Annotated in this window: 12 protein-coding genes and 1 pseudogene (1 of these 13 running past the window's edge); 3 read left to right on the top strand and 10 right to left on the bottom strand. The window is 72.4% G+C overall.

The features are described from left to right. Positions 1 to 251, top strand: partial view of a DUF4360 domain-containing protein gene (locus ACFVT2_RS23550; RefSeq protein WP_390021033.1) — the end only. Its footprint begins 403 nt before the window's first position; only the last 251 of its 654 coding nucleotides appear in the window; its start codon lies off the left edge, out of view; it ends in the stop codon at positions 249 to 251. Positions 252 to 367: 116 nt separating this feature from the next. Here ACFVT2_RS23550 and ACFVT2_RS23545 read toward each other — a convergent pair whose 3' ends face one another. After that, positions 368 to 1588 (bottom strand): M20 family metallopeptidase, encoded by a 1221-nt coding sequence (locus tag ACFVT2_RS23545; RefSeq protein WP_390021030.1) that lies wholly within the window; start codon positions 1586 to 1588, stop codon positions 368 to 370. Positions 1589 to 1711: 123 nt separating this feature from the next. Between ACFVT2_RS23545 and ACFVT2_RS23540 the strand changes: the two genes are divergently transcribed. Further along, positions 1712 to 2782 (top strand): Lrp/AsnC family transcriptional regulator, encoded by a 1071-nt coding sequence (locus ACFVT2_RS23540; protein ID WP_390021163.1) that lies wholly within the window; start codon positions 1712 to 1714, stop codon positions 2780 to 2782. A gap of 33 nt (positions 2783 to 2815) precedes the next feature. Here ACFVT2_RS23540 and ACFVT2_RS23535 read toward each other — a convergent pair whose 3' ends face one another. Then, a complete protein-coding gene (locus ACFVT2_RS23535) occupies positions 2816 to 3451 on the bottom strand; it encodes a TetR family transcriptional regulator (protein WP_390021027.1) in 636 nt (211 codons plus the stop codon). A 31-nt stretch (positions 3452 to 3482) separates the two neighbouring features. Between ACFVT2_RS23535 and ACFVT2_RS23530 the strand changes: the two genes are divergently transcribed. Continuing rightward, positions 3483 to 4421 (top strand): Gfo/Idh/MocA family oxidoreductase, encoded by a 939-nt coding sequence (locus ACFVT2_RS23530; RefSeq protein ID WP_390021024.1) that lies wholly within the window; start codon positions 3483 to 3485, stop codon positions 4419 to 4421. Here the strand turns inward: ACFVT2_RS23530 and ACFVT2_RS23525 are convergent. The 8 genes and pseudogenes from ACFVT2_RS23525 to ACFVT2_RS23490 form a co-directional block, all read right to left on the bottom strand. Further along, the gene (locus tag ACFVT2_RS23525) at positions 4385 to 5146 is read right to left on the bottom strand and encodes a DeoR/GlpR family DNA-binding transcription regulator (protein ID WP_390021021.1); all 762 of its coding nucleotides are present in this window, start codon (positions 5144 to 5146) and stop codon (positions 4385 to 4387) included. The two genes, ACFVT2_RS23530 and ACFVT2_RS23525, sit on opposite strands and share 37 nt — an antisense overlap. Positions 5147 to 5855: 709 nt before the next feature. Further along, entirely contained in the window at positions 5856 to 6437 is a 582-nt protein-coding gene (locus ACFVT2_RS23520; RefSeq protein WP_390021161.1) for a PAS domain-containing protein, read from the bottom strand. Positions 6438 to 6946: 509 nt separating this feature from the next. Continuing rightward, the gene (locus tag ACFVT2_RS23515) at positions 6947 to 9730 is read right to left on the bottom strand and encodes an ATP-binding protein (RefSeq protein ID WP_390021018.1); all 2784 of its coding nucleotides are present in this window, start codon (positions 9728 to 9730) and stop codon (positions 6947 to 6949) included. Continuing rightward, positions 9720 to 12581 (bottom strand): LuxR C-terminal-related transcriptional regulator, encoded by a 2862-nt coding sequence (locus ACFVT2_RS23510; protein WP_390021015.1) that lies wholly within the window; start codon positions 12579 to 12581, stop codon positions 9720 to 9722. The genes ACFVT2_RS23515 and ACFVT2_RS23510 overlap by 11 nt, the downstream gene beginning before the upstream one ends. A gap of 2 nt (positions 12582 to 12583) precedes the next feature. Beyond that, the gene (locus ACFVT2_RS23505) at positions 12584 to 15502 is read right to left on the bottom strand and encodes an AAA family ATPase (RefSeq protein ID WP_390021012.1); all 2919 of its coding nucleotides are present in this window, start codon (positions 15500 to 15502) and stop codon (positions 12584 to 12586) included. A 437-nt stretch (positions 15503 to 15939) separates the two neighbouring features. Then, positions 15940 to 16689 (bottom strand): thioesterase II family protein, encoded by a 750-nt coding sequence (locus ACFVT2_RS23500; RefSeq protein ID WP_390021009.1) that lies wholly within the window; start codon positions 16687 to 16689, stop codon positions 15940 to 15942. Between the two features lie 305 nt (positions 16690 to 16994). Then, the gene (locus ACFVT2_RS23495; RefSeq protein ID WP_390021006.1) at positions 16995 to 50204 is read right to left on the bottom strand and encodes an SDR family NAD(P)-dependent oxidoreductase; all 33210 of its coding nucleotides are present in this window, start codon (positions 50202 to 50204) and stop codon (positions 16995 to 16997) included. A gap of 19 nt (positions 50205 to 50223) precedes the next feature. Next, a pseudogene (locus ACFVT2_RS23490) lies at positions 50224 to 57648 on the bottom strand (type I polyketide synthase); the annotation flags it as partial. Between the last annotated feature and the right edge of the window lie 23 nt (positions 57649 to 57671).

Raw genomic sequence — 57671 nt, 5'->3', positions numbered from 1 at the left:
CGGCCCGCAAGAGCCACACGTTCGCGGGACCCTACGACACCAACTGGCAGACCTCGGACGAGACCGACGTCGACCAACTCGTCTACGCGCCCTGCGGCGAGGAACGCTACTTCAACATCAACACCGAAATGCGGGTGGACGGCACGTCGGCGGACCCCAAGACCACCAGTTTCATGGCCATGGACTCCACCGACGGCAGCATCAACACCCTGTACCAGTTCGCCTGGAAGCAGTGCCCCGCGCGCAAGTAGGCGTGAGCAGACGTAGATAGGCGCAGGTAGTCGGCAGCAGTCGGCCCGGAGATCGGCCCGGGGCCCGTACGCCCATGCGTACGGGCCCCGTCAGGTCCTACCGGCCCGCCCACCGTTCACGCCGTCGTCGCGTGCTCGACCTCCGCCGTGGCGGCCAGGCGGCGTTCCGCGAGTTCGGTCAGGAGCGCCGCCTGCCGGTGGAGCACCCGGTCGTCGAAGACGGCGCGCGGCGAGTGGTTCATCGGGGCGTGCTGCCAGTCACTTCCCTCCGGGGCGGCGCCCACCAGCAGCATCGCTCCGGGGACGTGCTGCAGGACGTACGCGAAGTCCTCGGAACCGTTGGTGGGTTTCGGGGACTCCCACACCTCCTGCGGCGGGAACAGGTCACGGGCGGTGGCCAGGGCGAAGGCGGTCTCGTCCGCGTTGTTGACGGTGACCGGATAGTGCCTGGCGTAGTCGGCCTCCGCGTCCAGGCCGTGCGCGGCCGCGATCGAGCGCACCAAACGGGGCAGTCCCACGGCGAGTTGTTCCCGGGCGCGCTCCGAATAGCTGCGCACGGTGGCCCGGAACTCGGCGGTGTCGGGGATGACGTTGGCCTGGGTGCCGGCGTGGAAGGTGCCGACCGTGACGACGACCGGGTCGAAGATGTCGAAGGTGCGGGTCACCCAGCTCTGCAGCGCGGTGACCATCTCGCAGGCCACCGGGACGGGGTCCTTGGCCATGGCCGGCGTCGAGCCGTGACCGCCCTTGCCCCGCACCGTCACCGTCAGCAGGTCGGAGGCGGAGGTGATGGTGCCGGAGCGGGTGATGACCACACCCCCGGGCACCTGGTTGGCCGCCACGTGCAGCGCGTACGCCGCGTCGAGCGGTTTGCCCGCCGCGTCCAGGACGCCTTCCTCGATCATCGCGCCGGCGCCGTTGTGCCCCTCCTCGCCCGGTTGGAACATGAACACCACGTCGCCGTGCAGGCGTTCCCGCTGTTCGGCCAACAGCCGGGCCGCGCCGACCAGTCCGGCGGTGTGCAGATCGTGTCCGCAGGCGTGCATCCGGCCGGGGATCTCGGAGGCGTAGGCGACACCGCTGTCCTCGGTGACCGGCAGGGCGTCCATGTCGCCCCGCAGCAGTACCGCACCGCCGGGCTTGCCGCCCCGGAGGACGGCGGTCACCGAAGTGAGTCCCGTGCCGAGGGTGATCTCCAACGGCAGCCCGTCGAGCGCCGCGAGCACCTTCTCCTGCGTGCGCGGCAGCGCCAGGCCCAACTCCGGCTCCCTGTGCAGCGACCGGCGCAGCCGCTCCAGCTCGGGCTGCAGTTCCTTGGCGCGTTCCACTGCCGACATGCCGAATCCCACTCCTGTTGCTCGGGGGTTGCCTGGTACGGTCCGCCCGTACCCGACTCCAGGCTGAAGGTTGAGCCGACCGGCGGCCCGGATTCGCCGGAAAAACGCAAGGAGGCTTTCTTGGTGCAGGATTCCGGGCCACCACCCCGGTCCCTGGATCATGTGGATCAGGCCCTGGTGCACGCCCTGCAGATCGCCCCGCGGGCCAGTTGGACCCGGATCGGTGCCGCTCTCGGTCTGGACGCGGTGACGGTCGCCAGGCGCTGGCACCGGCTGACCGGGGCCGGCGCCGCCTGGATCAGTTGTCACCCGGCCCCGGTGCTGGCCGCGTCGGGCCAGGGGTGCCTGGCCTTCGTCGAGATCGACTGCGCACCCGGTCGGCTGCGCGAGGTCGCCCGGGCGCTGGCCGCCGCACCGCACGTCGCGGCACTCACCCACGTCACCGGGGACCACGACCTACAGCTGAACGTCATGGCCCGGGACCCGGCCGCGCTGTCCCGCTGGATGACGCACGACCTCGCCGCGTTGGACGGCATCCTGGCCGTCCGTACGCATCTGGCGGGTCCGGTCCACACCGAGGGCAGCCGGTGGCGTCTGCGGGCCCTGGACCGGAGTCAGGTCGCCCGGCTCGCCGCCGTCGCGCCCCGTCGCCGTCCGGACACCCCGGCGTTCACCCTCGACGACCTGGACCAACGTCTGGTCACCGCGTTGTCCGTGGACGGCCGGGCCACCTACCGGGCGCTGGCCGAGCAGTGCGGTGCCGGTCCCGACACCGTGCGCCGCCACGTCGGCCGGCTCTTCGCCGCGGACATGCTGCACGCCCGGTGCGAACTCGCCCGCCCGCTGTCGGAGTGGCCGGTCACGGTGAGCCTGTGGGGTCATGTCCCGGCCGCCCGGCTGCGCGAGGTGACCCGTCGGGTCATCGGTATGCGCGAGGTCCGCCTGTGCGCCAGCGTCATCAGCCGCCACAACCTGCACCTCGTCGCCTGGGTGCGCTCCCTCGACGACGCCCAGCGCTTCGAGGTCCGCCTCGCCGAACGGGCGCCGGACCTGACCGTCACCGAACGCGCGGTCGCCCTCTGGTCCATGAAGCACGGCGGCCAGCTCCTCGACGAGGAGGGCTACCGGGTCGGGGCGACACCGCTCGCGCTCTGGGAGAAGCCCACGGGCCAGGCACCCGCGGAGCGCGGCTGACGCACCGCCGGGCCCGGTCCACGAGGCGTCCCGTCAGGCCGGCGGTGTGCCTGGCAGTGGGCTCGGCCGGGGTGCGCGGAGCCCGTCGAGGACGATGTGGAGGTTGCGCTCCCATTGCTGCCCGCCGGCTTGGAGGCCGATGGTCCGCCCGCCGGTCGCGGCGGCGGCGAACAGGAAGGGGACGTCCTGCCAGGCGATGTCGGTGCGCATGGCGCCCGCTGACTGGGCGCGCTCCACGAGACGGCGGACGCGCTCCCGCAGGTCCTCCAGGCGTTGGGCGAGCAGATCCTCGCAGGCGCCGCCGAGCGCCTCGCTGATGCCGCAACTCTCGGCCCTGAGACGCACATAGGCCACGGCGAAGGCGCAGAGGCCGTGCCAGGGGTCCGGGTCGTCCGCCGCGCGATCGGCCACGTCCGCGATCTCGTCGAGGACTTCGAGGAGCACGCTTTCCAGGAGCGCCTCCAGGGAGGGTATGCGCCGGTAGAAGGTGCCGACGCCCACGCCTGCGCGGCGGGCGATCTCGTGGGCGGAGAACCCGACGCCGACTTCGGCGACCGCGGCACGGGCGGCCACCACCAGGCGCTCGACGTTGCGCCGCGCGTCGGCGCGCGGGCGGCGTCCCGAGGCGTCGGCAAGCAGGCGATCGACGGTGGTGCGCGGCTGATCCATGGAACGCATCCTAACGATAAGCGGACCAGACTTGTCCGGTTCACTGGAGTCCTTAACCGGACAACACTGTCCGCTTGGGAGGGGAGTTCCGGCGCAGGAAGCGGACGTCCTCGCCGGCGCGGCCCGCGGGGCGGGTGTCCGCCACGCGATCGGACTGCAGGCGCGGTACGCCCCGGCGCTTCCCTACGCCCGCGAACTGGTCGCCAACGGCCGGCTGGGACGGGTGACTTCGCCCACCGTCCACGCCGCCCGCGGCAAAGGGGTCGGTACGCGGATCCCCGACTGGGCGGCGTACACCCTCGACCGCGACAACGGCGCAGGCACGCTTGAGGTCGCGGGCGGGCACACCCTCGATGCGCTGCAGTACGTACGGGGCGACATCCGTGAGCTCTCGGCGAGCTTGTCCGTACAGCGTCCCGTCTACACCACCGTCGAGTCCGGCGCCCCGGTCGAGCCGACGAGCCCCGATCACCTGCTGCTCAACGCCACCCTCACCAGCGGCGCCGTCGTCTCCGCCCACATCCACGACGCCAAGGTCAGGGACGCCCGGACCCGCCTGGAGATCTCCGGCACCGAAGGTGACCTCGCCGTCGTGAGCGGCCCGGCGGGCATTCAGATCGGCACCCTACGACTGAGGGGAACGGGCGCTCCGGGCGGCACCTGTCAGGAGTTGCCCGTCCCCGACCGGCACCGTCGGTCCGCCGTCATCGCCGTGGACGCGGAGGGCTTCAACGTGGCCCAGGCGTATGCCCACTTGGCCCACGACCTCCGGACCGGCTCGCACACCGTCCCGGACTTCGACGCGGGGCTGCGCCTGCACCGTCTGCTCGACACGATCCGGCACTCCGCGGACACCGGGACCCGCCAGTTCCTCGGCACGTCGGTGGGGAGTACGGGCCCGGTGGACGGTGCGGGTCGGAGCGGAAGCGGGAATCAGACCCGGATGACCTTGGGGCCCAAGAGCTGGTAGCGGTGGGCTTCGGCGACCGGGAGGCCGGTGCCCGTGACGATCGCTTCCAGGTCGCTCACGTCGCCGAACCGGCAGAAGCTCGCGGGGCCGAACGTGGTGTGCACCCCGGCGAAGACCCGGCGGCGGGCGGCTCGGACGGCCTGCGCCTTGACTTGGCCGACCGCCGGGTCGGGGGTGGTCAGGCCGTAGGTGCGCGAGATGCCGTGGGCGTCGAGGTAGGCCAGGTCGATGACGAAGTCGGACAGCATGCGGACGGCCCAGTGGTCGCCGGTGGCCATCGCGTTCTGGCGGACCCGGCCGCCCAAGAGCAGTACGTCGATCTGCGCGCTCGTCGCCAAGGCGCTGACCACGGCGAGCGAGGGGGTGACGATCGTCAGCGGTCGGTCGCGCGGTAGGGCCTCGGCGATGAGTTGTGGGGTGAAGCCCTCGTCGATGAAGACGGTTTCGGCGCCGTTGAGGAGTTCGGCCGCCGCGGCGGCGATCCGGGTCTTCTCCGGCGCCCACTGCATCGCCCGCGTGGCGAGGGCGGTCTCGAAGGCCGCCCCCGCCACGGGGTGCACACCGCCGTGCCGGCGTCGCACCAGCCCGTGGTCCTCCAGGACGTTCAGGTCCCGGCGGACCGTCTCCCGGCTGACGGCGAACTCCTCGGCGAGCCGGACGACATCGACGGATCCGGTACTCCGGACCCGTTCCAGCATGCCCCGGCGGCGGTCCTCAGCGTCCACGGTTCTCCTCCTGCGCTACCGGTCCGGCGCAGCGCCGTCCGGCTTGGATGGGGTGATTCAAACAAGCCTCGGCCGCGGTGACCAGGCCCCGCTGCCGGGGCGGTCGGCTGCGGCCACGGGCCGGCGGCGGGGCCCGTCGGTGTACGGACCGTCGGCGTACGGACCGGCCGTTGCTGAAAACGGTCACCAGATACACAGCCTGTGGGCCGGTGTGGACGACTGGCCACGCGTTCCGCTTGACCATGTCACCACACATGTGTGGACCGGGTGTCTTCGGTCGGTCACCCTTCTGCGACAAGGGCCGTGGCGGCAGAAGGGAAAGCAGGCGAGTCGTGTTATGCGAGGTGCCGGAGAATACGCACAGAGAAGAACTCGGCCAGGAAGAGCGGGGGTTACCGTGGGTATTTCTCCGGCCGCTCACAGCAACGTGCGGGGCGCGCCGCAAAGAGCCCCAGGTACGGCGCCCGTGGGCCACGAAAACGGTCAGCAGAAACGATGCGACGGTCAGCCCCGTGGGGCTGTGCCCGAAGTGGCCGGGACTGAGCGCATGCATATTGCGGGTTCGTAACGCGGGAATGGATAAACGCATACCGGGGAACGAAGCGCCCGTGTCGCCGAACGCCGCCTCGCGGGAGGCGGGCGCCGGCGACACGGGCGGGCGGGGTGGCGGTCGGATGGTGGCCGGGGTGCGGGCGTCGGCCCGCCGGAGTCACTTGATGAAGTCGTCCACGACCTTCGGGGGCCAAGCGCCGACGTTCAGGATGCCCATGGAGTAGGCCCGGGAGACCAGCGCGGCGCGGTTGGGCACCCGCAACTTCCGCAGCAACCCGGTGACGTGGTACTCCACGCCCTGACGGCTGAGGTAGAGCCGTGCGGCGAGCGGGATGGTGGACAGCCCGGCCGCGATGCCTTCGAGGATCCGTGCGTCGATCTCGGTCAGGAACTTCTTCTGGCTGGTCACGACACCCGCGTCGGCCGCCCCGGTGCCCTCGGACGAGTCCATGAGCACCAGGATCGCGGCGACGTCCGGGGTTTCACCGGTGACCACGGAAGCGGTGAGGGTGCCGGCGAAGGCCGAGTCCTGGGCACCCACGGCGACCACGTGCGAGGCGAAGCGGTGCCGCTTTCCCTCGATCAGTCGGGAGAACTGGCGCATCAGCGGTTGTTGCACGCTCGGGTGCATCAGATCGCGGAAGCTGCGGCCGTAGACGTCGCCGGCGGAGTTGCCGAAGCGGCGGTGGAACTCCTGATTGGCGTGCTTGATGGTGAGGTCGCGGTCGAGCGACGCCATCAGCCCGGGGCTGCCGGGCTCCCCCGCCGGTGCGGTCTGAGCGGATATCACCCCGCCGATCGTACGGTGATGCGAGTCAGTGAGGTGAGCGATAGTCACGAGACCGCCATCCTTTCGGATAACCCCCGTCATTGTGAGAACTCCCAGGAACGGAATCAGGAATTCGATCGAAGTTCGCCGCGAATCGCGTCGCGGAGTTTCGATTTTCCTTGAAACGGAGCGTAGTTAGCGGCTGCTCGGCACGTCAACGCGACACATCTCCGCACCCCTAAATCCGTGGTCCGTACTTGACAAGGTTCGGTCCGCAAGGACGGGGCTACGGTGGGCCAAAAGCCGCACACCGGACAAGGTTGCTTCCGGGAAAGTGACTGCCCTTGCTTCCGTTTGAGGTTTCCTTGAGGTTTCTGTCATGCCCGTACGGGCGTCAAGACAGCTCGACACACGGGCGGCGAGCGGAATGCGGGGAGTCACGAGGTATACGACTGCGTCCGGAACGGCCGAACGCCGGGTCACCGACCCGGGAGCGCGTTCACCAACTCACGGCGGCCGGAGACACCGAGCTTCCGGTAGGCACTGGTGAGGTGCTTCTCCACGGCCCGGGAACTCACGCCGAGTTCGGTGGCGATGCCCTGGTTGGTCAGGCCCCGCCCCACCAGGGACACCACGCGCCGTTCGCTGGGGGTGAGGGTGGCGACCGGCGGCACGGTGGCGCTGCCCAGGCCGTGTTCGGCCCGTTCGGCGAGCCAGGGAACGCCACAGGCCGCGCCGATCCCCGCGGCCTCCCGCAGCACCGCCTCGGCCTCCGGGCCACCGTGCAGTCGCTGCCCGAGGACGATGAGCGTACGGGCCAGTTCCACCTCGTAGGACGAGGCGCGGAGGATGTCGACGGCCTCGCGCAGCAGGTCGATTCCGTCGTCCCGCAACAGCCAACCCTTCAGGCGCAGGGCCCGACCCAGGTTCGTCGGCGCACCCCAGTGCCGGGCCCACCTCAGCTCGTCCTCGGCGAGTTGCAGCGCCGCTTCGGTCTCGCCGAGCCGCTGGTGCAGGCCGATCGCATACGGACGCCACGGCAGCAGCGCGGAGTTGCGCCAGCCCGCGGTCTCCAGTCGGCGGCCGCAGGCCAGCAGCGCGTCCAGGGCATCGCGCCCGCGGCCGCGCTGGGTGTCGACGCCGGCCTGGAGGATCTGCCTGGTGGCGGTGAGGGCGAGTCCGACCGGGCGGCGGTCGCGGGTGCGTGCCAGGATGCGTTCGCTCAGGGTCCGGTCGCGCAGTTCGAAGGCGACCGAGGCGAGGGTCATGACGGCCGGTTCCAGCCAGCCGCTGGTGTCCATGGTGAGGGCGCTTTCGACGTGTTCCCGGGCCGCGGCCGGGCGGCCCTGCGTCATCAGGACGAAGGCCCGCTCGGCGGTCAGCAGCACGTCGTCCGCGCCGGTCGCGTAGAGGCGTCGGGTGCGCTGTTCGCTGGACAGCCAGGAGGCGACGCCCTGCACGGACTCGGCGACGAACAGCGAGATCATCACGAGCGGCAGCGTGGTGTGGGCGTGGGCGGCGGTGGCCGGTTCGCGTTCGAGGATGCGGTTGCCGGTCCGGGTGATCTCCTGGGCGCCGAGCCGGCCGCTCAGCGCGCCCGCGCACAGCAGCACCGAGACCAGTTCGCGTTCGGCGACGCTTTCCACCGGGGGCCGCGGTCCCATCCGCCGCAGTCGGTCGACCGACGACGTCAGCTCGACGGGGTTCTCGTGGCCGGAGTGCCGCAGCCACGCCTCCAGCCGCAACGCGAGCGCACCGGTGCCCTCCTCGTCCCGTTGGGCCGGGTCGTCGAGCGTCCTGGCGGCCTGCCGCACCAGCTCGACGGCGGGCTGTCTGGGGGTGGCGAGCAGACTGGGCGGGACGCGCAGGGCGGCGGCGGCCCGGTCCCGCGGGGCGCGCAGCAGGGCGACGGCCTGGCTGACGTGCCGTACGCAGGCATCGGGGTCGATGGCACGCTCGGCGGTGGCCAGGTCGATCAGGAGCCGGGCCCGGCAGTCGTCCTGGGTGCGGTGGTGCAGCAGGGCACGGCGCAGGTACCGGGCGGCGTCGCCGGGCCGCCCCGCGCGCAGTGCGTTGACGGCGGCGGCCCTCAGGACGCTCTCCGACCAGGGCCGGCCCGGGTGGACGACGGCCAGCAGATGGCCGGCGACCTGTTCGGCCGGCCGCCCGCAGCGGTACAGCAGATCGGCGGCGGCGTCGTGCGAGCGTTCGCGTTCGTCGAGGGTGAGGAGGGAGTCCACGGCGTCCCGGACGACCCGGTGGACGAGGCGGACCTCCCGTCCGCGGGCGAGCAGGCCGGTATGGACCAGGGCGCGGCGGGCTCCGGAGAAGCCCACCTCGTCGACGCCGGCGAGCTGGGCGAGGAGCGCCGGGTCGCTGTGGTCGCCCAGGGCGGCCACCGCGACGACGACATCGCGCACCGACTGCGGCTGGATCCGTAGGTGGCCCGCGATCCGGTCGCGCAGCACGGCCGGGCTCAACTCCCCCACGGATGCTGCCTGTTCGCGGCTCGCCGGATCTCCGGTGTGGCGTAGCGCGCTGCGGAAGGCGGTGAAGAACAGCGGGTTGCCCCCGGACGCTTCGTGCAGGGCACGCACGAGTGCGTCCTGCGGTGGCCGTCCGTGCGCTTCGGTGAGCAGGGTGCGGGTGGCGTCTCGGGTCAGCGGTGCCAGGCGGAGGACGTCGCGGGCGGCGCCGACCACCTCGCGTACCAGGGGGTGCCGGGCCCGGTGGTCGCCGTCGGCGAGCGTGCACACCAGGAGCGCGCGCAGGCCGTGCAACCGCCGGGTGAGGTGCGCCAACCAGCGCAGGGAGGGGCCGTCGGCCCACTGGAGGTCGTCGACCAGGATCAGCAACCGTTGGTCCCCGCCGGCGTCGGCCAGCAGCGACTGGGCGCCCTGGAGGACGGCGTCGGAGACCGCATGGGCGGGGTCGGTACCGGCGGGGCAGTCGCCGAGGTCCATGAGGCGACTGACGTACTCGGTTCCGGTGGTACGGCCGGCGGGCCCGGCGCTGCCGGCTCCGGACAGCAGGTGGTCGAAGAGTTGGCGGGCGATCCCGAACGGGAAGTCGCGTTCCCGCCATGCGGCGCAGGCCCGGAGCACGCGGGTGCCGTCGCCGGCGAGCTCCGGCACCCGGCGCAGCAGGGTCGAGCGTCCGCTGCCGAGGGGGCCGGTGACGAGGAGGAGCGAGGAGTCGCCTGCTTCCGCGCCGTCGAGGGCGGCCCGGATCCTGGCCAGTTCCTTCTCCCGCTCAAGAAGCATCCGCGACCGGCCCTTCCAGCGCCTCCAGGAACCGGTACAGCTCGGTGCGTCCGCCGATCTGCAGTTTGCGGTAGGCGTTGCTCAGCCGGAGTTCCACGGTGCGCCGGCTGACGGCGAGTTGTTCGGCGATCTGACGGTTGCCGTGGCCGCGGGCGGCGAGCAGCACGGTGCTCTTCTCCGCTTCTGACATGGCGCGCCAGCCGGGTGGGACGACGGTGGTGCGCGGTACGGCGGCGACGGGAGCGGGGCGGGCCGGGACGGACAGCGTGCGGGCGGTGGTGGCGAGATGACTGGTGGGATGGACGGCGACGATCTGGGCGATCTCCGCCAAGGAGCGTGCGGCCGCGGCCGTGTCCCCTTGTGCCGTCTCGGCGCCGGCCTGGCGCAGTCGGCTCCAGAGGTAGGCGAGGCGGGTGGGCGAGTCACGCAGTAGGGCGGTGGCCTCGCGAGTCCGGCGGACGGCCTGGTCGTGGTCGTCGTCGAAGAGGCGCCGCGTCCGCAGGCGGGCGATCCCGCGGGCGCTCGCGGTGCCCCAGTGGTCGGCGAGGGCCAGTTCCTCGTCGCGCAAACGGCGTGCCTCCACCAGGTCGCCGGTCTCCAGGCACGCCTCGGCGGCCAGCGGACGCCAGCTCAGCAGGGCCGGGTTGGACCACTGCCGGCGCAGCAGCCGGCGCCCGGACTCCAGGGACAGTCGCCGCGCCTCCTCCCAGTCACCGTCGGCGGCGGCCAGGCGGGCGCGGGCGAACAGCAGCGAGGGCCACCACACACCCTCCTCGCTGCCGGCGGGCACCGGAGCCACGGCGAGCTGCCGCGCCCGGTCCGGTCGGCCGGCCTCCACGCTGACGAGGATGCGGGTGGCGATCAGGTTGGGCAGGGCCCGCGGGTGCCAACTCGCCGGTGGCAGCGCGCGTTCGGCGCCGTCCAGATCGCGTTCGGCGGCGTCCAGCCGGGCCGCGCACAGGTGCAGTCGGGCCCGCAGGTTCAGGATGCGGGCGGCCAGGCTGCGCAGGTGGGCGCGGCGGGCGGTGGCGAGCATCCCTTCCAGGCCGTGCACCGCCTCGTCGTGGTCGTCGGTGGCGAACAGCGCGGCGCAGGCCGCCAGCCGCGGCATCATCAGGCTCTCCCGCGGGTCGCCGGTGAGGGCGATCCGCGCCAGTTTTCTGGCCTTGTCGGCGTCCTCCCCCGCCGTGGCGAGCTGCCAGGCACGGGCGCCCGCCTGCGCCGGCGGTACCGGTCGGTCGGGCAACGGGGGCACCACGGGGATCATCGGCGCGTCGTCGTCCTGCACGGCGGCCAGCCAGAACAGGGCGACCAGCTCTTCCCGGTCGGCCGGTGCGGCGTCCGGCAGGGCCTCGCCCGCGGTGCGGCGCGCCCACTCGCTGTTGCCCCGGGCGAATCCCAGGTCGATGGCGCGGACGCCCAACCCACCGCTGTTCGGGGGGAGTTCGACGGTGCTGGCGGCGCTGCGGACGAGTTCCCCCAGGCGCCGGTCGCCCGCGTCCGGCCGGGCAACCGCCTCGGCGGCGGCCAGTTCCAGGGTCAGCCGGCTGCGTTCGTCGGGGCCGAGGGGTTCTTGGAGGGCTCGGGAGAGACAGGCACAGGCACGTTGGTGGTCCTCGCGGCGGAGTGCGGCGGCGAAACCGCGGCGCAGCAGCGGCACGACCCAGGGAGCGCCGAGCGGCGGCGAGCGCAGCAGGAGGTGGGCGACGTCCTCGTCGTTGACTCCGCAGCTGTGGGTGAGTTCGGCCGCGCGGGCGTACAGGTCGGCGCGCTCCCCGGCGGGCATGTCCTCGATGACGCGCGCCTTGGAGGCGGGGAAGCGGATGTGGACCTTGTCGCCTACGGACACCGTCAGGCCGACGCTCGCCAGCAGGGTGCGGATCCGGTCCTCCGACAGGGAGCGGGCGCCGGCGAGGGCGTGCACCCGGGAGAAGTCGAGCAGGTCGCCGCAGACGGCCAGCGCCCGCAGGACGGAGTTCACTTCGGACGGTAGGCCGTCCAGGGCACGCACGGTGTGGTCGCCGACGACGCCTGCGGTGAGGGCGTGGAGTTCGGGGAGGTGGGCGGCGTCAGCGGGATGGTCGAGGCCGGTGAACTCGCGCAGTACGTCCCGCAGGACGGCCGGGTTGCCGGCGGTGGCGGAGGTGAGTGCGGCGACGAACTCCTCGTCGCCGGGGGTGCCGCAGTACGCGCGGACGGTGGCGGCGACCCCGCGGTCGGTGAGCGCGGGCACCACGACGTGCCGGGCGGGCACGGCGTCCCGGTGCGCGGGGCCCGTAGGGGCGTTCCCCTCGGTGTCGAATGCCTTGGTGCCACCGCAGCTACTGGCCAGGACGGCGAGCGGGAGGTGCGGGCCGAGGTGGTGCAGCAGGGTCTGCAGCCAGGTGTGGGAGGCCGGGTCCAGCCACTGGGCGTCCTCGACCACCACCAGGGTGGGTGCGATGCCGGCGCATCTCAGCACGTCCGCGATCCCGGGCAGGGGCGGGGGCCCGTCGTGGCCGATCAAGGCGTTCAGGGTGCTGCCGTCGGGGCCGCCGAGGGCGGCCAGCAGTTGGAGGACGGCGCCGTGCCTGAGGTCGCGTTCGGCGGGTGTCGCCTGGGCCCGCAGGACGCGCAGCCCGTCGTGCCTGGCACGACAGGCGCCCCAGCGGACGAGGGCGTTCTGGGCGTGGCCCGGCCGTCCGGTCAGGGTGAGGACCGACCCCGCTCCCTGGCCGAGCCGGTGCAGGAGGTCGCCGATGAGCCGCTGCTCCCGGCCGCATTCGAGGAGCATGGCGGGGTCGCCGTGGGCGTCGGGTGCGCACTGCGGCGTGCAGGTGATCGGATGGTTCCGCGCCTTGCTCAGGTGCACCGCTACCTCTCGTCCTGTTCGTCTCCATCGCGTCCGCGTGCTTGGGACACCCAGGCCGGTGGCTGTCGGCCGGAAGGGCGCCTGGTTTCCAGAACGGTGAACAGTTCCGGACGTCCGCCGACCCCGAGCTTCCGGTAGACGCTCGTGAGATGCGTTTCGATGGTCCGTACGGTGACGAAGAGGCTTTCCGCGATGGCGCGGTTGCTTGCGCCGGTCACCGCGAGGTCCGCGACGGTGCGTTCCATCCCGGTCAGCATGTCGAGCGGTGAGGTGGTCATCCGGCGTACCCGGCCGCCCGCGGTGACCAGCAGTTTCCTGGCGGCGTCGCCGAGCGTCAGGGCACCGCAGCGCTGGGCGAGGTCGACGGCGGCGCGCAGGTGTTCCCGGGCGGCGCGCAGGTCGTCGGCCTGGAGGTGGGCGTGTCCGAGGAGGAGTTCGGCGCGGGACTCCATGGCGCGGGCCGGGGAGGCCCCGAGCAGGGCGACCGCCTCGGTGAGGTGCTCGATGCCGGAGCCGTCCGGCGCGGCCACTCCCTGTGCCATGTGGGCCAGGCCGAGGCTGCTCGTCGTACCCCAGCGTTCGGCCAACTCCGTTCCATAGGCGGCGAGTTCACGTGCTTGGCCGTGGCGGTCCAACAGTGCCAGGAGCACCGCGCCCTCGGCCCACCACGGGAGGAACGCCGGGTTGCTGACGCGGGATTCCTCCAGGGACCGGCCGCAGGCGAGGAAGAGGTCGAGGGCGCCTTGGAAGTCGCCGCGGGCCCAGCGGGCGTAGGCGCGGGCCGCCAGGTACCAGTGGTACTCGATGACGAACCGTTCGAGGTGGCCGCGTGTGATGCCGTCCAGGACCTGTTCGGCGCGTTCGGGCTCGCCGCGGTCGACGAGGGCGGTGGCCAGGGCCACGCGGGGCAGTACGGCGGTGTCGCCCCAGCGTTCCTCGCCGATGATCTCCATGGCGGTCTGGGCGTCGGCGAGGGCGTCCGGGAAGGCCCCCACCCCATGGTGGAGGAGGGCGCGGGTGGAGAGCGCGAGGACGTACGTCCACACGGCGGCGTTGTCCTGCCCGTACTGGAGCATGAGGTCCAGCGCGTACTGGGCGTCCGTGATCTCGTCGGCGAGGGTCAGCGCGAAGGACGCGGACAGCAGCGACCAGGGCTCCAACTCGACGCCGGGCGAACGCAGGGCGCGGCGGGCCTGGTCGACGGTCGACCGGGCGTCGCGGCCGTCCATGGCGGTGAGAACGGTGGTCATGGCCAGCATCTGCCGCTGGGCCGGGGTGTCACCGGGCGGCAGGGTGAGCCGGGCCGCCCGGTCGCGGACCGCACCGATGGTCGCCTTCTCGTCGGCGCCGACGATGAGCAGGACGGATTCCACGAGGGTCCGCAACTCGCGGTCGGCAGGGCCTGGTTCGGGGCCCGTTTCGGCCGCCAGCTCGGCGAGCACGTCCTCCAGCATGCGCACCCCGGACGGGGACTCCTGCACGGCCAGGCAGGTGAAGCCGTACTGGACGGCGACTTGGGCGCGGGTGCGGACGTCGGTGGCGAGGGACAGCGCTTCCTTGAGGAGGCGGATCGCCTCCGGCGGGTTGATCTCGGCGAGCGCGCGGGCCATTTGGATGCGCACGGCAACGTTGTCCGGTTCCACCTCCAGGACCCGGTACAGGCAGCGCACTCCGGCCTCCGGGGCGCCGCGGCGCTCCGCCTGCGCGGCGGCGTCGCGCAGCACCCCGGCCATCCACGGCTGGTTGAGCACCGGCAGCAGCATGAGTTGGCCGGCCAGTTCCTCGGGGGGCCGGCCGGCGTCGCTGAGCAGCAGCGCGGCGCTGGTGCGGAGTTCGGCCAGGGTCGTCGGGGCGACGTCGTCGAGGACGGCGGAGCGGACGACGTCGTGGACGAAGTCGATGCGGTCGGTGGCCACGATGCCGGCCCGGCGCAGCACGAGCAGGGCCTCGTCGACGGTGGCGGCCGGGACGCCGGCGAGGGCGGCGAGGAGTTCGGTGGACTCCTCGCCGAGTACCGCGACGGCGCGGGCGACCTCACGCACCCAGGGTGGCCGGCGCTCCAGCAGACTGCGCACGGAGCGGGCCAGGACGTGGCTGCCCACCTCGGCGGCCCGGCGCTCCCCGGCGGCGTCCGGCTGCACGCCTTCGGCGCGGAGTTCGTCGAGGAGGCGGGTCAGGGTCAGCGGGTTGCCGCCGGACACGGCGGCGACCCGGGCGACGAACGACGGTGCGGCCGCGCTCCGGAAGACCCGGCGCACCATCTCGCCGACCTGGTCGTGGTCGAGCGGGTGCAGACGGAGCACGGTGGGGCGGCGCTGGGAGGCGAGGTCGGCGAGCACCGCGGGCGCGACCGGTTCGGCTTCGCTGCGCCGGGCCAGGACGACCAGGAGCGGCAGGTCCTCGGCGCGCCGCAGCAGGAAGTCGATCCAGGCCAGGGAGCGTTCGTCGCACCAGTGGACGTCGTCGAGGACGAGGACGAGCGGACGTTCGGCCATGAGGCGGGCGGCGAGCCAGTACAGGCCGTGCAGCACCGGGTAGGCGGCGTTGGCGGCCTCGTGGCCTACGGGGTCGGCGGTGAGCGCGGGCAGCGCGCGGGCCGCCAGTCCCTCCAGCAGGGGCGAGTGGTGGGCATCGCCGCCGCTGAGGCCGAGCCCGCCCAGGAGTTCGCGTACGCCGCTGTAGCCTGCGCCCGCAACGGTCTCGCCGCAGGTGCCGTACAGCACGGTCGTGCCCTGGCAGGCGTCACTCGCGGTGAAGGCCCGCAGCAGGCTGGTCTTGCCCATGCCGGCCGGCCCGTGCAGCAGCACCAGGCCGGCGCGTCCACCGCGGGCGGCCTCGGCGTGCCGGGCGAGGGTGTGCAGTTCGTCGTCGCGTCCCACCAGCGTGGTCGGTAAACCGGAAGCGCCGGACGGGTTCTGCATGACGCGTTCCTCCACGTGGGGTGAGAACAGAAGCCGACCTCGCGCCGTCGCGTTCCGGGACCGCGGCCGTCCGGATGCGCGCAAGCCCGGGCGGCCAGGAGTGACATGTGCGGAGCGGCCGAGGGGCACGCTTCGCACATGTACCATCACAAGATCATATAGCGCAGTGCGGGGTGAATAGGCAGCACCTGTCAGACATTTGACGTTCTCCGAACAGCCCGCCGGCGGACACCCGGCCAGCCAGGAACACCGGCCGGCAGGCGTACCCGCCGCACGCTCGCCGCGCGCCTGCCGCACGCGGGAGGGTGCTCCACTGACGGACGCCACCCGCGCCACCGAGTACCGGAAGTGCCGTACTCGGAAGTGCCGTACTCGGTGGCGCGGGCACGCCACGGGCCGTCCCGCTGACCGCCGGAGGAGGTCCGCGAGCCCTGGGACTAGGAGGTGAAGTGGTTCCGCAGCAGGTCGATGACCGCCGGGGCCTCGGAGCTGAGGAAGAAGTGCCCGCCGGGATAGACCTTGAGGTCGAAGTCCCCTGTGGTGTGGCCGCGCCACGCCTCGGCCTCGTCCAGGGAGGTCTTGGGGTCGCGGTCGCCGGTGAGGACGGTCAGCGGGGCCCGGACGGTGACGTCGGGCCGGCAACGGTAGGACTCGATGGCCTGGTAGTCGCTGCGGATCGCGGGCAGGATCATCCGCAGGATCTCCTCGTCGCCGAGCAGCGCGGCGTCGGTCCCGGCGAGCAGCTTCAGTTCCTGCACGATGCCGTCGTCGGACCGCCTGTGGACGGACTCGTCACGCACCCGGGAGGGGGCGCGGCGGCCGGAGGCGAAGAGGTGGGTCAGCTCACCGCCGTCGGCCTCGAAGCGCCGGGCCACCTCGAAGGCCAGCGTCGCGCCCATGCTGTGCCCGAAGAAACTGGTCGGCCGCTCCTTGAGGAGGGGGCGCAGCGCGTCGTAGACCTGGTCGGCCAAGGTGCCGAGGTTACTGACGCCGGCTTCCTTGTGCCGGTCCTGACGCCCCGGGTACTGGATCGCGAACACCTCGGCCACTGAGGAGAGTTGGGCCGATACGGGGAAGTAGAAGGAGGCCGAGCCGCCCGCGTGGGGAAAACAGAAGAGCCGGGCCGGGGCGGCTGGTGCCGGGTGGAAGCACCGAGCCCACAGGCTCTCCTCGGTGGACGTCGTCATGGGGGACCTCCTAGGGACGAACCGAGTGTCACGCATCGCCGGGCAGCAGCAGCCGGACGCCTCGGCCGGGGACGTGCCGTGGCGTCCTGTGCACGCCGTCACTGCCGGACGAACACGTGGTCACACCGTAACTCTGCGGCTCGCGAAGGGGTTTCCGAGCCGCGGAATTCATTGCACATGATCGGACTGTGGGTGATTCCCTAGTTCTTTGCATTTCTTCAGAAGAGGCCGGTAAGGCCCTCCCCGTGGCCGGAATCCAGCGTCCGGCCACCGGGGGCCCGCCTTGTTCACCGAAATGAACGGGCTCAGTTCAGCCCGAGTTCATCATCCAGGAGCGCGAACATGTCGTCGTCCGACGCCTCGTCGAGGTCGACGTCCTCACCGCCGTCCCCTGATGCCTCCGTCCGCCGCAGCCCGGCCCACTTGGCCTTCAGGACCTCCAGCCGGCCGGCCACCAACTGGTGCTCCCCCGCGTCGTCGAGGGACAACCCGGCGATGACCGCCTCCAGGTTGTCCAACGCCGCGAGCACGGAGCCGGCGCGCGTCGCCTCCTCGGTGCCGAGCCGACCACGCAGATGCCGGACGACGTCGGCCGGCGTCGGGTAGTCGAACAGCAGGGTCGCCGGCAGGCGCAGGCCGGTGGCCGCGTTGAGCCGGTTCCGGAACTCCACCGCGGTCAGCGAGTCGAAGCCCAACTCCTGGAACTGCCGGCCCGCGCCGATCGCCGAGCCGTCGGCGTGCCCGAGCACCACCGCGGCCTGGCCGCGCACCAGCGTCAGTAGGACCTCGTCCTGCTCCGGCGCGCCGAGTCCGGCCAACTGCCGGGCGAGCGCGTCGGCGGACGGCGCCGCACCGGTCGCCGCCGTCCGCCGCGCGGGCGTCCGGACCAGGCCGCGCAGCAGCGCCGGGACGTCCCCGAGCCTTCGGAGCGCGGCGAGATCCAGCCGCACCGGGACCACCAGGGCCCGATCACCGGCCGTCGCCGCGTCGTACAGCGCGAGCCCCTGCTCGACCGCGAGCGGCGGCATACCGGAGCGCGCGAGCCGTTCGGCCTCGGCGTCCGTCAGGGTCCCCGTCATACCGCCGGCCCGGTCCCACGGGCCCCACGCCAGCGACACGCCCGGTAGCCCGGCCGCGCGACGCTGCGCCATCAGGGCATCCAGGAACGTGTTCGCCGCCGCGTAGTTGGCCTGGCCGGCACTGCCGAGTACACCCGCCACGGAAGAGAAGACGACGAAGGCGTCCAGGTCCAGGTCGCGGGTGGCCTCGTGCAGATGCCAGGCGGCATCCGCCTTCGGCCGCAGGACGGTGGCCAGCCGCTCCGCGGTGAGCGAGCCGATCACACCGTCGTCCAGCACACCGGCCGTGTGCACCACCGCAGTCAGCGGACGCCCGTCCGGGACGCCGGCGACGAGTTCCCTGACCGCATCCCGGTCGGCCACGTCACAGGCCCGCACGGTCACCTCGGCGCCGAACGCTTCGAGGTCGGCGACCAGTTTCTCCGCCCCGTCGGCCGCGAGACCGCTGCGGCTGACGAGGACCAGGCTCCGTACGCCCCGCTCGGCCACCAGGTGCCGGGCGAGCAACCCGCCCAGGCCGCCGGTGCCGCCGGTGACGAGCACGGTGCCGGGCGCGGTGCCGGGCGCGGTGCCGGGCGCGGTGCCGGGCCGCCGGCTCCGCGCGTCCGCCGGGCCCTCGGCGTCCGGGACGGCCTCTGGACCGGCCCCTGGGACGGCCTCCGGGACGATGGTGCGGGACAGGCGCGCCGCCTTCACCGTCCTGCCGCGCAGGGCCAGCTGCGGCTCGTCGGGCGTTGCGCGCAGGGCTGCGGCGAGCATGGATGGTGCGGGTGGCGTGGATGGCGTGGATGATGCGGATGGCGCGGTCGCATCGGCCGGATCGAGGTCGGGGTTGAGGTCGGGGTCGGGGTTGAGGTCGAGCAGGCCGAAGCAGTCCGGGTTCTCGGACTGCGCGGAACGGACGAGGCCCCAGACGGCCGAGGCCGCCAGGTCGGTGACACCGGCGTCGTCCACCGACACCGCGCCGCGCGTCACGAACACCAGCCGCGCCGCCGCGAACCGGTCGTCCGCCAGCCACTGTTGGACCTGCTCCACCACCCGCGCGGTGCACTCCCGCACGGCGCCGGGCACATCGGTCGAGCCGTCACCGGCCGCGCCCCCTTCCGCCGGGTCGCCCGACACCGGAACGAGGACGAGGTCCGGCACCGGCTCCTCCGACCCGGCGAGCGCTGTGAGTCCGCCGGACTCCCGCACCACGGACAGGGAGCCCGCGAGGGCATCGACGAGGCCGAACGGGTCGGTTCCGATGACGGCTGCGGACCTGGGGGAAGTGGGCCCCGCGGCCAAGGTGGGGACAGCGGTCCAGTCCACCTGGAACAGGGAGTCCTGATACGCGCCGCCGTCGGCGGCCCTCAGCTGCTCGCCGGTGAGGGTACGGGTGCGGAGGGAATCGATGGTGATGACCGGTGAGCCTGCCGGGTCCACGGCAGTCACCGACACCGCGCCCGCGCCGTCGCCCTCTCCCGCGGGTGCCAGTCGCACCCGCAGCGCCGAAGCGCCCGAAGCGAAGAGGGTTACGCCCTCCCAGGAGAACGGCAAGGCGGGGCCACTGGCCTGGTCGTCGCCGTCGAGGGCGGCGAGCAGGGAAGCGTGCAGGGCGGCGTCCAGCAGCGCCGGATGGAACCCGAAACCGGCCGCCGTCTCAGCCACTTCGTCGGGCGGTGCGATCTCTGCGAACAGTTCGTCGTCGCGACGCCAGACCGCACGCAGGCCACGGAACACCGGACCGTAACCGAACCCGGCATCCGCAAACGCCTCATAGCAGCCCTCGGCATCTACCGGCGCGGCACCCTGCGGAGGCCACACCGCCCCGTCGAAACCACTGACACGGGCAGTCACTCCGGAGGTCAGAACGCCGGTCGCGTGCTGCGACCAGACACTCACACCGCTCTCATCAGGGCACGAGTACACCCCCACAGTACGACGACCCACCTCATCGGAATCACCGACCGCAACCTGCACCCTCACCCCGCCAAGCTCAGGCAACACGAGCGGCGCGGCGAGCGTCAACTCCTCCACCCGATCACAACCCACCTCATCCCCCGCACGCATCACCATCTCCAACAACGCGGTACCCGGCAGGACAGTCCGGGTCATGACGGTGTGGTCGGCCAACCACGGGTGGGACTGCAAGGAGAGACGACCGGTGAACAACATCCCCTCACCCGCGGCCAGTTCCACCGCAGCACCCAACAACGGATGCTCCGCAGAACCAAGCCCAACAGCACGCACATCACCACCACTACCGCCGACCCTGCCCACCGGCCAGAACCACTGACGCTGGAACGCATACGTCGGCAACTCGACCCGCTGCGCACTCGTACCGGCGAAGAAGTCCTGCCAGTCGCCGGTGAGGCCGCGGGTGTGGAGGTGGGCCCGGGCCGTCATGAGTGCGGACTCCTCGCTACGGTCCTTGCGCAGGAGGGGCATGGTGACGGTGTTGCTGGTGCTGGTGCTGTCGAGGGACTGTTGGGCCAGGGCGGAGAGGACGCCGTCGGGCCCGAGTTCCAGGAAGGTGCGGACGCCCGCGGCTTCCAGGGTGGTGACGCCGTCGGCGAACCGGACCGCTTCACGGACGTGCCGCACCCAGTACTCAGCCGAGCACAGTGTGTCGGCCGATGCCAGTCCACCGGTCAGGTTCGACACGACCGGGAGGGACGGAGCGGAGTACGACAGGCCCTCCGCCACCGCGCGGAAGTCCGCCAACATCGGCTCCATCAGCGGTGAATGGAACGCATGCGAGACATGGAGACGGGACGTGCGACGTCCCTGGTCGGCGAAGTGCTGCGCGACGGACAGCACGGCATCTTCGGCGCCGGAGATGACCACGGAGGTGGGCCCGTTGACGGCTGCGATCGACACCTCGTCGGTGAGGTGCCGGGTGGCCTCGTCCTCAGTTGCCTGGATGGCGAGCATCGCGCCGCCGGGGGCGAGTGCCTGCATCAGCGAGGCACGGGCCGCTACCAAGCGACAGGCATCTTCCAGCGTCAGTACGCCGGCAACGTGCGCCGCAGCGACCTCACCGATGGAATGGCCGGCCACGAAATCCGGCCGGACGCCCCAGCTCTCAACCAGTCGGTAGAGGGCGACTTCGATGGCGAAGAGGGCGGGCTGTGTCCAACCCGTCTCGTTCAACAAGTCTGCGGCGTCGCCCCACATCACCTCCCGCAACCCGACCTGGGCAGGAAGTTCGGCATCCAGGCAAGCAACCACGGTGTCGAGGGCCTGCGCGAACACCGGAAAACGGCCGTACAACTCCCGCCCCATACCTAGACGTTGTGACCCCTGACCGGAGAACAACACTGCCGAACCGTCGGCGGATGCCGCGTCGGAGACGACGGCCGGATCGGCGGCACCGAAGGCCAGCGCCCCCAGGGCGTCGGCTGGGTTCGTTGCGTCACCGACCAGCACGACCGCCCGGTGGTCGAACTGCGACCTGCTGGCGACCAGCGAGTGGCCGACGTCGATCGGGCGCAGTCCGGGCCGCTCCACCAGGAGGGCATGGAGGCGTACAGCCTGGGCGCGCAGGGCCTCCGGCGTCTTGCCGGACAGTGCCCAGGGCACCACGGACGGCTCGACGGTGTTCGGTGCCACGGCGGCTGTCTGAGCCACCGGCTGCCGCACATTCTCCGGCTGTTCCAGGATTACGTGGGCGTTGGTGCCGCTGATGCCGAACGAGGAGACGCCTGCGCGGCGGGCCCGGTCGGTCTCCGGCCAGGCGGTCTGCTCGGTGAGGAGTTCGACCGCGCCGGCACTCCAGTCGACGTGCGAAGACGGCGCATCGACATGGAGGGTCTGCGGCAGCACGCCGTGCCGCATCGCCATCACCATCTTGATGACGCCCGCGACACCGGCCGCTGCCTGGGTGTGCCCGATGTTGGACTTGACCGAACCGAGCCACAGGGGGTGCGCCGAGTCGCGGTCGCGCCCGTAGGTGGCGAGAAGCGCCTGGGCCTCGATGGGGTCACCCAGGGTCGTTCCCGTGCCGTGCGCCTCGACCACATCGACATCGACCGTGGACAGGCCACCGCTGGCCAGTGCCTGACGGATCACCCGCTGCTGGGACGGACCGTTAGGAGCCGTCAAGCCGTTGGACGCACCATCCTGATTAACCGCCGAACCCCGCACCACGGCCAGGATCTCGTGACCGTTGCGGACCGCGTCCGACTGGCGCTCCAGGACCAGCATGCCCACGCCCTCCGACCACGCCACACCGTCAGCCGCATCGGCGAACGCCTTTGAGCGGCCATCGGGAGCCAGACCGCGCTGCCGGGAGAACTCGATGAACGTGCCTGGGGTGGACATCACCGTCACACCACCGGCCAGCGCGAGCGTGCATTCGCCGGCCCGGAGGGCTTGTGCCGCGAGGTGCAGCGCGACCAGCGAGGAGGAGCAGGCGGTGTCCACGGTAACGGCCGGGCCTTCGAAGCCGAAGGTGTAGGAAACACGGCCGGAGGCCACGCTGCCCGCGCTCCCCTGGCCCTGGAAGCCCTCGAACTCCTTGCCGCCCAGAATGCTCCCGTAGTCGCTGTACATGACGCCGGCGAACACACCCGTCGCGCTACTACGCAGGGTCAGCGGGGCAATGCCGGCCCGCTCGATCGCCTCCCAGGAGGACTCCAGGAGTAGACGTTGCTGGGAGTCGGTCGCCAGTGCCTCGCGCGGGCTCATCCCGAAGAAGTCCGGGTCGAACTCCCCCGCCTCGTGCAGGAATCCACCCGAGCGGGTGTAGGACGTGCCCAGGTGCTCAGGGTCCGGGTCGTAGATTGATTCGATGTCCCAACCGCGGTTCGTCGGGAAATCGGTGATGGCGTCGCTGCCTTGGCTGACCAGGCGCCACAGGTCCTCGGGGGAGGCGACACCACCCGGATAGCGGCAGGCCATGCCCACCACCACGATCGGGTCGTCCGCCGCCGGCGGAAGCGCCTGGTTGGGCATCTGGGTCTTGTTCTCGACGGTTCCGAACAGCTCGTCCCGCAGGTGGTCAGCGAGGGTGTCGGCGTTCGGGTAGTCGAAGACCAGTGTTGCGGTCAGGCGCAGGCCGGTGGCGGTGCTCAGGTGGTTGCGCAGCTCGACGGCCGTCAGCGAGTCGAAGCCGAGGTCGCGGAATTGTGCCGTGGGGTCAACGGACGCCGGATCGGTGTGCCCGAGGACCAGGGCTGCCTGAGTTCGGACCAGGTCCAGGAGTTCCTTACGGCGCTCGTCGGCCGTAAGCCCGGAGAGGCGGCCGACCAGTCCGGCGACGGTTGCGGAACCGCCGGCCGCCGTCCGGCGGGTGCGGGTCCGTACCAGTCCGCGCAGGATCGCGGGCACCTCGCCCTTCGCGGACAGCGCCGCGAGGTCGAGCCGGACCGGAGCGACGAGCGCTGTATGTGGGATGCCTGGCGCACTGTCGGTACCGGTGGTGTCGGCGCTGCCTGGCGCCGTGCCCAGCGCGTGCGTACCTCCAAGGGCGAGTGCGGCATCGAACAGGGCGAGGCCCTGCTCCGTGGCGAGCGGCGGCATGCCGGAGCGGGTGAGCCGGTCTGCCTCGGCGTCCGTCAGTGTGCCGGTCATGCCGCCGGACTGGGCCCACGGACCCCAGGCCAGTGACAGGCCGGGCAGACCCGCCGTTCGGCGCTGAAGCATGAGCGCGTCCAGGAAGGCATTGCCGGCGGCGTAGTTGGCCTGGCCGGCACTGCCGAGCACACCCGCCACGGAAGAGAAGACGACGAAGGCGTCCAGATCCAGGTCGCGGGTGGCCTCGTGCAGATGCCAGGCGGCATCCGCCTTCGGCCGCAGGACGGTGGCCAGCCGCTCCGCGGTGAGCGAGCCGATCACACCGTCGTCCAGCACACCGGCCGCGTGCACCACCGCAGTCAGCGGGTGCGCGTCCGGAACACCGGCGACGAGCGCCGCCACTGCACTGCCCTTGGCGACGTCGCATGCCTGGACGTTCACGTCGGCACCGTGCGCCGTCAGTTCCGCCACCAGTTCCGTGGTGCCCGGGGCGTCCGGGCCGCGCCGGCTGACGAGCAGGAGGTTGCGGACACCGTACCTGTCGACGAGGTGCCGTGCGAACTGCGCACCGAGTCCACCTGTGCCACCGGTGATCAGGACGGTTCCGACCGGGTCCCAGTCGGTGGGAGCGAGGGCGCCGGCCGGGGATGTCAGGCGGGCCAGTCGGGCGGCGTGCAGGTGTCCGTCGCGTAGCAGCAGCTGCGGTTCGTCGGAACCGAGGGCCGCGGCGAGGGCTGCATCCGATGCGTCGGATCCGTCGGATGTCTCGGATGTGTCGGATGCGTCGAGGTCGATCAGGCCGAAGGCGCCCGGGTGCTCGGTCTGGGCCGAGCGGACCAGGCCCTGGACAGCCGCCGCGGCGGGATCCTGGCCACTGGCCGCGCCCCGGGTCACGAAGACCAGACGCCCGGCGGCGAGGCGTTCGTCGGCCAGCCATGCCTGGATCGTGTGCAGGGCATCGGTGGTGAGTCGGTGAGCCGCGTCTGCGGTCGCACCGTCCCTGGTGCCGCCTTCGTCGGTGTCGTCCTGTGCGGTGACACCGACGAGTGTGATGGCGGGTACGGGTGCCTCGGGACCGGCGGCAGTCAGCGCGCCGACGTTCTCGTACGCGTCCACGGTTGCGCTGGTGGAGCGGCCGAGCGCATCGGCGAGCCGCAGGTGGTCGGGGCCGAGGATCGCGACGGTGGCGGTCGGGGTTGTCTGGTCGGCGGGGACCGCGGTCCACCGGACGCCGAACAACGCATCGCGCAGGTGGACGTCGGTACCGCCGCCCGCCTCGCTGGTGAGGGTGCGGGTGCGGAGCGAGTCGATGGTGATGACCGGTGCCCCTGTCGGGTCCACCGCACTCACCGACACCGCACGTCCACCCACTCCCGCGCCCGCGGCCTCGCCCGCGGGCGCCAACCGCACTCGCAACACCGAAGCACCCGAAGCGAAGAGCGACACACCTTCCCAGGAGAACGGCAAGGCAGGACTGCTGGCCTGGTCGTCGCCTTCGAGGGCGGCGAGCAGGGAAGCGTGCAGGGCGGCGTCCAGCAGCGCCGGATGGAACCCGAAACCGGCCGCCGTCTCAGCGACTCCGTCCGGGAGCGCCACCTCTGCGAACAGTTCGTCGTCGCGACGCCAGACCGCACGCAGGCCACGGAACACCGGACCGTAACCGAACCCGGCATCCGCGAACACCTCATAGCACCCCTCGGCATCTACCGGCGCGGCACCCTGCGGAGGCCACACCGCCCCGTCGAAACCACTGACACGGGCAGTCACTCCGGAGGTCAGAACGCCGGTGGCGTGCTGCGACCAGACACTCACACCGCTCTCATCAGGGCACGAGTACACCCCCACAGTACGACGACCCGCCTCATCAGAATCACCGACCGCAACCTGCACCCTCACCCCGCCAAGCTCAGGCAACACGAGCGGCGCGGCGAGCGTCAACTCCTCCACACGATCACAACCCACCTCATCCCCCGCACGCATCACCATCTCCAACAACGCGGTACCCGGCAGGACCGCCCGGCCCATGACGGTGTGATCGGCCAACCACGGATGGGACTGCAAGGAGAGACGACCGGTGAACAACATCCCCTCACCCGCGGCCAGTTCCACCGCAGCACCCAACAACGGATGCTCCGCAGAACCAAGCCCAACAGCACGCACATCACCACCACCACTACCGCCAACCCTGCCCACCGGCCAGAACCACTGACGCTGGAACGCATACGTCGGCAACTCGACCCGCTGCGCACTCGTACCGGCGAAGACCGCGGACCAGTCGATCTCGGCGCCGGAGGTGTGCAATTGAGCGAGTGCGGCGAGCGCGGTCGGTTCCTCGGGGCGGTCCTTGCGCAGTAGCGGGACCGTGAGGGAGGACTCGGTGAGGGACTGGCCTGTCATGGCGGAGAGGACGCCGTCGGGCCCGAGTTCCAGGAAGGTGCGGACGCCCGCGGCTTCCAGGGTGGTGACGCCGTCGGCGAACCGGACCGCTTCACGGACGTGCCGCACCCAGTACTCAGCCGAGCACAGTGTGTCGGCCGATGCCAGTCCACCGGTCAGGTTCGACACCATCGGGAGGGACGGAGCGGAGTACGACAGGCCCTCCGCCACCGCGCGGAAGTCCGCCAACATCGGCTCCATCAGCGGTGAATGGAACGCATGCGAGACATGGAGACGGGACGTGCGACGTCCCTGGTCGGCGAAGTGCTGCGCGACGGACAGCACGGCATCTTCGGCGCCGGAGATGACCACGGAGGTGGGCCCGTTGACGGCTGCGATCGACACCTCGTCGGTGAGGTGCCGGGTGGCCTCGTCCTCAGTTGCCTGGATGGCGAGCATCGCGCCGCCGGGGGCGAGTGCCTGCATCAGCGAGGCACGGGCCGCTACCAAGCGACAGGCATCTTCCAGCGTCAGTACGCCGGCGACGTGCGCCGCAGCGACCTCACCGATGGAATGGCCGGCCACGAAATCCGGCCGCACACCCCAACTCTCAACAAGTCGGTAGAGGGCAACTTCGATGGCGAAGAGGGCGGGCTGCGTCCAACCCGTCTCGTTCAACAAGTCTGCGGCGCCGCCACCCCACATCACCTCCCGCAACCCGACCTGGGCAGGAAGCTCAGCATCCAGACACTCGACCACGGCATCCAGCACCTGCGCGAACACCGGGAAACGGTCGTACAACTCCCGCCCCATACCCAGACGTTGCGACCCCTGCCCCGAGAACAACACCGCGAGGCGACCTGCACCGATGCGGTCGGTGACAACGGCGGGATCTGCACCACCGGCCACGATTGCGGTCAACGCGCGCACCGCATCACCACGATCCGCGGCGAGTACCACGGCCCGGTGGTCAAAGGTCGAACGGCTGGTGGCCAGGGCCTTGCCCACATCGACGAGGCGCAGGTCAGAGTGCTCTCCGATCGACGACAGCAGCTTCGCCGCCTGGGCGCGCAAGGCTGCCGGTGTCTTGCCGGACAGCAGCCACGGCACCACGGACGGCTCCACGGTGCCGGCCTCCGGCGCCGGGCGTCGCGGACCCACCGGCCGTTCCAGGATCACGTGCGCATTGGTGCCGCTGATGCCGAACGAGGAGACACCGGCCCGTCGGGCCCGGTCCGACTCCGGCCAGGCCGTCTCCTCGGTCAGCAGCTCCACCGCACCCTCGGACCAGTCCACGTGCGAAGACGGGGCGTCGACGTGCAGTGTCCGCGGCACCACACCGTGCCTCATCGCCAACACCATCTTGATCACACCCGCGACACCCGCAGCAGCCTGCGTGTGCCCAAGGTTGGACTTCACCGAACCCAACAGCAACGGCCGCTCCGGATCGCGGTCACGACCATAGGTGGCAATCAGTGCCTGCGCTTCGATCGGATCACCCAACGTCGTCCCGGTGCCGTGGGCCTCCACCACGTCCACGTCGTCCGTGGTCAAGCCGCCGCTGGCGAGTGCCTGGCGGATGACCCGCTGCTGGGACGGGCCGTTAGGCGCCGTCAGGCCGTTGGACGCACCATCCTGATTGACCGCCGAACCCCGCACCACAGCCAGGATCTCGTGACCGTTACGCACCGCATCCGACTGCCGTTCCAACACCAGCATGCCGACGCCCTCGGACCAACCCACCCCATCGGCCGCATCCGCAAACGCCTTACAGCGACCATCAGACGACAACCCCCGCTGCCGGGCAAAGTCCACGAACACCGCCGGCGTCGACATCACCGTCACACCACCGGCCAACGCCAACCCACACTCACCACTACGCAACGCCTGCATCGCCCAATGCATCGCCACCAACGACGAAGAACACGCCGTATCCACCGTCACCGCCGGACCCTCAAGCCCCAACACATAGGCCACCCGACCCGACGCCAAACTCGGCGAACTCCCACTCCCCTGAAAACCCTCGAACTCCGGACTCGCCAACATCGCGCTGTAATCGCTGTACATCACACCCGCGAACACACCCGTCGCACTACCACGCAACGTCAACGGATCAATACCCGCCCGCTCAATCGCCTCCCACGACGACTCCAACAACAGACGCTGCTGCGAATCCGTCGCCAACGCCTCACGCGGACTCATCCCAAAGAACGCCGGATCAAACTCCCCCGCCTCATACAAGAACCCACCAGAACGCGTATAAGACGTACCCAGATGGTCAGGATCCGGGTGGTACAGGGATTCAACGTCCCAACCACGGTTCGTCGGGAAACCGGAGACCGCATCGGTCCCTTCGGTGACCAGTTTCCACAGGTCATCCGGGGAAGCGACCCCGCCCGGATAGCGGCAAGCCATACCCACGATGACGATCGGATCGTCCGCCACCGCCACCACGCTCCGCCGTACAGACGTCACCTCGGCGTCCGTACCCAGCAGCTCATTGAGCAGGAAGGCGACCAGCACCTCGACCGTCGGGTAGTCGAACACCATGGTCGCGGGCAGCCGCAGACCGGTGACGGCGTTGAGGCGGTTGCGGAGTTCCACCGAGGTGAGGGAGTCGAAGCCCAACTCGCGGAAGGCACGCGCCGGATGGACGTCGGCGGCGTCGGCGTGGCCGAGGACCAGCGCAACCTGGCCGCGTACGAGGTCGAGGAGGACTTCCTGTCGTTCCACCGGGTTCAGGCTGGCGAGCCGTTCCCGCAGTCCGGTGGCGGTTGCCGAGTCCGCGGCGGCGGCACGACGCGAACGGCCGCGGATCAGCGACCGCAGCAGCGACGGCACGTCCCCTTGGGCGCGCAGCGCCGGCAGGTCGAGACGTGCGGGCACGCAGGTGGCCTCGCCGGTCGCCAGGGCCGTGTCGAAGAGGGCGAGGCCCTGCGCCACGGACAGCGGCGGGACACCGGAACGGGCCAGGCGGTCAGCCTCGACGTCCGTCAACGCGCCAGTCATACCGCCGGACTGTTCCCACGCTCCCCAAGCGAGCGAGAGACCGGGCAGGCCAGCGGCCTGACGCTGTGTCATAAGCGCGTCCAGGAAGGCATTTCCGGCCGCATAGTTGGCTTGCCCAGGGCTGCCGAACACGCCCGCAAGGGAGGAGAAGACGACGAAGGCGTCCAGGTCCAGCCCGCGGGTTGCCTCGTGCAGATGCCAGGCCGCATCCACCTTCGGCCGCAGGACCGCAGCCAGTCGCTCCGGGGTCAGCGTGGCGATCATCCCGTCGTCCAGCACACCGGCCGCATGGATCACCGACGACACCGGATGCGTGGCGATCAGCTCCGCCACCGCCGTCCGATCCGTCACATCGCAGGCAACCGCCCGCGCACTGGCACCCGACGCCGCCAACTCCGCAACCAACTCGACCGCGCCATCGGCCCGTTCACCACGACGACTGACCAGCAGCACATCCCGCACCCCGTGCTCAGCCACCAGATGGCGAGCCAGCACCGCCCCCAACCCACCCGTACCACCGGTGATCAGGACCGAACCCGCCCCCGTGAACGTCGCACCGGTGTCGGTGTGGTCGTCGTCGGTGAGGGGTCGGCGGGCCAGGCGGGCGGCGTACACGGCACGTTCCTGGACGCGCAGTTGTGGCTCGTCGCCGGTCAAGGTGGTGAGGGTGAGCGCGGTGGGGGCGGCGTTGGGTTCGAGGTCGAGCAGTGCGAAGCACCCGGGGTTCTCGGACTGCGCGGAACGCACCAGGCCCCAGACCGCGGCGGCGGCCACATCGTGCCCGGTCGTCGCGCCACGGGTCACGAAGACGAACTTGGTGTCTGCGAAATGTTGCTCTTCGAGGCGGGTCTGCACGAGCGCCAAGGCGCGGCGTGTGAGGTCGTGCGCGGCGGCCGGAGCGGGGACGGCGTCCTCGGCTCCGGCCCGGGCGGGTGTGGCGAGGGGTAGCACGATCAGCGCGGGGGCCGGTTCGTCGGTCGGCAGCATGGTGCGGACGTCGACGTCCGCGCCGGATGCACGCAGACTCGCGGCGACGTCGATGAGGTCTTCGCCGACGACAGTCACCGCCGTGGGTACCGCGGCCACGTCGCCCGAATGGGGCGCGGGCTCGGGCAACGCGGTCCAGTCAAGGCGGAACAGCGCGTCACGGGCGAGCGCCGCGATGGTGCTCAGTGCCTTCGCGGAGACGGATCGCATGGCGAGGGCCTGGACGTACGCGACAGGTGCACCGGTGGTGTCGGTGACGGCCAGGGAGAGCGTTCCGTCGGTGTCACGGCCGAGTCGAACGCGGACTGCGGCAGCACCGGAGGCGGCCAGGGAGACGCCGTGCCACGAGAACGGCACGCTGCCAGCTCGGGCGGTGTCCCCGTCCGGGGCGACGAGCCAGGCGGCGTGCAGACCGGCGTCGAGCAACGCCGGGTGCAGGCCGTACGCCTCGGCGTCGGGCCGGCCGGTCTCCGGCAGGGCGACCTCGGCGAACACCTCGCCGGCTCCCCGCCATACCGCGCGCAGGCCCTGGAAGGCGGGCCCGTAGCGGAACCCTTCGGCCGCGCGGGACGCGTAGAAGTCCGTCAGGTCGACGGGTTCGGTGCCGGGCGGCGGCCACACCGCGGCGTCGAAGGGGACGGTTGCCGGCGCCGGCAGGCCGGTCGCGAGTACGCCGCTGGCGTGCTGGGTCCACGGGGTGTCTGTCGCCTGTTCGGGGCGCGAGTGAACGGTGACGGTACGGCGGCCGGTGTCGTCGGCGACACCCACCCGGACCTGGGTCCGTACTGCGCCGCGCTCGGGCAGGACGAGCGGTGCGGCGAGCGTCAGCTCCTCCACGTGATCACAGCCGACCTCGTCGCCTGCGCGCAGGGCGAGTTCCAGGAGCGCGGTGCCGGGCAGCAGGACCTGGCCCATTACGGCGTGGTCGGCCAGCCACGGATGCGACTGGAGCGACAGGCGTCCGGTGAACAACACCCCTTCCTCTTCGGCGAGTTCGACGATTCCGTTGAGGAGGGGGTGGCCGGCTGCGGCGAGGCCGACGGCGGCGGCATCGGCCGTGTCGCGGCTTCCGGCCGGCCAGAACGGCCGGTGTTGGAACGCGTACGTCGGCAGGTCCACCGGGCGTGCGCCGGTCGGGGCCAGGAGGGCGGACCAGTCGACCGGCGTGCCTGTGGCGTGCAGCCGTCCCAGTGCAGTGAGCAGGGCGCGTTCCTCGGATGCGTTCCTGCGGAGCGCGGGGACGGTGACTGTCTCGTCGGCGAGCGATTCCCGGGCCAGGGCGGAGAGGACACCGTCGGGGCCGAGTTCCAGGAAGGTGCGGACGCCCTCGGATTCGAGGGTGGTCACGCCGTCGGCGAAGCGGACCGCTTCACGGACGTGGCGCACCCAGTAGTCGGCGGAGCAGAGTGCGTCGGCCGCGGCCAGCTCACCCGTCAGGTTCGATACGACGGGGAGGGTCGGGGCGGTGTAGGACAGTCCCTCCGCCACCGCGCGGAATTCGTCCAGCATCGGGGCCATCAGCGGTGAATGGAAGGCGTGCGAGACCCGCAGCCGGGTCGTCCTCCGCCCCTCGGCCTCGAATCGGGCACCGATCTCAACGACGACGCTCTCCACACCCGATACGACCACCGAAGTCGGCCCGTTGACGGCCGCGATCGACACCTCGTCGGTGAGGTGCGGGGTGACCTCCTCCTCCGTTGCCTGGACGGCGAGCATCGCGCCGCCGGGGGCGAGTGCCTGCATCAGCGAGGCACGGGCCGCCACCAGACGGCAGGCATCCTCCAACGTCAGTACGCCGGCAACGTGCGCCGCAGCGACCTCACCGATGGAATGGCCGGCCACGAAATCCGGCCGAACGCCCCAGCTCTCAACGAGCCGGTAGAGGGCGACTTCGACGGCGAAGAGGGCGGGCTGCGTCCAACCCGTCTCGTTCAACAGATCTGCGGCGTCGCCCCACATCACCTCCCGCAAGCCGACCTGGGCATGAAGCTCGGCATCCAGGCAAGCAACCACGGCATCCAGCGCCTGCACGAACACCGGGAAACGGCCGTACAACTCCCGCCCCATACCCGGACGTTGCGACCCCTGACCCGAGAACAACACCGCGAGGCGACCCGTCCGGGTGCGGTCGACGACGGCGGAGGTGTCTGCGTCACCACCAGCGATCGCCGTCAGTGCCCGGACAGCCTCGGCATGTTCTGTGCTCAGGACGGCTGCCCGGTGGGCGAACTGCGCGCGTTGGGTGGCGAGGGACAGGGCGATGTCGGCGGGGGCGAGGTCGGGGTGGTGTTGGACGTGGTCGAGGAGGCGTGCGGCCTGGTCGCGCAGGGCTTCCGGTGTCTTGCCGGACAGCAGCCACGGCACCACGGTCGGCTCCGCGGTCGACTCCACGGCGGCGGTGTCCGACACCGGGTGTCGCACGCCTTCCGGCTGTTCCAGGATGACGTGGGCGTTGGTGCCGCTGATGCCGAACGACGAGACGCCCGCGCGCCGGGCCCGGTCCGTCTCTGGCCAGGCAGTCTCCGCGGTGAGGAGTGCGACCGAACCCGTGGTCCAGTCGACGTGTGAGGACGGTTCGGTGATGTTCAGGCTGCGGGGCAGTACGCCGTGGCGCATCGCCATGACCATCTTGATGACGCCGGCGACGCCGGCCGCTGCCTGGGTGTGGCCCAGGTTGGACTTGATCGAGCCGAGGAGGAGCGGGCGGACGGGGTCGCGGTCCTGGCCGTAGGTGGCGAGGAGTGCCTGGGCCTCGATGGGGTCTCCGAGGGTGGTGCCGGTGCCGTGGGCCTCGACGGCGTCCACGTCGGCCGTGGTCAGGCCGCCGCTGGCGAGTGCCTGGCGGATGACGCGCTGCTGGGACGGGCCGTTGGGCGCCGTGAGGCCGTTGGACGCGCCGTCCTGGTTGACGGCCGAACCCCGCACCACGGCCAGGATCTCGTGACCGTTACGGACCGCGTCCGACTGGCGCTCCAGCAACAGCATCCCGACGCCCTCGGACCAGCCGACGCCGTCGGCCGACTCGGAGAACGGCTTGGAGCGGCCATCGGGAGCCAGGCCCCGCTGCCGGGAAAACTCCACGAAGGTGTCCGGGATGGCCATCACGGTGACGCCGCCCGCAAGGGCGAGGGTGCATTCGCCACCGCGCAGGGCCTGTGCGGCGAGGTGCAGGGCGACCAGTGAGGACGAGCAGGCGGTGTCGACGGTCATGGCCGGGCCTTCGAAGCCGAAGGTGTACGAGACCCGTCCGGAGGCGACGCTCAGCGCACTGCCCTGGCCCTGGAACCCTTCGAACTCGGCGCCGTCCAGGCGGGTGCCGTAGCCGCTGTACATGACGCCGGCGAAGACGCCGGTGCGGCTGTCGCGCAGGGTCAGTGGGTCGATGCCGGCCCGTTCGATCGCCTCCCAGGAGGACTCCAGGAGCAGGCGCTGCTGGGAGTCCGTGGCCATGGCCTCGCGGGGGCTCATGCCGAAGAAGTCGGCGTCGAAGTCTGCGGCGTCGTGCAGGAAGCCGCCGGTGCGCGTGTACGAGGTGCCGGGGTGCGCGGGGTCGGGGTCGTAGAGGTGGTCCAGGTCCCAGCCACGGTTGGTCGGGAAGTCGGTGACGACGTCGGCGCCGTCGCCGAGCAGACGCCACAGGTCCTCCGGCGAGGTGATGCCGCCGGGGAAGCGGCAGCTCATGCCGACGACGACGATCGGGTCGTCGGTCGGCTCGGCGATCGAGGGTGCGAGCTCGTCGGGCTCCAACTCGGCTTCAGGGCCGAGTAGTTCGGAGAGAAGGTATGCGGCGAGGGCGGTGGCGGTGGGGTAGTCGAAGACTGCCGTGGCCGGGAGCCGCAGGCCGGTGGCCGTGCCGATGCGGTTGCGGAGTTCGACCGCGGTGAGCGAGTCGAAGCCGAGGTCGCGGAAGGCGCGGGACGGGTCGACGCCGTCGCCCGTGGTGTGGCCGAGGACCATGGCGGCCTGGTCGCGGACGAGGGTCAGGAGGGTGTCGCGGCGCTCGGCGCGTTGGAGCCTGGTGAGCTGTTCGGCCAGGCCGGTGTCGCCGGGCGTGGTGGCGACGGTACGGCGGACTGGGGCCTTGACCAGGCCGCGGAGGAGCGGGGGGAGGGTGGGCTGGTTGCGTAGTGCGGTCAGGTCCAGGCGTACCGGGACCAACGCGGCACCCCCCGTCGCCAACGCCGCGTCGAAGAGCGCCAAACCCTGGTCGACGGTCAGCAACGGCATGCCCGACTCGGCAGCGCGACGAATGTCCCGCTCAGCCAAACCGGCCGTCATGCCCACGCCCTGATCCCAGGCGCCCCAGGCCAAGGACACACCGGGCAATCCAACAGCCGTCCGATGAGCCGCCAAAGCATCCAGGAAGGCGTTACCCGCCGCGTAATTGGCCTGGCCCGCGCCACCGAACACGCCCGCTACGGAGGAGAAGACGACGAACGCGTCCAGGTCCAGGGCGCGGGTGGCCTCGTGGAGGTTCCAGGCACCGTCCACCTTCGGACGCAACACCGCCGCCAACCGCTCCGGCGTCAACGACGCCACCACACCGTCATCCAACACACCAGCCGTATGCACCACCGATGTCAACGGATGTGACTCCGGAACACCGGCGATCAGCTCCGCAACGGCCGAGCGATCGGCCACATCACATGCCGCGACCGCGACCTGCGCGCCCAACGACTCCAACTCCGCGACCAACTCGGCCGCACCAGCCGCCCCCATCCCAGAACGACTGGTCAGTAGCAGATGCCGCACACCACACGAACGCACCAGATGCCGGGCCAACACCCCGCCCAGACCACCGGTACCACCCGTCACCAGCACCGTTCCCCCGGCCTGCCAGGCGCGGGGCAAGGTGAGCACGATCTTGCCGGTGTGCTTGGCCATGCTCATGAAGCGGAAGGCGTCCTTGGCGTTCCGGACGTCCCAGGTGCGGACCGGGAGCGGCCGCAGTGAGCCGGTGCGGAAGAGGTCCATCAGTTCGGCCAGCATGGTGCCGATGGTTTCCGGCACCACCCAGGCAAGGTCGAAGGACTGGTAGGAGAGGCCGTCGGGGACGGAGTCCGCGGGGCGGATGTCGGTCTTGCCCATCTCCAGGAAGCGCCCGCCGTCGCCGAGCAGCCGCATCGAGGCGTCGACGAACTCGCCCGACAGCGCGTTCAGTACGACGTCCAGGCCGTCGGCTCCGGCGACCTCGGCGAACGCCGCCTCGAAGTCCAGGGACCGGGAGGAGGCAATGTGGTCGTCGGCCACACCCAGCGAACGCAGCACCTCCCACTTGCCCTCACTGGCCGTGGCGAACACCTCGGCACCAAGATGCCGGGCGATCTGGATCGCAGCCATCCCGACACCTCCGGCACCCGCGTGCACCAGCACCCTCTCCCCCGCCCGCAGACCACCCAACTCCTTCAGGGCGTAATAGGCGGTGAGAAACACCAACGGCACAGAAGCGCCCGTCTCCCAGGACCAGTCCTCGGGTAGGCGGGTGAGGCGGCGGGCGTCGTCCACGGCGAGCGAGGCGAAGCTACCGGTGATCATGCCCATCACGCGGTCGCCGGGGGCGAGACCGGTGACGTCCGGCCCGACCTCGACGACCACACCGGCCGCCTCCGAACCGAACAACCCCGCGTCGCCAGGGTACATACCGAGCGCGTTGAGGACGTCCCGGAAGTTCAGGCCCGCGGCCCGAACCTCGACGCGGACCTCGTGACCGGTCAGCGGGGCCAGCGCCGTCGGGTACGGGGCCAGGGCGAGGCCGTTGAGGCTGCCCTTGGCCGTGCTGTCGAGCCGCCAGGCCGGGTCGGCCGGCGGTGTGAGGGCGGCGTCCGCGGCGACCCGGGCCAGGCGTCCGGCGAGCACGCTGCCGTCACGGAGTGCGATCTGCGGTTCACCGGTGTGCAGCGCCCGTACGAGCAGATGTCCCCGGTCGGCGGCGGCAGCGTCGTCGGGCGTGCCGATCGCGCCGGGTGCACGGTCGACGAGGACGAAGGTGTCCGGCGCCTCGGACTGGGCGGAGCGGACCAGGCCCCAGACCGCGGCGGCGGCCACGTCGGTGACGTCGGTACCGCCGGCGGCCACCGCCCCGGTCGTGACGAACGCCAGACGGGATCCGGCGAAGCGTCCCTGTCCGGTCCATTCCTGGACGAGGGCGAGTGCGTCAGTGGCCAGGGCGTGGGCGGCCTCGGCCGGGGAGGAGGCGGGCGCGTCCGGTGCGCCGGTCCCCGTCCCGTATCCGGCCGCGAACTCGGTTCCGGTACCGGTACCGGTGAGTGTGATGAGGACCGTGTCCGGAACGTCGGCGTCGGCCGTGGCGAGGGTGGCGAGGTCGGGGTGGGTCGTGGTGTGGATGCCGGCGGCGGTCAGTTCGTCGACCAGTCCGGTGCCGTCCGCGCCGACCAGCGCGACAGTGGTCGCGGCGTGCCGGCTGTCCTGGTGGTCGTGGGTGTTGTGCCCGCCGGTGTCGTACCCGCCCGTGTTCTCCGGTACGGGGTTCCAGTCCAGGGTGAACAGGGCGTCGCGGGCGAGACCCGCGGCGCCGTTCAACTGGTCTCCGGAGACCCGGCGGGAGACGAGCCTGTCGATGGCGGCGACCGGACGGCCGGCGGTGTCAGCCACCGCGATGGCCACGGACCGACCGTCGGCGCCCGTCGGGGTCAGCCGGACGCGCAGTGCGGTGGCGCCGGTCGCGTAGAGAGTGGCGCCCTCCCAGGAGAACGGGAGTCCGCCGTTGCTCTCCTCGCCCTCGTGGGCGACGAGGGAGGCGTGCAGGGCGGCGTCGAGCAGCGCGGGGTGCAGGCCGAAGGCGGTCGCCTCGTCGCCGATGGACTCTGGCAGGGCCACCTCGGCGTACAGGACATCGCCGGCGCGCCAGGCAGCCCGCAGGCCCTGGAAGACCGGGCCGTAGCCGAAGCCGAGGGTGGTGAAGCGCGCGTAGCAGTCGTCGGTGGTGAGGGCTTCGGCGTCGGCGGGCGGCCAGGCGGTGGCGTCGAAGCCGGTGCCGGCCGGGGTGGCGCCCGTGGTCAGGGTGCCGGTGGCGTGCTGGGTCCACGACACGTCGGTCGCGTGCTCGGGCCGGGAGTGGACGGTGACGGTGCGGCGGCCGGTGTCGTCGGCGACGCCGACCCGGACCTGGGTCTGTACCGCGCCGCGCTCCGGCAGGACGAGCGGTGCGGCGAGCGTCAGTTCCTCGACGCGGTCGCAACCGGCCTCGTCGCCCGCCCGGAAGGCCAATTCCAGCAGCGCGGTGCCGGGCAGCAGAACCTGGCCCATGACGGCGTGGTCGGCCAGCCACGGGTGTGACTGAAGCGACAGACGCCCGGTGAACAACACCCCTTCACCTTCGGCGAGTTCGACCGAACCGTTCAGCAGCGGATGCTCGGCGGCGGTGAGGCCGACGGCCGCGGCGTGCGCGGTGGACAGGGTGCCGGTGGGCCAGTAGGTGGCGTGTTGGAAGGCGTACGTCGGCAGGTCGACGCGGGCCGCTCCGGTGCCGGCGAAGAGCGCCGACCAGTCGATGCGGATTCCGGCCGTGTGGAGGTGGGCGAGTGCGGTGAGCGCGGAGGTCTCCTCGTCGCGGTCCTTGCGGAGGACCGGGACGGTGGCGGCATCGCCGGTGAGCGACTCCTGGGCCAGGGCGGACAGCACGCCGTCCGGTCCCAGTTCCAGGAACGTGGTGACGCCTGCGTTCTCCAGGGCGCTGATGCCGTCGGCGAAGCGGACCGCTTCACGGACGTGGCGCACCCAGTAGTCGGCGGAGCCGAGTGCGTCAGCTGATGCCAGTCCACCCGTCAGGTTCGATACGACGGGGAGGGTCGGGGCGGTGTAGGACAGTCCCTCCGCCACCGCGCGGAATGCGTCCAGCATCGGGGCCATCAGCGGTGAATGGAACGCGTGCGAGACCCGCAGCCGGGTCGTTTTGCGCCCCTCGGCCTCGAATCGCGCCCCGATCTCAACGACGACGCTCTCCGCACCCGATACGACCACCGAAGTCGGCCCGTTGACGGCCGCGATCGACACCTCGTCAGTGAGGTGCGGGGTGACCTCCTCCTCCGTTGCCTGGACGGCGAGCATCGCGCCGCCGGGGGCGAGTGCCTGCATCAGCGAAGCACGGGCCGCCACCAGACGGCAGGCATCCTCCAGCGTCAGCACGCCGGCAACGTGCGCCGCAGCGACCTCACCGATGGAATGGCCGGCCACGAAATCCGGCCGAACGCCCCAACTCTCAATCAGTCGGTAGAGGGCGACTTCGACGGCGAAGAGGGCGGGCTGCGTCCAACCCGTCTCGTTCAACAGATCTGCGGCGTCGCCCCACATCACCTCCCGCAAGCCGACCTGGGCATGAAGCTCGGCATCCAGGCAAGCAACCACGGCATCCAGCGCCTGCGCGAACACCGGGAAACGGACGTACAACTCCCTCCCCATACCCAGACGTTGCGACCCCTGACCCGAGAACAACACCGCGAGGCGACCCGTCCGGGTGCGGTCGACGACGGCGGAGGTGTCTGCGTCACCGCCAGCGATCGCCGTCAGTGCCCGGACCGCCTCGGCACGGTCGGTCGCGAGGACCACTGCACGGTGGTCGAACGCCGAACGGGTCATGGCCAGCGAGTAGCCGAGGTCGAGCGGGCGCAGCGCGGGCCGCTCGGCCAGGGCGGCCAGAAGGCGTTCGGCCTGGTCACGCAGGGCTTCGGGGGACTTTCCGGACAGCGGCAGCGGGACGACGGCAGGTTCGGGGCCGGTCGGCTCCGCGGCCGGGCTCTCGACGAGCGTCGGTTGTTCCAGGATGACGTGGGCGTTGGTGCCGCTGATGCCGAAGGAGGAGACGCCGACTCGGCGGGCGCGGCCCGTCTCCGGCCAGGCGGTCTGCTCGGTGAGGAGTTCGACCGCGCCGGCACTCCAGTCGACGTGCGAGGACGGGGCATCGACGTGCAGGGTCTGCGGCAGCATGCCGTGCCGCATCGCCATCACCATCTTGATGACGCCGGCGACACCGGCCGCTGCCTGGGTGTGCCCGATGTTGGACTTGAGCGAACCGAGCCACAGCGGCCGGTCCACCGCACGGTCCTGGCCGTAGGTGGCGAGGAGCGCCTGGGCCTCGATGGGGTCACCGAGCGTCGTTCCCGTACCGTGCGCCTCGACCACATCGACGTCGGCCGTGGACAGGCCGCCGCTGGCGAGTGCCTGACGGATCACCCGCTGCTGGGACGGACCGTTGGGCGCCGTCAAGCCGTTGGACGCACCGTCCTGGTTCACCGCCGAACCCCGCACCACGGCCAGGATCTCGTGACCGTTGCGGACCGCGTCCGACTGGCGCTCCAGCAGCAGCATCCCGACGCCCTCGGACCAGCCGACGCCGTCCGCGGACTCGGAGAACGGCTTGGAGCGGCCGTCGGGAGCCAGGCCCCGCTGCCGGGAGAACTCCACGAAGGTACTGGGGGTGGACATCACCGTCACACCACCGGCCAACGCCAACGAGCACTCCCCCGCCCGCAGTGCCTGCGCCGCCCAGTGCAGCGCGACCAACGACGACGAACAGGCGGTGTCCACGGTGACAGCCGGGCCTTCGAAGCCGAAGGTGTAGGAGACGCGGCCGGAGGCCACGCTGCCCGCGCTCCCCTGGCCCTGGAAGCCCTCGAACTCCTTGCCGCCCAGAATGCTCCCGTAGTCGCCGTACATGACGCCGGCGAACACACCCGTCGCGCTACTACGCAGGGTCAGCGGATCGATGCCGGCCCGCTCGATCGCCTCCCAGGAGGACTCCAGGAGTAGACGTTGCTGGGAGTCGGTCGCCAGTGCCTCGCGCGGGCTCATCCCGAAGAAGTCCGGGTCGAACTCCCCCGCCTCGTGCAGGAATCCACCCGAGCGGGTGTAGGACGTGCCCAGGTGCTCGGGGTCCGGGTGGTAGAGGTTGTCCAGGTCCCAGCCGCGGTTGGCCGGGAAGTCGGTGATGGCGTCGGTGCCTTGGCTGACCAGGCGCCACAGGTCCTCGGGCGAGGCGACACCACCCGGGTAGCGGCAGGCCATGCCCACCACCACGATCGGGTCGTCCGCCGTCGGCGGAAGCGCCTGGGCCTGGACCGGGGTCCGGCTCTCGGCGACTCCGAACAGTTCGGTCTGTAGGTGCTCGGCGAGGGCGGACAGGGTGGGGTGGTCGAAGACCATGGTGGCCGACAGGTGCAGGCCGGTGACGGTGCGCAGGCGGTTGCGGAGTTCGACGGCCGTCAGTGAGTCGAAACCGAGGTCGCGGAAGGCGCGTTCGGCGTCGATGGCGTTGCCGTCGGCGTGCCCGAGGACGAGCGCGGCACTGCTGCGGACGAGGTCGAGCAGTGCGTTGTGGCGCTGGGCGTGGTCGAGCCGGCCGAGCCGCTGGGCGAGTCCGGTGTCCGCGCCGAGGGCGAGGGGGGTCGCTGCCGTGCGGCGCAGTGGTGTACGGACGAGGCCGCGGAGGAGTGGGGGGATGGTGGGTTGGTTGCGTAGCGCGGTCAGGTCCAGGCGGACCGGGACCAGGGCCGCACTGCCGGTGGTCAACGCCGCGTCGAAGAGCGCCAGCCCCTCGTCCACGGTCAGCAAGGGCATCCCGGACTCGGCGGCACGACGGATGTCGCGGTCCTCCAGACCTGCCGTCATTCCCACGCCCTGGTCCCAGGCACCCCACGCCAACGACACGCCAGGCAAACCGGCGGACGCGCGATGCGCCGCCAGCGCATCCAAAAACGCGTTCCCCGCCGCGTAGTTGGCCTGCCCGGCACCACCGAACACGCCCGCCACGGAGGAGAAGACGACGAAGGCGCCCAGGTCCGTACCGCGCGTCGCCTCATGCAGATTCCAGGCACCGTCCACCTTCGGACGCAACACCGCAGCCAACCGCTCCGGCGTCAACGAGCCCACCACTCCGTCATCCAACACACCCGCCGTGTGCACCACGGCCGTCAACGGACGCCCGGCCGGAACACCGGCAACGAGCTCCTCGACCGCATGCCGGTCAGCGACGTCACACGCCGCCACCGACACCTGCGCACCCGACGACTCCAACTCCGCGACCAACTCGGCCGCACCGACCGCCCGCATCCCCGAACGGCTGGTCAACAGCAGATGCCGGACGCCGTACGACCGCACCAGATGCCGGGCGACCACACCGCCCAAACCACCGGTTCCGCCCGTCACCAGCACCGTTCCGTCCGCGGACCACGGCGCGGGGGGCGTTGTGCTGGTGCTCGTGTGGGGTGTCGTGGGGGCGGGGGTGCGGGTGAGGCGGGCGGCGTGGGCGCGGCCGTCGCGGAGGAGGAGTTGGGGTTCGTCGAGGGTGAGGGCGCGGATGAACGTGGTCGTGGGGACGGTGTCGGGGCCGAGGTCGAGGAGGCCGAAGGTGCCGGGGTTCTCGGTCTGTGCGGAGCGGATCAGGCCCCAGACCGCGGCGGCGGCCAGGTCGGTGGCGGGTGCGTCGTCGGTGGCGACGGCTCCGTGGGTGACGAACACCAGGCGGGAGTCGGCGAGCCGGTCGTCGGCGAGCCACTGTTGGGCGAGGGCCAGCGCGGTGCCGGTGAGGGCGTGGGCGGAGTGCGGGGTGTCGCTGTCGGGCGCTGCGCCGAGGGGCGCGAGGACGGTGGTGGGTGGGGTGGTGTCGGCGGCCAGGAGGTCGGTGAGGGTTGCGTACCGTGTGGTGGCCTGGTCACCGAGGGCGTCGGCGAGCGGGGCGGTGTCCGGGCCCAGGAGGGCCAGCGGTGTGGGATCGCCGGTGTCGGGGAGCGGGACCGGGGTCCAGGCCATTTGGAAGAGCGCGTCGCGGGTGTGGGGGGCGTCGGTGGTCAGCTGCTCGGCGTCCACGGGGCGGGCGAGCAGACGGCTGACGGTGGCGACGGGGTTGCCGGCCGGGTCGGTGGCGGTGACGGACAGGCCGTTGGTGCCGGCGGGGGCGAGGCGGACGCGTAGTGCGGTGGCGCCGGAGGCGTGCAGGGTGGTGCCTTCCCAGGAGAACGGGAGGCCGGGGGCGCGGTCGTCGGTGAGGAGGGCGGGGTGCAGGGCGGCGTCGAGGAGTGCGGGGTGCAGGCCGAACGCGGCCGCGTCGTCGGTGGCCGATTCCGGTAGGGCCACTTCGGCGTAGAGGACGTCACCGGCGCGCCAGGCGGCCCGTAGGCCCTGGAAGGCGGGGCCGTAGGTGAAGCCGACGGCGGTGAAGTGTGCGTAGCAGTCGTCGGTGGCGAGGGATTCGGCGTCGGCGGGCGGCCAGACGGTGGTGTCGAACGGCGGGGTGTCGGGGGCCACGGTGGTGAGTGCACCGGTGGCGTGCAGGGTCCAGGTGGCGTCGGCGGTGTGGTCGGGGCGGGCGTGGACGGTGACGGTGCGGCGGCCGGTGGCGTCGGCGGCGCCGACGCGGACCTGGAGTTGGGCGGCGCCGTCCTCGGGGAGGGTCAGGGGGGCGGCGAGGGTGAGGTCTTCGAGGTGGCCGCAGCCGGTCTCGTCGCCGGCGCGGATGGCGAGTTCCACCAGTGCGGTGCCCGGGAGCAGGACGGTGCCCAGGACGGTGTGGTCGGCCAGCCACGGGTGGGTGCGCAGCGAGAGGCGGCCGGTGAAGAGGACACCGTCGTCGTCGGGGAGGTGTACGGCCGCGCCGAGGAGTGGGTGTTCGGGGGCTCCGAGGCCGGCGGCGCGGACGTCGTCCGGGCGGGCGGGGCGGGCGGTGGGCCAGAACCAGCGGTGTTGGAAGGCGTAGGTCGGCAGGTCGACGCGGGTGGCGTCGGCGCCGGCATAGGTGGCGGGCCAGTCGGCCTCGATGCCGAGGGCGTGGAGGTGGCAGAGCGCGGCGATGACGGCTTGTTCCTCGGGCCGGTCCTTGCGCAGGAGCGGGACGGTGGTGGCGCCTTCGGGGGTGGATTCCTGGGCCATGGCGGACAGCACGCTGTCCGGACCGAGTTCGACGAAGGTGGTGACGCCGTGGTCGGCGAGGGTGCGGATGCCGTCGGCGAAGCGGACGGCGTCGCGGACGTGCCGGACCCAGTAGTCGGCGGAGCGGAGTGCGTCGGCGGAGGCCAGTTCTCCGGTCAGGTTGGAGACGACGGGGAGGGCGGGGGCGGCGAAGGTGAGGCCGTCGACGACCGCGCGGAAGTCGTCCAGCATCGGTGCCATCAGCGGTGAGTGGAAGGCGTGGCTGACGCGTAGGCGGGTGGTGCGGCGGCCCCGGTCGGCGAAGTGCCGGGCGAGGGCGAGCGCCGCTTCCTCGTGGCCGGAGACGACGACGGAGGTGGGTCCGTTGATGGCGGCGATCGACACGTCGTCGGTGAGGAGGGGCAGGACCTCGTCCTCGGTGGCTTGGACGGCGAGCATCGCGCCGCCTTCGGGCAGCGACTGCATGAGCATGGCGCGGGCGACGACGAGGCGGCAGGCGTCTTCCAGGGAGAGGACTCCGGCGACGTGCGCGGCGGCGATCTCGCCGATGGAGTGGCCGGCCACGTAGTCCGGCCGCACGCGCCAGCTGTCCAGCAGCCGGAAGAGCGCTACTTCGACGGCGAACAGGGCGGGTTGGGTGTAGCCGGTGCGGTCGACGAGTTGGGCGTCGTCGCCCCAGATGATGTCGCGGAGGGGGTGGCCGAGTTCCGCGTCGAGGACGGTGAGGACGGTGTCCAGGGCTTCGGCGAAGGCGGGGAAGCGCTCGTAGAGGACGCGGCCCATGCCAAGTCGTTGGGAGCCCTGGCCGGAGAAGAGGAAGGCGGTACGGCCGGTGGTCGCAGTGCCGGTCACGGCGACCGGGTCCGGCTCGCCGGCGGCGAGGGCGGCGAGCGCGCGCAGGGCCTCGGTGCGGTCGGCGCCGAGGACGACGGCGCGGTGGTCGAAGGCGGTGCGGGCGGTGATCAGCGAGTAGCTGATGTCGACGGGGCGCAGTTCGGGGTGGGTCTCGACGTGGGCGAGGAGGCGGGCGGCCTGGTCGCGCAGGGCGTCGGGGGTTTTGGCGGACAGTGCCCAGGGGGCGGCCGGCAGTTCCTCTACGGGGCGAGTGCTGGTCGCCGGCGGGCGGGGGGCGACGGCCGGGGGTTGTTCGATGACGACGTGGGCGTTGGTGCCGCTGATGCCGAAGGAGGAGACGCCGGCCCGGCGGGCGCGGTCGGTCTCCGGCCAGGCAGTCTCCGCGGTGAGGAGTTCGACGGCGCCGGCACTCCAGTCGACGTGCGAGGACGGGGCATCGACATGGAGGGTCTGCGGCAGCACGCCGTGCCGCATCGCCATCACCATCTTGATGACACCCGCGACACCGGCCGCTGCCTGGGTGTGCCCGATGTTGGACTTGACCGAACCGAGCCACAGGGGGTGCGCCGAGTCGCGGTCGCGCCCATAGGTGGCGAGAAGCGCCTGGGCCTCGATGGGGTCACCGAGCGTCGTTCCCGTACCGTGCGCCTCGACCACGTCCACGTCGGCCGTGGACAGGCCGCCGCTGGCCAGTGCCTGACGGATCACCCGCTGCTGGGACGGACCATTGGGCGCCGTCAAGCCGTTGGACGCACCGTCCTGATTGACCGCCGAACCCCGCACCACGGCCAGGATCTCGTGACCGTTACGGACCGCGTCCGACTGGCGCTCCAGGACCAGCATCCCCACGCCCTCCGACCACGCCACACCGTCAGCCGCATCGGCGAACGCCTTTGAGCGGCCATCGGGAGCCAGACCGCGCTGCCGGGAGAACTCCACGAAGGTGCTGGGGGTGGACATCACCGTCACACCACCGGCCAACGCCAACGAGCACTCCCCCGCCCGTAGCGCCTGCGCCGCCCAGTGCAGCGCGACCAGCGAGGAGGAGCAGGCGGTGTCCACGGTGACGGCCGGGCCTTCGAGGCCGAGGGTGTAGGAGACACGGCCGGAGGCGACGCTCGGGGCGCTGCCGTTGCCGCGGAACGCCTCGTACTCGTCGCCGGTCAGGGTGGTGCCGTAGTCGTTGTACATGACGCCCGCGAAGACGCCGGTGCGGCTGTCGCGCAGGGAGCGGGGGTCCATGCCGGCCCGTTCGACGGCCTCCCAGGAGAGTTCGAGCAGCAGGCGCTGCTGGGAGTCGGTGGCCATCGCCTCGCGCGGGCTCATGCCGAAGAAGTCCGGGTCGAACGCGCCGGCGTCGTGCAGGAAGCCGCCGGCGCGGACGTGGGTGCGGCCCGGGCGGTCGGGGTCGGGGTCGTAGAGGTTGTCCAGGTCCCAGCCGCGGTTGACCGGGAACGGGCCGGTGGCGTCGGCGCCTTCGCTGACCAGGCGCCACAGGTCCTCGGGGGAGGCGACACCGCCGGGGTAGCGGCAGGCCATGCCGACGATGACGATCGGGTCGTCGGTGGTACCGGTCCGGGTCAAGGTCGGGGCGGTGGGGACCAACTCCTCTGCGGTGCCGAGGAGTTCGTCGCGGAGGTGGTCGGTGAGGGCGAGCGGCGTCGGGTAGTCGAAGACCATGGTGGCGGGCAGCCGCAGGCCGGTGGCGGTGTTGAGGGCGTTGCGGAGTTCGACGGCGGTGAGCGAGTCGAAGCCGAGATCCTGGAACTGGCGGCCGGCTTCCACCTCGGTGGCATCCGCGTGCCCCAGGACCTGGGCGATCTGGGTGCGGACGAGGTCCAGGAGGGTCTCCCGGCGGGCGGCGGCGTCGAGGCCGGCGAGCCGCTGGGCGAGGCCGTCGGCGGTCTGGGAGACCTGGGCGGCGGCGCGGCTTACGGGGGTGCGGATCAGGCCGCGCAGCAGGGGTGCGATCTCGCCCTGGGTGCGCAGGACGGGCAGGTCCAGGCGGACCGGGGCGAGGGCGGCGGGTCCGGCGGCCAGGGCTGCGTCGAACAGGGCGGTGCCCTGGTCCAGGGTCAGTGGTGGCATGCCGGAGCGGGCGATGCGCTCCACGTCGAGGTCGGAGAGGCTCTTGGTCATGCCGACGCTCTGGGTCCAGGGGCCCCAGGCGAGGGAGGTGGCTGGCAGGCCGGCGGCGGCGCGGTGGGCGGCGAGGGCGTCCAGGAAGGCGTTGCCGGCGGCGTAGTTGGCCTGTCCGGGGCTGCCGAGGGTGGCGGCGACTGAGGAGAAGAGGACGAAGGCGTCCAGGTCGAGGTGGCGGGTGGCCTCGTGCAGGTGCCAGGCGGCGTCCACCTTCGGTCGGAGGACGGTCGCCAGTCGTTCCGGGGTGAGGGAGTCCAGGACGCCGTCGTCGACGACGCCGGCGGTGTGGATGACGGCGGTGAGCGGGTGGGTGTCGGGGACGGTGGCCAGCAGGTCGGTGAGGGCGGCCGGATCGGTGACGTCGCAGGCCGCGATGCGGGCGGTGGCGCCGTGCCCGGTGAGTTCGGTGATCAGGTCGTCGGCGCCGTCGGCGGTCGGGCCGCGGCGGCTGGCGAGCAGCAGGTGACGGACGCCGCGGGCGGTGACCAGGTGGCGGGCGAGGACCGCGCCCAGGCCGCCAGTGCCGCCGGTGATCAGGACGGTGCCGTCCGGGTTCCAGTCGGTGGGTGCGGTGGGGTGGGGGACGCGGGACAGGCGGGCGGTGCGCACCTCGGTGCCGCGGAGGGCGAGGTCGGGTTCGTCGTGGGTGGCGGCCAGAGCGGTCGTCAGGGCTTCGGGGTCGGGCTGGTCGGTGTCCGGGTCGAGGTCGAGGAGGGCGAAACGGCCGGGGTTCTCGGTGCGGGCGGTGCGGAGCAGGCCGCCGGCGGCCGCCGCGGCGGGGTCGGTGCCGTCGGTGGCGCCGCGGGTGGCGAGGACCAGGCGGGCGTGGGCGAAGCGGTCGTCGGCGAGCCACTGTTGGGCGAGGTCGAGGACGGCCGCGGTGGTGGTGTGTGCGGAGTCCGGGACGGCGGCAGCCAGGTCGGTGATGGCCGGGGTGGTGATGACCAGGTCGGGGACGGGCCCGTCGGCCGCGGCGAGGGCGGGCAGGTCGGGGTGGCTTGTGGTCCGGATGCCGGTGGCGCGGAGGGTGTCGGCGAGGGCGGCCGGGTCGGGGCCGAGGACGGCGACGGCGGCCGGGGTGGCGGCGGGCCGGCCGGCGAGCGGGGTCCACTCGACGTGGAAGAGGGAGTCGCGGTGGACGGTGACGGTGGCGCCGGGTGCGTCGGTGGGGACCTCGCGGGAGACCAGGGAGTCCACGGACAGCACGGCGCCGCCGGCGGTGTCGTAGACGGCGATGGTGACGGTGTCCTCGCCGGCCGGGGCGATCCTGGCGCGGACGGTGGTGGCGCCGGCGGCGGCGAGTGCGACTCCTTGCCAGGCGAACGGCAGGCCGCCGCGGCTGATCGCGCCGAGGTCGGCGTAGGCGGCGGCATGTTGGGCGGCATCCAGCAGCGCCGGGTGCAGTCCGAAGGCTGCGGGGTCGGTGCCGGCGTCGTCGGGCAGGGCGACCTCGGCGTACACCTCGGTGCCGCGGCGCCAGGCGGCGCGCAGGCCCTGGAAGGCGGGGCCGTAGGCGAAGCCGAGTCCGGCCAGGCGTGCGTAGGCGCCGGTGAGGTCGACGGGTTCGGCGCCGGTGGGCGGCCAGACGGTGGCGTCGAAGGCGGAGTCCGGTGCGCCGGCGCCGGTGGTCAGGACGCCGGTGGCGTGCTGCGACCACGGCAGGTCGAAGCCGTCTGCGGGGCGGGAGAAGATGCCGAGGGTGCGGCGGCCGGTGGTGTCGGGGGCGCCGACCCGGACCTGGAGTTGGACGCCGCCGTGTTCGGGGAGCACCAGGGGGGCGGCCAGGGTCAGTTCCTCGACGCGGTCGCAGCCGGCCTCGTCGCCGGCACGGACGGCCAGTTCGACGAAGGCGGTGCCGGGCAGCAGGGCCCGGCCCTGGACGCCGTGGTCGGCGAGCCAGGGGTGGGACCGGACGGCGAGCCGGCTGGTGAACAAGTAGCCGGCGCCGTCGGCGAGTTCGACGGTGGCGCCGAGCAGCGGGTGGTCGGCGTCGCCCAGTCCGGCGGCCGTGACGTCCTGGGCGGTGCGGGCCGGGGTCGGCCAGAAGCGCTGGTTCTGGAAGGGGTAGGTGGGCAGGTCGGTGTGGCGGGCGCCGGTGCCGTCGTAGAGGCGGGCCCAGCGGACGGTGACGCCGCGGACGTGGGCGCGGGCCAGGCCGGTGACGGCGGAGAGCTCTTCGGGGCGGTCCTTGCGGAGCAGCGGTACGGCGCCGGCGCCGTCCGGGAGGGATTCCTGGGCCATGGCGGACAGCACGCCGTCCGGGCCGAGTTCGACGAGGGTGGTGACGCCGCGGGCGGTGAGGGTGGTGACGCCGTCGGCGAAGCGGACCGCCTCGCGGACGTGGCGGACCCAGTAGTCGGCGGTGCACAGGTCGGCGACGGCGGCGATGGTGCCGGTGAGGTTGGAGACGACCGGGATGCGCGGCTCGTGGTAGGTGAGGCCCGCGGCGACGGCGCGGAAGTCCGCCAGCATCGGGTCCATGAGCGGCGAGTGGAAGGCGTGGCTGACCCGCAGCCGGGTGGTCTTGCGGTCCTGGGCGGCGAAGTGTGCGCCGATCGCGGCGACGGCGTCCTCGGTGCCGGCCACGACGACGGCGGTGGGGCCGTTGACGGCGGCGAGCGACACGGTGTCGGTGAGGAGGGGCCGGACCTCGTCCTCGGTGGCGCGGACCGCGAGCATGGCGCCGCCGCGCGGCAGCTCCTGCATGAGGCGGGCGCGGGCGGCGACGAGGGTGCAGGCGTCCGCCAGGGAGAGGACCCCGGCGACGTGTGCGGCGGCGAGTTCGCCGATGGAGTGGCCGCCGACGAAGTCGGGGGTGACGCCGAGGGCGGCGACCAGGCGGTACAGGGCGACCTCGACGGCGAACAGGGCGGGTTGCGCCCAGCCGGTCTCGTTCAGCAGGTCGGCGTCGGTGCCCCAGGCGACGTCGCGCAGCGGGCGGTCGAGGTGGGTGTCGAGGAGGGCGGCGATCTCGTCGAAGGCCGCGGCGAACACCGGGAAGCGGGCGTGGAGTTCGCGTCCCATGCCCAGGCGCTGGGAGCCCTGGCCGGAGAAGAGGACGGCGGAGAGGCCCTCGTCGGCGGTGCCGCGGGCGAGTTCGGTGCCGTCGGCGAGCAGGACGGTGCGGTGCTCGAAGGCGGTGCGTCCGTCGGCGAGGGCGTAGCCGATGTCGAGGGGGTCGGCGTCGGGGGTGCCGGCGAGGTGGGTGGTGAGGCGGGCGCGTTGGGCGTCGAGGGCGGCGGCGGTGCGGGCGGAGAGCGGCCACGGGACGACGGCGGGGCGGACGGTGGGTTCGGTGGTGGGCGGCTCGGGGGTGGTGGGGGCCTGTTCGAGGATGAGGTGGGCGTTGGTGCCGCTGATGCCGAAGGAGGAGACGGCGGCGCGGCGGGCGCGTCCGGTGTCGGGCCAGGTGACCGCCTCGTCGAGGAGGTTGACGGCGCCGGTGGTCCAGTCGACGTCGGTGGTCGGTTCGGTGGCGTGCAGGCTGCGCGGCAGTATCCCGCGCCGCAACGCCATGATCATTTTGATCACGCCGGCGGCGCCGGAGGCGGCCTGGGTGTGGCCGATGTTGGACTTCACCGAGCCGAGCCACAGGGGCCGCGGCCGGTCCTGTCCGTAGGTCGCCAGGAGTGCCTGGGCCTCGATGGGGTCGCCGAGGGTGGTGCCGGTGCCGTGCGCCTCGACGGCGTCGACGTCGGCGGCGGTGAGGTGGGCGCTGTCCAGTGCGGCGCGGATGACGCGTTGCTGGGACGGGCCGTTGGGGGCGGTCAGGCCGTTGGAGGCGCCGTCCTGGTTGATGGCGGAGCCGCGGAGCACGGCGAGCACCGGCCGGCCCTCGCGTTGGGCGTCGGAGAGCCGCATCAGGACCAGCATGCCGGCGCCCTCGCCCCAACCGGTGCCGTCGGCCCGGTCGGAGAACGGTTTGCAGCGGCCGTCGGCGGCCAGTCCGCTCTGTGCGGTGAAGGAGACGAACGGGCCGGGGGTGGCCATGATGGACGCGCCGCCGGCCAGGGCCATGGTGCACTCGCCGCCGCGCAGGGCCTGGACGGCCCAGTGCAGGGCGACCAGGGAGGAGGAGCAGCCGGTGTCTACGGTGACGGCCGGGCCCTCTGCGCCGAGGGTGTAGGAGAGCCGGCCGGAGATGACGCTGGCGGCGTGGCCGGTGGTCGAGTAGACCTCGGCGTCCTCGTCGGACGCCTTGATGACCTCGCCGTAGTCCTGGCCGGTGGTGCCGACGAAGACGCCGGTGGGGGTGGCGCGCAGGGTCGACGGGTCGATGCCGGCCCGTTCCAGGGCCTCCCAGGTGATCTCCAGGAGGATGCGCTGCTGCGGGTCCATGGCGACCGCTTCGCGCGGGGAGATGCCGAAGAAGCCGGGGTCGAAGCCGGCGGCGTCGTCGACGAAGCCGCCGACCTGGGCGAGGCTGCCGCCCTCGCCGCCGCCGGCCAGTTTCTCCAGGTCCCAGCCGCGGTCCTGCGGGAACGGCCCGACGACGTCGCGGCCCTCGGCGACCAGCTCCCACAGGTCCTCCGGGGAGGCGACGCCGCCGGGGAAACGGCAGCCGATGCCGACGACCGCGATGGGCTCCACCGCTGCCGCCACCAGCTGTTCGTTCTGCCGGCGCAGCCGCTCGATCTCCTTGAGGGACGACCGGAGTGCCTCGACGTACTTGTCGGGGTTGGTGCTCATGGTTGGCTCCAGCTCTCTTTCAGTGCGCCGAGTTCTCGGTGGCCAGCCGCAGCAGGGCTTCGGCGTCCATGTCGTCGAGGGATTCCGCGGGGTCGTCGGCCTGGGGGGCGGGGTCGTCGGTCGCGTCTCCGTCGGCGAGTTTCAGCACCATGTCGAGGAGGCCCGCCTTGCGCAGTCGTCCGATGGGGACGGTGGCGAGCGCCTCGCGGATGCGGGCGTCGGGGTCGTCGGGGCGACCGGTGCCGGGGGCCTCGGGTGCGGTGCCGAAGAGCAGCGTGCCGAGGTGGCCGGCGAGGGCCGTGGGGGTGGGGTGGTCGAAGACGAGGGCGGCCGGCAGGGGCATGCCGAGGGCGGTGCGCAGGCGGTTGCGGAGTTCGACCGCGGTGACGGAGTCGAAGCCGACGTCGCGGAAGGCGCGGCCGGCGGGGATGGCGTCGGGGGTGTCGTGGCCGAGGGTCGCGGACGCCTCGGCGCGGACGGCCTCGACGAGGGCCCGGCCGCGTTCGGCGGCCGACAGTTCCGCGAGGCGGCGGCGGAGCGGCGGGGCGGCCTGCGCGGCGTCGTCGCCGGCGGTGGTGCCGGGGTCGCCGGTCACCGCGCGGACGGCTTCGGGCACCGTGCTGAACAGGGCGCTGGGCCGGGTCGCGGTGAAGCTCGGGGCGAACACCTCCCAGTCCATCAAGGTGACGGCGAGGGTGGTGTCGTCGTCCTCCAGCATCTGTTGGAGTGCGCCGATCGCGTGGGCCGGTTCCATGGCGCGGACGCCTTGGCGGTGCAGCCGCTCGTGGACCTCGGGGACGGTGGCCATGCCGACTTCGCCCCAGGTGCCCCAGGCGACGGACGCGCCGGGCAGGCCGAGGGAGCGGCGATGGGCGGCGAGGGCGTCGAGGTAGGCGTTGGCGGCGGCGTAGCCGGGCTGGCCGCCGCTGCCCCAGACGGCGGCGCCGGACGAGAAGAGCACGAACGCGTCGAGGTCCAGCGCGGCGGTGAGGTCGTGGAGGTGGTGGGCGGCGGTCAGTTTGGCGCGCAGTAGCGCGTCGAGCTGATCGAGGGTCAGGTCGGCGGCGGGGGCGTCCCCGTCGGCCACGCCCGCGGAGTGGAAGACGGAGGTGAGCGGCTGGTCGGCGGGCAGGTCGGCCAGCAGGGCGGCCAGCGCGTCGCGGTCGGCGACGTCGCAGGCGGCGAGGGTGACGCGGGCGCCCCGTGCCTCCAGTTCGGCGCGGAGTGCGGCGGCGCCGGGCGCGTCCGGGCCGCGCCGGCTGGTCAGGACGAGGTGCGCGGCGCCGTGTTCGGCCATCCAGCGGGCGATCCGGCCGCCGATGCCGCCGGTGCCGCCGGTGATGAGGCAGGTGCCGCGGCCGCTCCAGCGGCGCCCGGAGCGGGGCGCGGCCGGGGTGGCGTGCACCAGGCGGCGGGCGAGCACGCCGGAGGTGCGGACGGCGAGTTGGTCCTCGCCGGCCGGGTCGGCGAGCAGGCCGGTGAGGCGGGCCGCGGCGCGGGCGTCGAGGGTGGCGGGCAGGTCGATCAGGCCGCCCCAGCGGTCGGGGTGTTCCAGGGCCACGACCCGGCCGAGGCCCCACAGGGCGCCCTGTACCGGGCTGCTGAGGGCGTCGTCGCGGCCGGCGGCGACCGCGCCGCGGGTCAGGCACCACAGGGGTGCGGTCAGGCCGGCGTCGCCGAGGGCCTGGACCAGGACGAGGGTCTGCCCGAGTCCCAGCGGCACCGAGCCGAGGTCCGGGTGCCGCTCCTCGGCGGCCGCCAGCAGTGATACGACGCCGGTGAACTCCTCGCCGTCGTCGATGAGTTGGGCGAGCTGCGCGGCCCAGGCCGTGCGGTCGGTGCCCTTGGCTTCGAAGCGGACGGTGTCGGTGCCCAGGGCCTCGAGCGCGGCGGCGACCCAGGGGGTGTCGGCGTGGTCCGGCGGTACCGCGACCAGCAGCCGGCCGGTGGTGTGGGCCGCGGCGGGTTCCGCGACCCGGGTCCACTGGACGTGGTAGCGGAGTTCGTCGATCCGGTTGCGGGCCGCGGCCTTGGCGCGCCAGGCGGACAGGGCGGGCAGGACGGCGCCGAGCGCGGTGTGCTGGTCGTCGGCGGGGACGCCGAGTGCGTCGGCGAGCGCGGTGAGGTCCTGGTTCTCGACCAGCGTCCAGAACGCGGCGTCGGCCGGGTCGCCGCCGGTCGGGGCGACGGGTCGGGGCTCGGGCCAGAAGTCCTGCCGTTGGAAGGGGTAGGTGGGCAGGTCCACCGGGTCGTAGGCGGGCCGGGCGAAGGTGGTGGTCCAGTCGACCGGGGCGCCGTGGGTGTGGGCCTCGGCGAGCGAGGTGAGGAAGCGCCGCGGGCCGCCCTCGTCGCGGCGGAGCGAGCCGAGGACCACCGCTGACCCGCCGGTGGTCGCCGCGACGGCCTCCTGCGTCTCCTGGATCGGGGCGGCCAGTACGGGGTGCGGGCTGACCTCGACGAAGACGCGGTGTCCGGCGGCGAGGAGGGCGCGGGTGGCCTCTTCCATGCGGACGGTCTGCCGCAGGTTGGTGTACCAGTAGTCGCCGTCGAAGGCGGCGTCGTCCACGCGGGCGCCGGTGACGGTCGAGTAGAACGGCACCTCGGGGACGCGCGGGCCGACCGGCGCGAGGACCCGGGCGAGTTCGTCGCGGACGGCCTCGACGTGCCGCCCGTGCGAGGCGTAGTCCACGGACACCTTGCGGGCCCGGACACCCTGTTCCTGGCAGGCGGTGTGCAGGGCGTCGAGCGCGTCGGTGTCGCCGGACACGACCACGGACGAGGGCCCGTTGACCGCGGCGACGGACAGCGCCTGCTGCCACGGGGCGAGGAGTTCGGTGACCCGGTCGACGGGTGCGGACACCGACATCATGCCGCCGCGTCCGGAGAGCTGCGGCAGTGCCCGGCTGCGCAGCGCCACCACGCGGGCGGCGTCCTCCAGGCTGAGGGCCCCGGCGACGCAGGCCGCGGCGATCTCGCCCTGGGAGTGGCCGACCACGGCGGCGGGGACGACGCCGTGGGAGCGCCAGAGCGCGGAGAGCGCGACCATCATGGCGAACAGAGCGGGCTGGACGACATCCACGCGTTCCAGCAGGGCGGGGTCGCCCTCGCCGGCCAGCACGTCGTGCAGCGACCAGTCGACGTGGGGGGCGAGGGCGGCCGCACAGTCGTCGATCGCGGTGCGGAACACCTCGGACGTGGCGAGGAGTTCGCGGCCCATGCCCCACCACTGGGATCCCTGGCCGGGGAAGACGAAGACCGCTCCGGCGGGGTCGGCGCCGGCGACGCCGGTGACCAGGCCGGCCGCCGAGGCGCCGGTGGCCAGGGCGGCCAGGCCGCGCTGGAAGTCCTCGCGCCGCTCGCCGACGACGACGGCGCGGTGCTCGAACGCGGCCCGTGTGGTGGCCAGGGCGTGTCCGACGGGGGCGGGCGGGAGGTCCGGGGCGTGCTCGACGGCGCTGAGCAGCCGGGTGGCTTGGTCCCGTAGGGCCGCGGCGGATTTGGCGGCGAGTGGCCACGGGACGACGGTGTCGGTGTGGCTCTCGCTGTCCGCGGGCCGGTCGGTGGGGGTGGGGGTGGGGGGCTCGGTGTCCGGGGCCTGTTCCAGGATCAGGTGGGCGTTGGTGCCGCTGATGCCGAAGGAGGAGACCCCGGCCCGGCGGGGGCGTCCGGTCTCGGGCCACGGGGTGCGCTCGCGCAGCAGTTCCACGGCGCCGGCGGTCCAGTCCACATGGCTCGTCGGCGCGTCGAGGTGGAGGGTGCCGGGGAGTACGCCGGCGTCCATGGCGAGGATCATCTTGATGACGCCGGCGACACCGGCCGCGGCCTGGGTGTGGCCGATGTTGGACTTCACCGAGCCGAGCAGCAGCGGCAGTTCGGGGTCGCGGTCCTGCCCGTAGGTGGCGAGCAGGGCCTGGGCCTCGATGGGGTCGCCGAGCTTGGTGCCGGTGCCGTGCGCTTCCACCGCGTCGACGTCGGCGCCGGTCAGGCCGGAGTTGGCGAGGGCCTGGCGGATGACGCGCTGTTGGGAGGGGCCGTTGGGTGCCGTCAGGCCGTTGGAGGCACCGTCCTGGTTGACGGCGGAGCCGCGGACGACGGCCAGTACCCGGTGGCCGTTGGCGCGGGCGTCGGAGAGCCGTTCCAGCAGGACGACGCCGACGCCCTCGGCGAGGGTCATCCCGTCGGCGGCGTCGGCGAACGGCTTGCAGCGGCCGTCCTGGGCGAGGGCGCGCTGCCGGCTGAAGCCGACGAAGGCGTGCGGGGTGGCCATCACGGCCGCGCCGCCGGCCAGTGCGAGGGAGCTCTCGCCGGTGCGCAGTGACTGGCAGGCCAGGTGCAGGGCGACCAGGGAGGAGGAGCACGCGGTGTCCACGGTGACCGCCGGGCCTTCCAGGCCGAGCAGGTAGGAGACCCGGCCGGACAGCACGCTGGCCGCGGTGCCGGTCACCATGTGCGCCTCGGACTCCCCGGTGCCGTTCTGCACGGTCGTGGCGTAGTCCTGGTAGCTGGCGCCGAAGAAGGTGCCGGCGGCGCTGCCGCGCAGCGACTCGGGGTCGATGCCGGCGCGTTCGCACGCCTCCCAGGCGGTCTCCAGCAGGAGTCGCTGCTGTGGGTCCATGGCGAGCGCTTCGCGCGGTGAGATGCCGAAGAAGCCCGGGTCGAAGCCGGCGGCCTCGTGGAGGAATCCGCCCTGGACGGAGTAGGTGCGGCCGGGCCGGTCCGGGTCCGGGTCGTAAAGGCCCTGGGCGTCCCAGCCGCGGTTCGCGGGGAACTCCGAGATGGCGTCGGCGCCGTCGAGGGCGAGCCGCAGCAGGTCCTCGGGGGTGCCGGCGCCGCCGGGGTAGCGGCAGCTCATGCCGATGACGGCGATCGGGTCGTCGTCGGCCGGGGTGCCGGTCGAGGCGTCGGGCCGCGGTCCGGCGACGGGCCCGCCGAGCACCGTGGTCTTCAGGAACGCGGCGAGCGCCGCGCAGTTGGGGTGGTCGAAGACCATCGTGGACGGCAGGCGCAGTCCGGTGCCGGCCACCAGCCGGTTGCGCAGGTCGACGGCGGTGACCGAGTCGAATCCGAGGTCGCGGAAGGCGCGGCGCTCGGGGAAGGACTCGGCTGAGGCGTGCCCGAGGACGGCTGCTGCCTCGGTGCGGACCAGGGTGAGCAGCAGCCGGTCCTGCTCGGCGTCGGCGAGGCCGTGCAGGCGGGTCGCGAGGCCGCCGGTGGCCGGGTCCGCGGTGTCCGGGGCGGACGTCTGGTCGAGGCGGCGCCGTACCTCGGGGATCTGGTCGAAGAGGTGCGCGGGCCGGCCTGCGGTGAAGACGTCGTGGTAGGTGTCCCAGTCGATGTCCATGAGGCCGATGACGGTCTCGTCGTCGTCCAGGACCTGCTGGAGTGCGGTCAGCGCCACCTCGGGGTCGAGGTACTCCAGGCCGCTGCGGCGGATCCGGTGCGGGTCGGCCAGTTCGCGTGCCTGGTCGTCGGGCCACTTGCCCCAGTGGAGGGACGTGGCGCGCTGCCCGCGGGCGCGGCGCTGTTCGGCGAGCGCGGACAGGTAGGCGTTGCCGGCGACGTAGGCGGCGTGGACGCCGCTGCCCCACATGCCGGCGGTGGAGGAGTACAGGACGAAGTCGTCCAGTTCCGCGTCGTCGAGCAGGTCGTCGAGGATCTGTGCGCCGGTGACCTTGGCGTGGACGACGTCGGAGAACGCTTCCACGGTGGTGTCGGTGAGCGCGGACAGCTCGATGGTGGCGGCGGTGTGGACGACGGTGCGGATGGTGCGGCCGTCGTCCTTGAGGTCGGCCAGCAGCGCGGCGACCGCGTCACGGTCGGTGATGTCGCAGGCGGCGACGGTCGCCTCGGTACCCAACTCGGCCAATTCTGCGACGAGTTCGTGGGCCCCGGGGGCTTCCGCACCCCGCCGGCTGACCAGCACCACATGCTCGGCGCCACGCCCGGCCAGCCACCGGGCGAGGTGCGGGGCAAGGGTCCCGGAGCCGCCGGTGATCAGCGTCGTACCGCGCGGCGTCCAGGTCCGGGCCGGGCGTCCGCTGCGGTGTCCGGCGCGGACGATCCGGCGCGCCAGCATCCCCGCGGGGCGAAGGGCGAGCTGGTCCTCGGCGCCGAGGGCTCCGGACAGTGCGGCGGCGAGCCGCTGGGCGGCCCGGGCGTCGAGGGCGGCGGGCAGGTCGATGGTGCCGCCCCAGCGTTGCGGGTGTTCCAGCGCCGCGGTCCAGCCGATGCCCGCGACCTGGCTCTGGAGGGGCTGGGTGACGGGGTCGGACGGGCCGGTGGCGAAGGCACCGCGGGTCAGGAACCACAGTGGTGCGGGGACGTCGGCGTCGCCGAGGGCCTGGATGAGGGAGACGGAGAGCGCGAGTCCGCGGGTGAGGCCGGGGTGGTGGGCGCTGCGGTCCTCGGCGGCGGCGAGGACGGAGACGATTCCGGTGACGGTTCCGGTGGCGTCCGCCGCCCCGACCAGGCGTTCCCGTAGGACGGCCCGGTCGGCGCACGCCTCGTCGAGGACCAGGCGGTGCACCTCTGCGCCGTGCGTTTCCAGTGCCGCGGCTACGTCGGTGTCGTCGATGCCGTCGGCGGTGACCAGCAGCCAACTGCCGGTCAGGGACGCGCGGGGGGTCTGGGTGAGGGGGGTCCAGGTGACGCGGTACCGCCAGGAGTCGATGGTGGTGCGCTGGGAGCGGGCTCGGCGCCAGGAGGTGAGGCCGGGCAGGATGGCGGCGACGGAGTCCTCGTCGGTGCCGAGCGCCGCGGTCAGCGCGGAGACGTCCGCCTGCTCGACGGCGGCCCAGAATTCGGCGTCCATGGGGGCGTCGGCGGCGGAACGCTCGGCAGCAGTACGGGTGTTCCAGTACCGCTCGCGTTGGAAGGCGTAGGTCGGCAGGTCGACCCGGGACGCACCGGTCCCCTCGAACACACCCGCCCAGTCCACCTCCACCCCCCGCACAAAGACCTCCGCAGCGGACAACAGGAAACGATCCACACCCCCCTGCTCCCGGCGCAGCGTGCCGGCCGCGACGGCCGGCACACCAGCCTCATCGATCGCCTCCTGCACCGCCATCGACAACACCGGGTGCGAACTGACCTCCACAAACGCCCGATACTCCACCGCCAACAACTCCCGCACCGCCTCGGCAAACCGCACCCGACCGCGCAGATTCCGGAACCAGTAGCCGGCATCCAACTCCCCCGTGTCCAACCAGCCACCGGTCACAGTGGAGAAGAACGGGATCTGCGAAGCGCGGGGTACCACCTCCCCAAGTACGGTGAGCAGTTCCTCGTGCAGGTCCTCGACCTGGTGCGAGTGCGAGGCGTAGTCCACCGCGATCCGGCGGGCCCGGATGTCCTCGCCGGTCAGTTGCGCGTGCAGCGCGTCGAGCGCCTCGGGCTCGCCGGCGACCACGGCGGAGCGCGGTCCGTTGACCGCTGCCACCGACACCCGGCCGTCGAAGTCGTCCAGGC

It is taken from the genome of Streptomyces sp. NPDC058000 (assembly GCF_042886435.1).
Lineage (GTDB): Bacteria > Actinomycetota > Actinomycetes > Streptomycetales > Streptomycetaceae > Streptomyces.
The sequence above is the reverse complement of the archived record's forward strand: the minus strand, read 5'-3'. Positions and strand labels throughout refer to the sequence as shown.

Coding starts and splice junctions, on each gene's coding strand:
- ACFVT2_RS23545 (WP_390021030.1), bottom strand. CDS start 1,588: ATGTCGGCAGTGGAACGCGCCAAGGAACTGCAGCCCGAGCTGGAGCGG.
- ACFVT2_RS23535 (WP_390021027.1), bottom strand. CDS start 3,451: ATGGATCAGCCGCGCACCACCGTCGATCGCCTGCTTGCCGACGCCTCG.
- ACFVT2_RS23520 (WP_390021161.1), bottom strand. CDS start 6,437: ATGGCGTCGCTCGACCGCGACCTCACCATCAAGCACGCCAATCAGGAG.
- ACFVT2_RS23515 (WP_390021018.1), bottom strand. CDS start 9,730: ATGCTTCTTGAGCGGGAGAAGGAACTGGCCAGGATCCGGGCCGCCCTC.
- ACFVT2_RS23505 (WP_390021012.1), bottom strand. CDS start 15,502: ATGCAGAACCCGTCCGGCGCTTCCGGTTTACCGACCACGCTGGTGGGA.
- ACFVT2_RS23500 (WP_390021009.1), bottom strand. CDS start 16,689: ATGACGACGTCCACCGAGGAGAGCCTGTGGGCTCGGTGCTTCCACCCG.
- ACFVT2_RS23495 (WP_390021006.1), bottom strand. CDS start 50,204: ATGAGCACCAACCCCGACAAGTACGTCGAGGCACTCCGGTCGTCCCTC.